The sequence below is a fragment of the Paractinoplanes ovalisporus genome, from assembly GCF_016834655.1.
Lineage (GTDB): Bacteria > Actinomycetota > Actinomycetes > Mycobacteriales > Micromonosporaceae > Actinoplanes > Actinoplanes ovalisporus.
In genome coordinates this window covers 1-57,671 of record NZ_JAENHP010000014.1, presented here as the reverse complement: position 1 = coordinate 57,671, position 57,671 = coordinate 1, and the positions used below count along the sequence as shown (strand labels likewise).

General features: G+C 69.9%; 36 protein-coding genes, 3 pseudogenes and 1 riboswitch (1 of these 40 running past the window's edge). Of the genes and pseudogenes, 24 read left to right on the top strand and 15 right to left on the bottom strand.

Annotated elements, in window-relative coordinates; translation table 11 throughout:
• A protein-coding gene (locus JIG36_RS32750; RefSeq protein WP_203380284.1) for a GH92 family glycosyl hydrolase crosses the window boundary here: on the bottom strand, window positions 1-1,587 show its beginning. The gene continues 1,650 nt to the left of window position 1, outside the view; the window shows 1,587 of its 3,237 coding nt (coding positions 1-1,587); the start codon lies at window positions 1,585-1,587; its stop codon lies beyond the left edge, outside the window.
• 518 nt (window positions 1,588-2,105) lie between these two features.
• Here JIG36_RS32750 and JIG36_RS32745 point away from each other — a divergent pair.
• From JIG36_RS32745 to JIG36_RS32725, 5 genes are all read left to right on the top strand, one after another.
• On the top strand, window positions 2,106-3,461 hold the full coding sequence (locus JIG36_RS32745) for a multicopper oxidase domain-containing protein (protein WP_236048645.1): 1,356 nt from the start codon (window positions 2,106-2,108) through the stop codon (window positions 3,459-3,461).
• Between the two features lie 161 nt (window positions 3,462-3,622).
• Window positions 3,623-7,564, top strand: coding sequence for a ThuA domain-containing protein (locus JIG36_RS32740; RefSeq protein ID WP_236048644.1), 3,942 nt, complete (start codon window positions 3,623-3,625; stop codon window positions 7,562-7,564).
• Between the two features lie 14 nt (window positions 7,565-7,578).
• Window positions 7,579-9,087, top strand: coding sequence for an OmpL47-type beta-barrel domain-containing protein (locus JIG36_RS32735; protein WP_236048664.1), 1,509 nt, complete (start codon window positions 7,579-7,581; stop codon window positions 9,085-9,087).
• Between the two features lie 14 nt (window positions 9,088-9,101).
• Complete coding sequence (locus tag JIG36_RS32730; RefSeq protein ID WP_203380281.1) at window positions 9,102-10,061, top strand: hypothetical protein; 960 nt, start codon at window positions 9,102-9,104, stop codon at window positions 10,059-10,061.
• 96 nt (window positions 10,062-10,157) lie between these two features.
• Entirely contained in the window at window positions 10,158-11,627 is a 1,470-nt protein-coding gene (locus JIG36_RS32725; RefSeq protein ID WP_236048643.1) for an AAA family ATPase, read from the top strand.
• Here the strand turns inward: JIG36_RS32725 and JIG36_RS32720 are convergent.
• Window positions 11,612-12,241, bottom strand: a complete 630-nt coding sequence (locus tag JIG36_RS32720; RefSeq protein WP_203380280.1) for a TetR/AcrR family transcriptional regulator — start codon at window positions 12,239-12,241, stop codon at window positions 11,612-11,614. The two genes, JIG36_RS32725 and JIG36_RS32720, sit on opposite strands and share 16 nt — an antisense overlap.
• A 54-nt stretch (window positions 12,242-12,295) precedes the next feature.
• On the opposite strand from JIG36_RS32720, the gene JIG36_RS32715 reads away from it, so the two are divergent.
• Window positions 12,296-14,038 carry a CocE/NonD family hydrolase gene (locus JIG36_RS32715; protein WP_203380279.1) on the top strand — a complete coding sequence of 581 codons (1,743 nt, stop codon included), beginning with the start codon at window positions 12,296-12,298 and terminating at the stop codon, window positions 14,036-14,038.
• Here JIG36_RS32715 and JIG36_RS32710 read toward each other — a convergent pair.
• Both JIG36_RS32710 and JIG36_RS32705 read right to left on the bottom strand, forming a co-directional pair.
• Complete coding sequence (locus JIG36_RS32710) at window positions 13,999-14,322, bottom strand: antibiotic biosynthesis monooxygenase family protein (RefSeq protein WP_203380278.1); 324 nt, start codon at window positions 14,320-14,322, stop codon at window positions 13,999-14,001. The two genes, JIG36_RS32715 and JIG36_RS32710, sit on opposite strands and share 40 nt — an antisense overlap.
• Window positions 14,323-14,524: 202 nt before the next feature.
• Complete coding sequence (locus JIG36_RS32705) at window positions 14,525-15,712, bottom strand: MFS transporter (protein ID WP_203380277.1); 1,188 nt, start codon at window positions 15,710-15,712, stop codon at window positions 14,525-14,527.
• Window positions 15,713-16,073: 361 nt separating this feature from the next.
• On the opposite strand from JIG36_RS32705, the gene JIG36_RS32700 reads away from it, so the two are divergent.
• From JIG36_RS32700 to JIG36_RS54330, 4 genes and pseudogenes are all read left to right on the top strand, one after another.
• The gene (locus tag JIG36_RS32700) at window positions 16,074-20,366 is read left to right on the top strand and encodes a UvrD-helicase domain-containing protein (protein WP_203380276.1); all 4,293 of its coding nucleotides are present in this window, start codon (window positions 16,074-16,076) and stop codon (window positions 20,364-20,366) included.
• Window positions 20,367-20,668: 302 nt separating this feature from the next.
• Entirely contained in the window at window positions 20,669-21,007 is a 339-nt protein-coding gene (locus tag JIG36_RS32695) for a DUF952 domain-containing protein (protein ID WP_307873006.1), read from the top strand.
• Window positions 21,008-21,013: 6 nt separating this feature from the next.
• A pseudogene (locus JIG36_RS54335) lies at window positions 21,014-21,121 on the top strand (ATPase); the annotation flags it as partial.
• Window positions 21,121-21,594, top strand: a pseudogene (locus JIG36_RS54330) (dihydrofolate reductase family protein). The pseudogenes JIG36_RS54335 and JIG36_RS54330, both read left to right, overlap by 1 nt.
• Before the next feature lie 63 nt (window positions 21,595-21,657).
• Here the strand turns inward: JIG36_RS54330 and JIG36_RS32685 are convergent.
• The 3 genes from JIG36_RS32685 to JIG36_RS32675 form a co-directional block, all read right to left on the bottom strand.
• Window positions 21,658-23,802, bottom strand: a complete 2,145-nt coding sequence (locus JIG36_RS32685; protein WP_307873005.1) for a cellulose binding domain-containing protein — start codon at window positions 23,800-23,802, stop codon at window positions 21,658-21,660.
• A gap of 189 nt (window positions 23,803-23,991) precedes the next feature.
• Complete coding sequence (locus tag JIG36_RS32680) at window positions 23,992-24,750, bottom strand: hypothetical protein (protein ID WP_236048642.1); 759 nt, start codon at window positions 24,748-24,750, stop codon at window positions 23,992-23,994.
• 253 nt (window positions 24,751-25,003) lie between these two features.
• Window positions 25,004-25,975, bottom strand: coding sequence for an aldo/keto reductase (locus JIG36_RS32675; RefSeq protein WP_203380273.1), 972 nt, complete (start codon window positions 25,973-25,975; stop codon window positions 25,004-25,006).
• Window positions 25,976-26,042: 67 nt separating this feature from the next.
• Between JIG36_RS32675 and JIG36_RS32670 the strand changes: the two genes are divergently transcribed.
• Window positions 26,043-27,053, top strand: coding sequence for an NAD(P)/FAD-dependent oxidoreductase (locus tag JIG36_RS32670; RefSeq protein ID WP_203380272.1), 1,011 nt, complete (start codon window positions 26,043-26,045; stop codon window positions 27,051-27,053).
• Window positions 27,054-27,131: 78 nt separating this feature from the next.
• On the opposite strand, the gene JIG36_RS32665 is transcribed toward JIG36_RS32670, so the two are convergent.
• Window positions 27,132-27,911 carry a DUF3472 domain-containing protein gene (locus JIG36_RS32665; protein ID WP_203380271.1) on the bottom strand — a complete coding sequence of 260 codons (780 nt, stop codon included), beginning with the start codon at window positions 27,909-27,911 and terminating at the stop codon, window positions 27,132-27,134.
• Between the two features lie 210 nt (window positions 27,912-28,121).
• On the opposite strand from JIG36_RS32665, the gene glgX reads away from it, so the two are divergent.
• The gene (glgX, locus tag JIG36_RS32660) at window positions 28,122-30,227 is read left to right on the top strand and encodes a glycogen debranching protein GlgX (protein WP_203380270.1); all 2,106 of its coding nucleotides are present in this window, start codon (window positions 28,122-28,124) and stop codon (window positions 30,225-30,227) included.
• 600 nt (window positions 30,228-30,827) lie between these two features.
• Here glgX and JIG36_RS32655 read toward each other — a convergent pair.
• The gene (locus JIG36_RS32655) at window positions 30,828-33,692 is read right to left on the bottom strand and encodes a DUF6493 family protein (protein ID WP_203380269.1); all 2,865 of its coding nucleotides are present in this window, start codon (window positions 33,690-33,692) and stop codon (window positions 30,828-30,830) included.
• Window positions 33,689-34,996: a DprA-like winged helix domain-containing protein gene (locus JIG36_RS32650; protein ID WP_203380268.1), complete on the bottom strand. Its 1,308-nt coding sequence runs from the start codon at window positions 34,994-34,996 to the stop codon at window positions 33,689-33,691. The genes JIG36_RS32655 and JIG36_RS32650 overlap by 4 nt, the downstream gene beginning before the upstream one ends.
• A 44-nt stretch (window positions 34,997-35,040) precedes the next feature.
• On the opposite strand from JIG36_RS32650, the gene JIG36_RS32645 reads away from it, so the two are divergent.
• The gene (locus JIG36_RS32645) at window positions 35,041-36,153 is read left to right on the top strand and encodes a M50 family metallopeptidase (RefSeq protein ID WP_203380267.1); all 1,113 of its coding nucleotides are present in this window, start codon (window positions 35,041-35,043) and stop codon (window positions 36,151-36,153) included.
• Here the strand turns inward: JIG36_RS32645 and JIG36_RS32640 are convergent.
• Entirely contained in the window at window positions 36,131-38,092 is a 1,962-nt protein-coding gene (locus JIG36_RS32640; protein ID WP_203380266.1) for an MFS transporter, read from the bottom strand. The two genes, JIG36_RS32645 and JIG36_RS32640, sit on opposite strands and share 23 nt — an antisense overlap.
• 157 nt (window positions 38,093-38,249) lie before the next feature.
• Here JIG36_RS32640 and JIG36_RS32635 point away from each other — a divergent pair, with 157 nt between their 5' ends.
• The 5 genes from JIG36_RS32635 to JIG36_RS32615 all read left to right on the top strand — a co-directional run bounded on the left by JIG36_RS32635 (window position 38,250) and on the right by JIG36_RS32615 (window position 44,418).
• A complete protein-coding gene (locus JIG36_RS32635; protein ID WP_203380265.1) occupies window positions 38,250-38,681 on the top strand; it encodes a universal stress protein in 432 nt (143 codons plus the stop codon).
• Window positions 38,682-38,864: 183 nt separating this feature from the next.
• A riboswitch (cyclic di-AMP (ydaO/yuaA leader) is annotated at window positions 38,865-39,030 on the top strand.
• A 2-nt stretch (window positions 39,031-39,032) separates the two neighbouring features.
• A complete protein-coding gene (locus JIG36_RS32630; protein WP_203380264.1) occupies window positions 39,033-39,587 on the top strand; it encodes a LysM peptidoglycan-binding domain-containing protein in 555 nt (184 codons plus the stop codon).
• Between the two features lie 225 nt (window positions 39,588-39,812).
• Window positions 39,813-42,023: a M4 family metallopeptidase gene (locus tag JIG36_RS32625; protein WP_203380263.1), complete on the top strand. Its 2,211-nt coding sequence runs from the start codon at window positions 39,813-39,815 to the stop codon at window positions 42,021-42,023.
• A 165-nt stretch (window positions 42,024-42,188) separates the two neighbouring features.
• Window positions 42,189-43,646 (top strand): glycoside hydrolase, encoded by a 1,458-nt coding sequence (locus JIG36_RS32620; RefSeq protein WP_203380262.1) that lies wholly within the window; start codon window positions 42,189-42,191, stop codon window positions 43,644-43,646.
• A 391-nt stretch (window positions 43,647-44,037) separates the two neighbouring features.
• Window positions 44,038-44,418 carry a VOC family protein gene (locus JIG36_RS32615; protein WP_236048641.1) on the top strand — a complete coding sequence of 127 codons (381 nt, stop codon included), beginning with the start codon at window positions 44,038-44,040 and terminating at the stop codon, window positions 44,416-44,418.
• A 27-nt stretch (window positions 44,419-44,445) separates the two neighbouring features.
• On the opposite strand, the gene JIG36_RS32610 is transcribed toward JIG36_RS32615, so the two are convergent.
• Window positions 44,446-45,867, bottom strand: a complete 1,422-nt coding sequence (locus tag JIG36_RS32610) for a WGR domain-containing protein (RefSeq protein WP_203380261.1) — start codon at window positions 45,865-45,867, stop codon at window positions 44,446-44,448.
• Between the two features lie 64 nt (window positions 45,868-45,931).
• Window positions 45,932-47,071, bottom strand: coding sequence for a serine hydrolase domain-containing protein (locus tag JIG36_RS32605; RefSeq protein WP_203380260.1), 1,140 nt, complete (start codon window positions 47,069-47,071; stop codon window positions 45,932-45,934).
• 187 nt (window positions 47,072-47,258) lie between these two features.
• Here JIG36_RS32605 and JIG36_RS32600 point away from each other — a divergent pair, with 187 nt between their 5' ends.
• The 3 genes from JIG36_RS32600 to JIG36_RS32590 all read left to right on the top strand — a co-directional run bounded on the left by JIG36_RS32600 (window position 47,259) and on the right by JIG36_RS32590 (window position 50,505).
• Entirely contained in the window at window positions 47,259-48,866 is a 1,608-nt protein-coding gene (locus tag JIG36_RS32600; protein ID WP_203380259.1) for an RICIN domain-containing protein, read from the top strand.
• Between the two features lie 28 nt (window positions 48,867-48,894).
• On the top strand, window positions 48,895-49,284 hold the full coding sequence (locus JIG36_RS32595; RefSeq protein ID WP_203380258.1) for a DoxX family protein: 390 nt from the start codon (window positions 48,895-48,897) through the stop codon (window positions 49,282-49,284).
• An 81-nt stretch (window positions 49,285-49,365) separates the two neighbouring features.
• Complete coding sequence (locus tag JIG36_RS32590; protein WP_203380257.1) at window positions 49,366-50,505, top strand: FAD-dependent monooxygenase; 1,140 nt, start codon at window positions 49,366-49,368, stop codon at window positions 50,503-50,505.
• Between the two features lie 124 nt (window positions 50,506-50,629).
• Here JIG36_RS32590 and JIG36_RS32585 read toward each other — a convergent pair whose 3' ends face one another.
• Together JIG36_RS32585 and JIG36_RS32580 are read right to left on the bottom strand one after the other, a co-directional pair.
• Window positions 50,630-51,118: a hypothetical protein gene (locus JIG36_RS32585; RefSeq protein ID WP_203380256.1), complete on the bottom strand. Its 489-nt coding sequence runs from the start codon at window positions 51,116-51,118 to the stop codon at window positions 50,630-50,632.
• Window positions 51,119-51,270: 152 nt separating this feature from the next.
• Window positions 51,271-52,830, bottom strand: coding sequence for an ABC transporter permease (locus tag JIG36_RS32580; protein ID WP_203380255.1), 1,560 nt, complete (start codon window positions 52,828-52,830; stop codon window positions 51,271-51,273).
• A 127-nt stretch (window positions 52,831-52,957) separates the two neighbouring features.
• Between JIG36_RS32580 and JIG36_RS32575 the strand changes: the two genes are divergently transcribed.
• From JIG36_RS32575 to JIG36_RS32565, 3 genes and pseudogenes are all read left to right on the top strand, one after another.
• Window positions 52,958-54,646, top strand: a complete 1,689-nt coding sequence (locus JIG36_RS32575) for a DUF4331 domain-containing protein (protein ID WP_203380254.1) — start codon at window positions 52,958-52,960, stop codon at window positions 54,644-54,646.
• 54 nt (window positions 54,647-54,700) lie between these two features.
• A complete protein-coding gene (locus JIG36_RS32570) occupies window positions 54,701-55,993 on the top strand; it encodes a tetratricopeptide repeat protein (protein WP_203380253.1) in 1,293 nt (430 codons plus the stop codon).
• Between the two features lie 347 nt (window positions 55,994-56,340).
• Window positions 56,341-57,671: pseudogene (locus JIG36_RS32565) on the top strand (hypothetical protein); the annotation flags it as partial.

Sequence of the window (57,671 nt, the reverse complement as noted above, 5' to 3'; positions counted from 1 at the left end):
GGCCGTGTCCCAGAAGCCGTTGTTGACGTACATCTGCCCGTCGTGCACCTGGTTGTCGTACGGGCTGAAATAGCGCCGCACCCCGTTCACCGTCTCGGACATGTTGTTCGGGTACATGAAGGCCCGGTACATGTTCGAGTAGAAGGTCACCAGGCGGTCGGTCGAGGCCCCCTCCAGGCGCACCTTGCCGAGCGTGGTGTCCCACAGGGCGGCGGCCTCCTCCCGTACGGTGTCGAAGCTCTTGGCCCCGACCTCCTGCGACAGGTTGGCGGTGGCCTGCGCGACGCTGATGTACGAGGTGGCCATCTTCAGCGTGACCTGCTCGTTGGCCGTGGTGGCGAAGCGGATCCAGCTCGTGACGCCCTGCCCGCTCACACTTCCGGTGGCGGCGATGGCCTTGTCGACGGTGGCCGAGAAGTACAGGCGCGGGCCCTTGTGGTCGAGGTAGCCGGTGATCGTACGGGCGCTCTGGTTGACGCTGATCGAGCCGCCGACCTTGTCGATGGTGTCGAAGACGATGACCGACTCGCTGGCCGCCGGGTATTGGAACCGCATCACGCCGGCGTGGTCGGTGGGCGACATCTCGGCGGTGATTCCGTACGTGTCGAGCCTGGTCTTGTAGTAATGCGCCTTGGCCACCTCGTTGCTGTGGCTGAACGTCGACTTGCGGGCGTCCGGCGTGGTCTTGATCGAGCCGGTCATCGGCATGACCTGGAGCTGGCCGTAGTCACCGATCCAGGGGCTGGGTTCGTGGCTGACGCTGAAGCCCTGAACGGTGGTCGAGTTGTACTGGTAGAGCCAGCCGTCGCTGTTGCCGTTGGTGACCGGTGTCCAGAAGTTGAAGCCGTTGGGCACGGTCGCGCCCGGGAACGTGTTGCCGCGCGAGTAGCTGACGTCCGAATTGGAGCCGCGCCGCGTGTCGACCAGGTCGGACAGGCGGGTGGCGGGGGCGTCGGCGGTGATGGCCAGGTCGTCGAGGTAGCCGCGGAACGTGCCCGTGTTGGCCGGCTGGTCATAGCCGATGAGGATCCGGTCGACGGTCTTCCCGGCCGCCCACTGCCCGATCGACGAGGTCACGTAGTTCCAGCGGTCAAAACCAAGAACAGACCCGTTTCCCTGGTACGAGGGATGAAGCCGGACGCCGTTCTGATCCACCGCGCCGGAGTCGCGAAGGCGGCTCCCGTCGGTGAACACCAGATCGACCGCGACGTCGAGGTGGCCGCCGGACTGCGGATACAGCCAGTACGACAGCGTGGTCGCCGAGGTCACCGGGATGTCCACGTCGTAGAGGCGGTTGTACGAGTACGACGTGGTGGTGCTCGTGTCGTTGCCCGAGTACATCAGCGCCGCGGTGCCGGTGTGGGCGGTCTCGTTGCGGGGAGCGCTCTCCATGGCGGTCAGCGAGCAGCAGTAGCCGGTGACGCCGGAGCTGCTTTCGACGCTGTTCTGCCACGTGGGCGCGGGATCGCCGGCCTCGAAGCCGGTCGTGAAGTCTCCGGCCGCGGCGGCCGCGGGCGCTGAGGTCACTGCGACGCCGAGGCCGGCGGTCAGCAGCAGGGTGGCGAGCCAGGTGGTGTGTCTGCGCATGGTGCGACCTGCCGTTCGCGGGGGGATGTGGGGGAGGCGCGCGACGGATCTTCGTGACAACGTTGTCAAGTTTCGCGATAGTAAACACGCCCATCGGAAGCCGTCAATGAGTAGTCATAGACAGCCTCCGATCGTCCACTTTCGTCGCCGGGACCTTTACTTTCATCGATGTGAGTCATAAGTTGCTCATATCAGACCGAAGTTTTGATTCTCCCGAGAAAAGTCCGTAACAGACGCACGGCAGGCGGGTGGCGGCCCGGGTCGGGCGTGGCGGTGCCGTGGCCTCGGCCTCCGGCCCGCGTCGTGGGCCGTCTTGATCGCCCGCGCGAGGGGTCCGCCCCGACCGTGGGACGTTCCGAACCGTCTGCGAGTGGTCCCCGATCCGTTCCCGGTGGCTCCGATGGGCTCCGGTCGCGGAGGCAGTCCTCGACGGTGGGGCGGCCCGGGCGGCGCTCCGCGGGCACCTCTTCCGACACGTGGGCGTCCCGGTTCGTGGCCGGTGACGCGGGAGGACGCGCATGAGAAATGACAACGTTGTCAGCCGACTCGGGCGGTGGTGGGGCCGGGGCGCGGACCGGCGCTCGGCCGCCGCTTCCGCCGCTTCTACCGCTTTCGCCGGTGAGGCGACGGCGCCCGCTTCGATGCCGGATGCGGCGCTCAGCTCCGCGGGCGCCGTCTCTGCGGGCGGCGCCTTTGCGGGCAGCCTGGATTCCGCGGGTGGCGGTGAGCCTGTCATCGGGCGGCGCGGGGCGGTCGAGTCCGGCGGCGGGGCCGAGCAGGTCCGGCGGCGCTCGCTGCTCGCCGCGGCCGGCGTTCTCGGGCTGACCGGCGGCGCGGTCACGGTCGCGACGACGACCAGCAGCGGGCCGGCCAAGGCGGCCGAGGGCGTCACCAAGAAGATCACGATGTACGCGGTGGCGCTGCCCGGCAACCAGTTCGGCTACGGCCTGACCCCCGAGACCGCGACCATCCCCGGCCCGGTGCTCGAGATGTACGAGGGGGACACCCTCGAGATCACCCTGGTCAACACGACCAACCAGCGGCTCTCCATCCACCCGCACGGGGTCGACTACAGCACCGACTCCGACGGGGCGCCGTTCAACAACTCGTTCAACGCCCCCGGCGAGACCCGCAAGTACGTGTGGCGCTCGCACGAGATGACCGCCACCAGCGGCCGGCGGTTCACGCCGGGCAGCGCCGGCTACTGGCACTACCACGACCACGCGATGGGCACCGACCACGGCACGGCCGGGCTGATCAAGGGCCTGTACGGCGCGCTGATCGTCCGGCGGCGCGGCGACATCCTGCCCGACAAGCAGTTCACGGTCGTGTTCAACGACATGCAGATCAACAACAAGGTCGCCCCCAACACGCCGATGTTCGAGGCGAACCTGGGCCAGCGCGTCGAGTGGATCGCGATCGGCCACGGCAACTTCTTCCACACGTTCCACGTGCACGCCCACCGCTGGGCGGACAACCGTACGGGATATCTCGAAGGCCCGTCCGACCCCAGCCCGGTGGTCGACAACAAGGACCTCAACCCCGGCAACTCGTTCGGCTTCCAGGTCGTGGCCGGCGAGGCGGTGGGCCCCGGCGCGTGGATGTACCACTGCCATGTCCAGTCGCACTCCGACACCGGTATGGCCGGGATCTTCCTGGTGCGCAACGCCGACGGCACGATGCCGCCGGGCGCGCAGGAGGCGATCGACCGGTTCAACGGCCACCAGCACGCGGCGGCGGCAGCGGCCAAGGCAGGGGCCCAGTCGCAGGCAAACGCAGGGGCGGCCCAGTCGCAGGCAACCGCCGGCGCGGCTCAGTCGCCCACGACCGCAGGCACGGCTCAAACGCACGTCCACGGAGGGACAGGCCAATGAGGCTAAGACGCTACAGGGACCCGTCAGAGAAGCCCGGAGTTATCCACAATTCCCGGTTGTCCACAGCCCCCCAAGCGAAGATCGCCAACCCCGACGACAATGGACTGAGGGGGCGCCCCCTGGGGAGGGTGGGCCCCCTGCGGAGATCGTTGATCTTGGGGTTGACCTCGATCTTGGCGTTCGGTGTGGCTCCGGCCGCCCAGTCGGCCGCGGCCGAGCCGTCCCAGCCCACCTCGGCTCCCACCGACCCGGCCCAGCCCGGCGGCACCGCCAAACTCGCCGCGGCCGCCGCCGCCACCGCCGAACCCGGCGTGCTCGTCTTCTCGGGCGCTGCCGCCGGCCAGCAGGACCCGGTGGCCAAGGCGACCCAGACCATCAAGGAGCTCGGCGCCGCTCAGGGCCTCAAAGTCACGTCCAGCACCGATCCCGCCGTCTTCAGCGCGAGCGGCCTCGCCCCGTACCGGGCCGTCGTCTTCCTCTCGGCCGACGGCGTGACGCTCACCGGCGTACAGGAAACCGCTCTGAAAGGCTTTGTCAACGCGGGCGGCGGGTTCCTCGGCATCGGTGACGCGGCCCGGGCCCAGCTCGACTCGACGTGGTTCACCGGCCTGATCGGCACGCGGCCGGCCGGCGCGATCCCGGTCGCCCACCCCGTCTCGGCGGTCACCGCGAGCGGCGAGAACCCGCCGAACGAGACCGCGGTCAAGCTCATCGACGGCGACGCCAACACCAAGTGGCTGGTGCGCACGCCGACCGGGTGGGCGCGTTTCGAGCTGGCGGCGCCGGCGCGGATCACCGCGTACGCGTTGACGTCGGCCAACGACTCGTCGGGGCGTGACCCGAAGGACTGGAAGCTGCAGGGCTCCTCGGACGGGCAGACCTGGACCGACGTGGACGGGCGCGCAGGGCAGACGTTCCCGGACCGTTTCCAGATCCGCCGGTTCGAGGTGGCGACCCCGGGCGACTACAAGTTCTACCGCCTGAACATCACCGCCAACAGCGGCGAGCCCCTGACCCAGCTGGCCGATCTGCGGCTGTTCACGGGTACGACCGAGACCCCGGCCCCGCCCGCGGTGGCCCGCTCGGTGGTCGACATCCTCGACCGGCAGCACCCGGCCACCGCCGGCCTGCCGCTGACCGTGACGCGTGAGGACCGTTGGTACAACTGGGATCCGAACCCGGTCGGGCAGGTGCACACCCTGGCCCAGGTCGAGGAGCGGCACTACAACCCGGGGCTGGGCGCGAACGGCCCGTTCCACGCGATCTCCTGGTGCCGTGACTACGACGGCGGCCGGTCCTTCTACACCGGGATGGGTCACACCGAGGGCTCGTACTCGGAGGAGGCGTTCCGCAAGCACCTGACCGGCGCGCTCGGCTGGACCAGCGGCATCACGCGCGGGGACTGCCAGGCCACGATCGCCTCGAACTACAAGGTGGAGAAGCTGACCGCGGCCAACCAGACCGGCCAGCTCGACCAGATCGGTGAGCCGCACGGGCTGACCATCGCCCCCGACGGCACGGTCTTCTACGTCGGCAAGGCGGCCTGCCCGAGCGGGCCGATCGTCCCGTGGACCGACCCCAACGTGGGCCTGGGCTGCGGCACGATCCACTCCTACAACCCGGCCACCAAGCAGGTGAAGCTGCTGACCACCCTGCCCGTCATGGGCAACCGGGGCAGCGGCGACGAGTTGCAGAAGAACGAGGAGGGCCTGCTCGGCATCGTGCCCGACCCGGCCTTCGCCACCAACGGCTATCTGTACGTCTATTGGATGCCGCACGCCTCGATCGACCGCGAGAAGCGCATCGGGCAGCGGACCGTCTCCCGCTTCACGTACGACAAAGCGGCCCAGACGATCGACCAGGGCACCCGCAAGGACCTGCTGAACTGGCCGGTGCAGATCCACAGCTGCTGCCACGCCGGTGGTGGCATGGCGTTCGACAAGCAGGGCAACCTGTACGTCGGCTCCGGTGACAGCAACTCGTCCCAGGGCTCGGACGGCTACTCCGGCAACAACTGGACGGCCGAGTACGCGGGCACCTCGTTCCAGGACGCACGCCGTACGGCCGGAAACACCAACGACCTCAACGGCAAGATCATCCGGATCCACCCGGAGGCGGACGGCACCTACACGATCCCGTCGGGCAACCTGTTCCCGCCGGGGACGGAGAAGACCCGCCCGGAGATCTACGTGATGGGTGTCCGCAACATCGCCCGCCTGCAGGTCGACGAGAAGAAGCAGTGGCTGACCGCGGGCTGGGTCGGACCGGACGCCGGCTCGCCGAGCCCGGAGCTGGGCCCGGCCAAGTACGAGACCGCCACGATCATCACCGAGGCCGGCAACCACGGATGGCCCTACTGCATGGGCAACCGGCAGCCCTACCGCGACCGCAGCAACACCGACGCCAAGGTGCTGACCGGTTGGTACGACTGCAACGCTCCGAAGAACGAGTCGCCGCGCAACACCGGCCTGACCGACCTGCCGCCGATCAAGGACAACATGATCTGGTACTCGCCGGACGGCGGCGGCCCGGTCTTCCCGAAGCGGGAAGGCAGCGACATCCCGACCTACAAGGCCGCCGACGCGACCTACACCCAGCCGTACCTGCGGGGTGGCGGCCAGGCCGTCATGTCGGGCCCGACCTACCACCGTGATCTGGTCGACCCCGCGTCGAAGGTGGCGTGGCCGTCGTACTGGAACGACAAGTGGCTCATCGGCGACCAGTCGAACGCGGCCAACCGGGTCGCCGTCACGGTCACCGAGCCGGGCAAGCCGCCGGCGTTCGGGGAGTCGCTGCGGGCCATCATCCCGGCCGGTGGCGGCGCCAACCAGCTGCAGTCGTGGATGGACGCCAAGTTCGGCCCGGACGGCGCGCTCTACATGCTCGACTACGCGGGTGGCTTCTTCAGCTTGCACGCCAACCAGAAGCTGATCCGGGTCACCTACCAGGGTGGGGCGCCGACGCCGGTGCCGGCCGCGACCTCGGTGGCGGTGCAGAACAAGCCGCTGACGGTGGCGTTCAACGGTTCCCGCTCGGGCGGTCTGTCGTACAAGTGGACGTTCGGCGACGGCGGCACTTCGACCGAGGCCAACCCCGTGCACACGTACGCCAAGGTCGGCAAGTACACGGCGACGCTGGTGGTGACCTACGCGGGTGGCACGACGTCAACCGTGACGACCGAAGTCACCGTGGGCTGCGTTGTGGCCGACCCTTCGACCACCGTACGGCTTGACGATGTCGACACCGGGGTTCCGAACCGGGTCGTCGGCGAGGGCTGCACGATCGACGACCTGATTGACGACGAGAGCACGTGGTCGACGCACGACGCCTTCGTCCGGCACGTCAACGCGGTCGCCGCCTCGCTCAAGAAGGACGGCAAGCTGAACGACCGGGAGGCCGGCACGCTCACCCGCCTGGCCGCCTCCTCGAAGATCGGCACCGAGGGCCACACCGGCTACGTCTCGATCTACAACGGCACGCCGGAGTCGCTGCAGGACTGGGCGCAGGCACCGACCGGGCAGTTCACGATCCAGCCGGACGGGTCGCTGCGGCCCAGCGGCGGGCTCGGAATGCTCTACTACACCAAGCCGTTCAAGGACTTCTCGCTGACGCTGCAGTTCCGGGATGTCGCACCCGGCGACGCCCGCGGCAACAGCGGAGTCTTCACCCGGTTCCCCGACCCCCGGATCCCGCTCGAGGAGCGGCCCGCGGGCAGCTGCGGGACCGTCGGCTCGGCCCGTACCTCCCAGGCCTGGGTAGCCATCTACTGCGGCCACGAGGTGCAGATCTACGACGGTGAGACCGGTGAGGTGCAGAAGACCGGCTCGATCTACAACTTCGACCCGAACCCCATCGCGGCCGCCCGTCCCACGGCGAAGAACGTGTGGAACTCCTACGAGATCAGGGTCGTCGGCCAGCACTACACGATCATCCGGAACGGGGTCGTCATCAACGAGTTCGACAACACGCCCGGCAAGCAGTCCTCGCGGGCCGGTGACCCGCCGACCGATCAGCGGCAGTTCCTGGAAGGGCTGATCGGCCTGCAGAACCACAGCGACACCGACCTGGTCGACTTCCGCGACATCCGGGTGCGTGCGCTGTGAGACGAGTGGCTGGATTGTTCGTCGCTCTGCTCCTGCTCGTCGGCGGCCTCGCGTCGCCGGCGCGGGCGGCGCAGACCCTGACGTGGACCGCCGACGACGGCATCACCGCCTACAAGTCGGCGCCCACCTCGGCGTCGGCCGGCGAGACCACCATCGTGTTCGAGAACAGCGCGGCCACCGGCAACACGACCGGGATGCCGCACACGCTGACCTTCGACACGTCGACCGAGGGCTACAACCACGACGTCAACCTCAACATCCTGGCCAACCCGTTCGACGCCAACAACGGGCGGCACGAGGCCACGGTGACGCTGACCCCGGGACGGTACCGGTTCTTCTGCTCCATCCCGGGGCACAGCACGATGGTCGGCGAGCTCGTCGTCACCGACGGGCCCGGTCCCGATCCCGACACCACGCCGCCCACGGTGACCGCCACGGCGGCGGGCACCCAGGACGGTGACGGCAACTACGTCGGTACGGCCACCGTGACGGTGAACGCAACTGACAACAGCGGCGGCTCGGGGGTCAAAACCGTCGAGTACTCGCTCGACAACGCGGCGTTCCAGGCCTACACGGCTCCGGTCGCGGTGACGGCGGTCGGTTCGCACACGTTCCGCTCGCGGGCCACGGACAATTCGGGCAACGTGTCGGCCATCGGCTCGCTGTCGTTCACGGTGGTCGAGCCGGCGCCGGACGAGGACACCACTCCGCCGACCGTGAACCACACGCTGGCCGGTACGCAGGACGACGACGGCAACTACGTCGGGTCGGCCACGGCGACGCTGACCGCCACGGACGACGACTCCGGGGTGGACCGCATCGAGTACTCGCTCGACGGGGCGGCCTTCACGGCGTACTCCGCTCCGGTGGTCGTCTCCACGGCCGGGATGCACATGCTGCACTACCGGGCCACCGACAAGGCCGGCAACACCTCGGCCGAGAAGATGGCGCACTTCACGGTGGTGCCCGCGGAGGAGCCGGACACCACGCCACCGACCGTGGTGGCCGAGGTCGACGGCGAGCAGAACGAGAACGGTGCGTACGTGGGGCGGGCGACCGTCACGGTGACGGCGAACGACGTCGACTCCGAGGTGGCGTCGATCCAGTACGCACTCGACTCGGGCGCCTGGCTCGCCTATACGGCACCGGTTGTGGTGACCGGGCTCGGCGCTCACACCGTACGGGCGCGGGCGACGGACACGGCGGGCAACGCGTCACCCGAGAAGACGGTCACGTTCACCGTGGTCGGCTCGGGCTCGGACGCCTGCGAGGTCCCCGACACCCGCGCGACGGTGGTCATCGACGGCGACGACACCGGGATTCCGAACGTGGACACCGGTGACGGCTGCACGATCAACGACCTGATCGACGAGTACGCCTCGTACCCCACCCACGCCGCGTTCGTGCGGCACGTCGAGACCGTCACGGCCGCGCTGGTCGCCGGCGGCACCCTCACCAAACGGCAGCAGGGCACGATCGTCCGCGCGGCCGCCCGTTCGGACATCGGCTCCTTCGCTCGATGAGAGGCAACCAAATCATGCGTAAGCGCTTTGCTGTCTTCGCCGCCGCCGGTCTGCTGGCCGGCCTGATCCCCGCCCTGCCGGCTACGGCCGCGCTGGTCACCCACTGCATCGGCACCGGCGGCCCGGTCACCGTGCCGAACGACCTGCTCGTCCCGGCCAACGAGTCGTGCTCGCTGACCGGCACCATCGTCACCGGCAACATCACCGTGCAGGCCGGGGCCAACCTGGTCGTCTCCGGCGGCAAGTTCGCGGGCGAGGTGCGGGTGGCCGGCAACGGCTATCTCGACGCGTCCACGACCACCATCGACGGCCCGGTCATCCTGGCCGCGGGCGGCTACGGCGTGTTCCTCAAGGACGCGTCGAGCGGCACGGTCACCGTACGGGCCAAGGGCACCACGACGATCGACAGCTTCCTGTTCGTCGAGAACAGCACGATCGCCGGCAACGTCACCGCCCAGGCCGGCGAGGTCCGGCTCGACCAGAACACGCAGGTCACGGGCAGCGTCAACAGCACCGGCTCGTACTACACGGACGTGCACGACTCGTTCGTCGACGGCACGCTCTCGGTGCTCAACAGCGCCACCGGCAGCGTCATCTGCGGCAGCTCCGTACGGGGTAAGGCCACCTTCGCCGGCAACCTGGGCGGGGTGCAGCTCGGCCCGAACGGCCCGCTCGACAGCTGCGCGTCCGGCGGCTTCTTCGGCAAGGACGTCAGCGTCACCAGCACCACCGGCGGCGTGACGGTCGACGACAACATCATCGACGGCGCCCTGACGGCCACCGGCAACAACCCGGCCGCCCAGATCGCCCCCAACAACCGCATCCGCAAGGGCGTCGTCACCGACGGCGCGGCGGCCGCGGCCCGCTCGGCCGCCCGCCCCGCGGCCCCGAGGCAGGACGACTCCGCCAAGGCCGAGGAGCGCCGCACCGACGCGGTGCAGGAGGCCACGGCGGCGGGTCCCGCCGACCTCTGACATCCCTTCCACCAGCCGGCCCCGGACCCGCCCCGGTCCGGGGCCCGGCCTATATAGGTATAGTTATAGTGACTACGCTTATATAGGGGATCGCACGTGCAGAAACCCTCTGAGATCTTCGACCGCGACGCCGAGTGGGACGAGCTCGTCCGTTTTGCAGGGATACAGCGCGGCGGAGCCACACTCGGCGTCGTCTCGGGCCGCCGGCGCCAGGGAAAGACGTTCCTCTTGGACGCGCTCGTGCGGGCAGCGGGCGGTTTTATGTTCACCGCCACCGAGGCGTCCGAGGCCGATGCCCTGCGTCAGTTCGGGGATGCGCTCGGGTCCTACCTCCAGGAACCGACACCGCTTCGCTTCGCCAACTGGGACGAGGCGATCACCCGGACGATGACCCTCGCGCCGGCCGGCCCCCTGCCGGTAGTGATCGACGAGTTTCCCTTCCTGGCCAGGGTCAGCCCCGCCCTGCCGTCCATCATCCAACGCGCGCTCGATCCGGCCGGGCAGCGCTCGAACACCCAGGTCCGGCTGCTGCTCTGTGGCTCCGCGCTGTCGTTCATGGGCGGCCTTCTTTCCGGGACCGCACCGTTGCGGGGGAGGGCCGGGCTGGAACTCGTCGTCCGGACGCTGGACTACCGCAGCGCCGCTCGGTTCTGGGACATCACCGACCCGCGGACCGCACTGCTCGTCAACTCGATCGTGGGTGGCACTCCCGCCTACCGGCACGAGTTCACTCAAGACGACACCCCGGCGGGGCCCGCCGATTTCGACGACTGGGTGATCCGTGCCGTGCTCAACCCCGCTCGGCCGCTGTTCCGCGAGGCCCGCTATCTGCTCGCCGAGGAGCCCGACGTCCGCGATCCCGCCCTTTATCACTCGGTGCTGGCCGCGATCGCCGACGGGCGGACCCGTCGTGGGGAGATCGCCACCTTCCTCGGCCGGCAGCCGAGCGACCTGGCCCATCCGCTCGGCGTGCTCGAGGACTTAGGTCTCGTCGTGCGCGAGGAGGACGCGTTCCGCAGCAACAAAGGGGTCTACCGGACCGCCGAGCCGCTGCTCAACTTCTATCACGCCGTCATGCGTCCGGCCTGGGGTGACCTCGAGCGCGCCGGGCGCGCCCGGCAGGTCTGGCCTCGCCTTCAGCGCTCGTTCCTCAGCAAGGTTGTCGGCCCGCACTTCGAATCGGTGTGCCGGAGCTGGACCCGCTGGGAGGCGGACCCGGACCTGCTTGGTGGCTATCCCTCGAGGGTGGCCGCCGGCGTGGTGAACGATTCGGCCGCCCGCACCCAGCATGAGGTGGACGTGGCCGCCTTCGGACGCGACGAGCAGGGCCGCGAGGAACTGCTGGCGATCGGCGAAGCCAAGTGGAACGAGACCGTCGGTCTCAGCCATCTGCAGCGGCTGACGCACATCCAGGCGCTGCTGCGGGGCCGCGACGGCGTTGCGGCCGGCCGGTGCCGGCTGCTGCTTTTCAGCGGCAAGGGCTTCAGCAACGACCTGCGGGCGGAGGCACAGACCGACCCGGACATCCAGCTGGTCAATCTCGAGCGCCTCTACGAGGCGGGCTGACGACCAGTCCCGCTGCTCTGTTCGGTGGGTGTCAGCAGTTCCTGCAGCGCCGCGCCGGCCGTCGCGGCGATGGTCTCCAGGCTCTCGTCTGCGACCGTCGGCACCTGGACTACGCACCGCGCGACGATGATGCCCACGAGCATCGCGGCGGCGACGCCGATCCGCAGGCGGGTGTCGTGGTCGTCGCGTAAGTGGGCCGCGGCGCCCCTCATCAGGCGGGCCTCGATGAAGTCGCGCATGTGGCCGGCGGCCTGGTCGCGGGCGATGGTGCCGCGCAGCATGGCCAGCAGCGGCGCCGAGGTCCGCGGATCGCGTTCCCAGACCTCCAGGAACGCCTGGGCGACCCGCTCCCCGATCCCGTCGGCCGGGCCCTTCCAGGCCTCGGTCATGCGGTCGAGCGCTTCCGGTGGCACCGACATGACGGCGCCGAACAGCTCGTCCTTCGACTTGTAGAACTGCATCACCAGGGCCGCGTCGACCCCGGCGTCGGCCGCGATCCGGCGGATCGTCGTGGCCGTGAACCCGTCGGTCGCGAACCGGGCCCGGGCCGCCTCGAGCACGGCTTGTCGGGTCTCGTTCTGGCCCGGCCTACGGCCGCGTTTCGGTGCCGGCATGACATGCAACCTACCCCCTTGTCGAAAATCTCAACACGTGTTGATATTAGCGCCATGAAAATCTTCATGCCGTCGAAGCCGTTGGAGCCAGGTGACCGCTACGGAGTTCTGAGCGGGTACGAGCCGGGCACCCGGACCCTGCCCGCGGGCTTTCAGGTCGCGCCGCCCTTCCGCCCGATCCCGGTCGACATCGTGTTCGAGCGGGACGTGCCGGTGACCCTGCGGGACGGGGTCACGATCCATGTCGACCTGTTCCGCCCCGCCGGTGACGAGCCCGTGCCGGTCGTCGTCGCGTGGAGCCCGTACGGGAAAGGTCAAGGCACCTCGGCCAGCGTCAAGGGCGTGTTTGCGCTGGTCGGGCTCGACAACAGCGTCGTGTCGGGGCTGGAGAAGTTCGAAGGACCCGACCCCGCCTACTGGTGCGCCCAGGGCTACGCGATCTGCAACCCCGACATCCGCGGGGTGGCCGAGTCGGAGGGCGACAGCGTGCTCTGGGACCGGCAGGAGGGCCGCGACTGCCACGACCTGATCGAGTGGCTGGCCGGTCAGGAGTGGTGCACCGGCAAGGTGGGGATGAGCGGCACCTCGTACCTGGCCGTCGCCCAGTGGTTCACCGCCGCCGAACAGCCCCCGCACCTGGCCGCGATCAACCCGTGGGAGGGCGTCAGCGACGTCTACCGCGACCTGGTGATGCGCGGCGGCATGCCGGACACCGCGTTCGCTCAGCTGCTGCGCGACCACAGCTTCTGGGGCCGGCAGCAGAAGGAGGACATCCTCGCCGAGGCCGGGCAGCACCCGCTGATGGACGAGCTGTGGGAACAGAAGATCCCCGACTTCGACCGGATCACCGTTCCCGCGTACGTGGTGGCCAGCTACTCGAACACACTGCACACGGCCGGCACGTTCCGGGCCTGGCGCCGGATCGCGAGCCAGGACAAGTGGCTGCGCATCCACAACGGTCAGGAATGGCCGGACTACTACGACGAAGCCAACCGGGACGACCTGCGCCGGTTCTTCGACCGCTACCTCAAGGACGAGCAGAACGGCTGGGAACAGACGCCCCGGGTCCGCTACTCGGTGCTCGACCTGCGAGGCGGCGACCGGGTCGGCGTACCCGCGGAGTCGTTCCCGCCGCCCGGCACCGTCTCGACCCGGTACTACCTCGACGGCCGTACGCGTTCGCTGCTCTCTTCGCCGTCGGAGGAGTCGACGGCGGCGTACGTGGTCGGCTCGAACCCCGACGTGGTGTCGTTCGTGACGCGGTTCGAGGAGGAGACCGTGCTGGTCGGCTATCCCCGCGCCCGGCTGTGGGTGGAGGCGCGGGGCTCCGACGACATGGATCTGTTCGTGCTGGTGCAGAAGCTGGATGCGTACGGGACGCCGTTGCAGCAGTTCACCGCTCACAACCAGGGTGCCCTGGCCCAGGACCTCACCGAGCGCGGCGCCTCGATCCTGCGCTACAAGGGGCCGGACGGGCGGCTGCGGGTCTCGTTGCGCCACCTGTCCCCGACGCAGTCGACCGACGAGGTGCCCGTCCACAGCTTCGACCGGGTCGAGAAGCTGTCACCGGGCGAGGTGGTGACGGTTGATGTCGAGCTGCTGCCGGTCGGGTTGGCGTTCCACCCCGGCGAGCAGTTGCGCTTCGTCGTCAGCGGGCGTCCGTTGCTCGGCCCGATGATGCCGGGGCTGGCCGACTACACGCCGGCCAACAGCGGGGTGCACGTCATCCACACCGGCGGCGAGCGTGCTTCGTACCTTCAGTTGCCGGTGGCGCCTTTGTTTCCCATGACTTCGTAGTGTGACACCGTGGTTTCGCGGCCGACGAGGAACTCGTCGTCGGAGGCGTAGAACACCGCCTGGCTGATGTCGTCGCCCGCGAAACCCTTGATCGCGTCGAGGCTTTCCCACCAGCTGAGGGTGACCACTTCGGTGCGGCCGTCGCCGAGGTCGCGGGTCCACATCTGGGCGTCGAGGTTGCCGGGGGTGGCTCGGTATTCGGTCATGCCGGTGTCGTTGATGTAGGCCACGTATTCGGCAGCGCGCTCGGTAACCACCCAGCCCCGCCACATCCTCGCGATCATGTTTGCCTCCTCACGTAGATCCGTTGCCGGGGCCCGCTGTATGGGTCCGTTACACAAGACCGCCGTATGGGGTCGTTACATGGGCCCGCCCACCGGGGGTTCCCCCACCCACTTCTCATTCTTTCAAAGTGGGCCGATCTTCGCGGGGGCCCCTGTGGACAACCGAAGAATGTGGATAACCCGGCCGGCCGTGGGAAAAGGCCTACGCTGGTGCCCGCAGACGACCGAACTCCCGCATCGCCAGGGCGCCGACCAGCGGGCCCGGCACGAGCAACCAGAAAGCCCACCGCCAGCCGACCGCACCCGCCAGCACGGGAACCAACTGGATAGTGACCACAGTCAGCGCGAAACCGATGGCCGTCTGGGCGGTGAGCGCGGTGCCGACGTAGCGCTTGTCGGCGACCTCGCTGAGCGAGGTGGAGAAGACGCCGGAGTCGGCGATCACAGCGGCGCCCCAGACCACGGCCAGAGCGACCACGGCCACGAGGGGCGCGGAGAAGAACAGGGGAGAGACGAGGCAGCAGGCGCCGCTGACCACGAGGGCGGCGACCGCCGCCGGGGAACGGCCGTAGCGGTCCGCGGCCCAGCCACCGAGCAGGCAACCGGCCACGCCGGCGATGCCGATGGACACGAAGGCGACCAGGCTGACGTCGGTTCCGGAGCGGCCGGCGATCAGGAAGCTGGGCAGCCATGTCCACAGGGCGTACAGCTCCCACATGTGGCCGAAATAGCCGAGGTTCACCAGGCGGGGGCCGCGTTCACGGAACATCGTCAGGGCGTAGCGGGGATGGGGTCGCGCCGGTGTGCCGGAGGCGAACTGCGGTCCCTCCCGTACGAGGGTGAGCGCCACGAGAGCACCGAGGACGGCGCATCCGGCGGCGGCGCCCATCACGCCCCGCCACGGCAGCTCGCTGAGGCCCCGGATCAGGTGGGGCAGGGCCGAGCCGAGGGTCAGGGCGCCGATCATGACGCCGAAGGCGAGCCCGCGGCGGGCCGGGGGCGCCCACGAGGCGGTCAGCTTCATGCCGACCGGATAGACGCCGGCCAGGAACACGCCGGTGAGGAAGCGCAGCGGGATCGCGGTCGTCAGGCTGTCGACGGCCAGCGCGAAGACGGCGGTGCAGGCGGCGGCCAGGGCGGCGCATGTCGCCATCAGCAGGTGCGCCCGGAGGCGGTCGGCCAGGTTCAGCGCGGTCGAGGTGACCGCTCCGGCCACGAAGCCGAGCTGGACGGAAGCGGTCAGCCAGACCGCGGCGGTGGCGCTGATGCCCCACGACTCGCGCAGCGCCGGCACCACGGCGGACGCCGAGAACCAGACGGCCAGACCGAGCACCTGTACGGCGGCGATCAGGCCACGCTGCGCCGCCGGCGTCGCCAAGCGGGTCGTCATCAACGGGCCGCCCGCGAACGAGGTGCGCGCGTGCTGGCCGCCCGCGAATGAGGTGCCCGCGTGGGGGCCGCCCGCAGGTGTGGTGCCCGCAGGCGGAGTGTCGGCAGCTGAGGTGCCGACAAGGGAAGCGGGCCGGGCATCGACACACGATGCACCGGGGATCGGCTCGGCCGCAAACGACGCGCCGGTGACGATCTCGGTGGGCAGGCTCGAGGACGGAACCGTCTCACTGCCCTGAGTTTTTGTCGTACCCCTCTGCTTTGCTTGCGACACGGTCAGTTGTTGATCATGCGAACGCCCGATGTTTGCGCAAGTGACCGTCACGCATCGTGGAAGCGGCGTGAGCAAAGGGGGATGTGTCGTGGAGTCCGTGGCGGAGGTCCTGGCGGCCGAGCAGAAATACTTCGACCGCGTGGCCGACCACCGCGAGCGGATGCGCCGGGGCCTGCTCGACGCCCCCGGGGCCGCGGCCAACGCGGGCGCCGCCGTCCACCTGCGCCGAGACGCCGAGGCCCGGCTGAAACGCATCGGCGAGCCCGACGACGCCGTCGCGGTCGGGCGCATGGACGACGAAGACGGCGACGTGCTCTACGTCGGCTACCACACGATCTTCGACGACGACTCCGAGGTGCTGGTCGTCAACTGGCAGGCGCCGGCCGCCGCGCGTTATTTCACCGCCACCCACGCCGACGCGCTCGGCCTCGCCCGCAAGCGCAGCTTCGACACCACCGGCAACGTCGTCGACGCGTTCTCCGACACGGTGTTCCGCCAGCTCGCCGAGGCCGTGGCCGAGCTCGAGGAGCCGGGTGACGCCCTGCTCGACGACCTCAACCGTGACCGCACCGGCCAGATGCAAGACATCGTCCGCACCATCCAGGCCGCCCAGTTCGACCTCATCCGCGCCCCGCTCGACGAGCTGCTGGTCATCCAGGGCGGCCCCGGCACGGGCAAGACCGCCGTCGCCCTCCACCGGGTGTCGTGGCTGCTCTTCAACCACCGCGGCACCCTCAACCCCGAAGACGTGCTGATCGTCGGCCCGACCCCGACCTTCACCCGCTACACCCGCACGGTGCTGCCCAGCCTCGGCGACACCAGCGTGGCCCAGCGCGACATCGGCCAGCTCCACCCGCCGGTCCGGCGCGGACGCCCCGAAGAAGCCGAGGTCGCCCGGCTCAAGGGCGACGGCCGCATGGCCGGGCTGCTGCGGCGCGCGCTCTACGACCGGGTCGGCGTCCCGTCCGACCAGCGCCCGATCGAGGTCCAGCTCGACGGCCGCCCGGTCGTGTTCACGGCCGACGAGATCAACCTCTACGTCACCCGCAGCCGGCAGACCCCGGGCACCTACAGCCAGCAGCGGCAGATCTTCCGCAGCCTGATGGTCAACTCGGCGACCGAGCGCGCCCGTGAGCGCCGCCTCGGCGTCCGTACGGGCCTCGACCAGCTCGTCGAACGCATCTGGCCGTCGTTCTCGGCGGCCGCGGTCCTGCGCGACCTCTACCACTCGCGCGGCCGGCTGATCGCGGCGGCGGGCGACGAGCTGACCGACCGCGACATCGCGCTGCTGCACCGCCCCCGCAGCGAGCGCGCCACCGGCGAGTCGTGGAGCCAGGCCGACCTGCCGCTGCTCGACTATCTCGAAGCCCTGATCCACGGCATCGAGGAGCAGTACGCCCACATCGTGGTCGACGAGGCGCAAGACCTCTCACCCATGCAGCTGCGGTCGATCGCCGTGCGCTCCTCGACCGGCTCGATGACCGTGGTCGGCGACATCGCCCAGTCCACCGGCCTGTGGGCCCGCGACAACTGGGACGACGTGCTCGAACACCTGCAGGGCCGGCTTCCGTTGCGGCTGGAGGAGCTGCGATACGGCTACCGCGTGCCCCGCCAGGTCTTCGAGATTGCCGCCCAGCTGCTGCCCTTCGCGGCCCCCGCCATCACGGCCCCGCAGGTGGTGCGCGACGGCCCCGCCGACCCGGTGTTCCGCCTGGTCGACGACGAGAGCCGGGCCGCGTCGGCGGTCGAGGCGGCCATGGCTCACGCTTCCCACGGCCGTTCCGTGGCCATCATCTGCCCCGCCGTGCACCGCTGGGCGGTCGAGGCCGAGCTGGCCGTGCGCGATGTGGCCTGGCGGGCGGCTTCCCGCAACGAGCTGGGCCAAGGCGTCAACCTGGTGAGCCCGCAGGAGGCCAAGGGCCTGGAGTTCGACGCCACCGTGGTGGTCGAGCCGCAAGACATCATCGCCGAAGACGCGCGTGGTCACCGGCTGCTTTACGTGGCCCTGACCCGCACGACGCGCTACCTGCATGTGGTCGGCGTCCTGCCGCCGGCCGACCCGCCTGCGCGGCCGCCTTCGCGGCCGCTCGAGCTGGAGCCGGTCAGCCGTTTCGAGCTGACCCAGAGCCTCACGTTGCCGCCCGCGATCGGCACCGCTTCTGTCCCCGCTCCGCGGGCCGCCCGCACCGACCAGCCCGCTTCCGCCGCTGCCGGGCCGGCTGCACCGGTGCGCGTGGAGCAGACCATTTCAGGCGTGGTCGTGTCCGCGCAGGACGCACCCGCGCCCGGCGATCATGTCGCGCCGCGTCCGGCCGCGGCCGGCGACCGTGTCGACTCGGGCTCGGCCGCGCATGGCGGCTCGGTCGAGTCGGGTTCGGTTGTGCCTGCGAGTGGTGACTCTGTCGGGTCGGGTTCGACCGCGCATGGTGACTTTGGCGGGTCGGGTTCGGCCGCACATGGCGACTTTGTCGGGTCGGGTTCGGTCGCGCATGGCGACTCTGTCGGATTGAGTTTGGCTGGGGCCGCGCGCGGTGGCCACGTCGCGTCGGGTTCGGCTGCGCTCGTGCCGGAGGTGCCGCTGCTTGATGGGCAGGGTGAGTCGGGTGCCGCCGCGCCGGTGTTCGACGAGCTCGGCGTGGCTGGTGCTTCACCGGCGCCCGGCGAACACGTCGTGTCGCATTCGGCCTCGCCGACGTCCTTTACGGAGCGGAACGGTTCCGGTGCTGCCGTGCCCGCGACCATGCAGGTGCTCGGCAAGCACCTCGAGTCGGGTGCGCCTTCGTACACGTCCGCATCGGTGCTTGGCGAGCAGTCCTTGTCGGGGATGCCCGCGCCGGGAAACGGTGAGCGACCCGCCTCAGATGCCGCTTCACCCGCGTCCGAGCCGACGCACTCAGAGCACATCGTTCCGGGCGGAGCTGTCTCCGTGTCGATGCTCGATGGGCAGGAACGGCCGGTTTCGGTTGTCCCCGCATCGGCGCCGGGTCAGCAGTCCGTGTCGAATGCCGCGACACCCGCGACCATGCCGGTGCCCGCTGAACACGTCGTGCCGAGCACGGCCGTTGCCACCCCGGTGCTCGGCGAGCGAGCATCGTCAGGCGCCACGCCACCCAAGTCCGGACCGGTGCCTGGTGAGCAGGCAGAGCTGGCTGCCACTTCGCACCTCTCCTCGTCCGCGCCGACACGCGCAGCGCTGCCTCCTTCAGCTGCGCCGGCAGAGCTCGCGTCCGCGTCGGTGTTCCGTGGGCAGCCCGAGCCCGGTGCGGCCGTGCCTGCTTCTGCGCCTACGCCGGGGCTCCTGGAGCAGGCCTCCTCGGCGGTGTCAGCGGCTGCGTTCCTCCATGAGGCGGAGTCGGTGACGGCCGTCCCTGCGACAGCCGACCGGCCCGGCCCGGGCGGCGTGGCTGCGACCGCATTCGAGAGCCAGGCTTCGCCCACATCCACGTCACCGACGGCGCTGGAACGCCTTGGGCCGGCCGTTGCACAGCCCGCGTTCGTCGAGCAGGTTTCGCCCGTCTCGGGAGTGCCCAGGTTCGTGGACAGCGCCGCATCGGACGGGCCCGCGCCCGTGTCCGCATCTACGCCCGCGTTCGTGGAGCAGAGCCGCCCGAGCGAGACCGCGTCTGCCGCTACAGGGTGGTCCGCGTCTGCTCTCATCCCGGCAGCGTCCACAGCCCCGGCGCCCGGGGAGCGGGTCGAGCCCTCGATCGCGGCCGGTTCCGCTTCGCGGGTCTACCGAGTTCCCGCGTTCGTTGAGCTGGCTCCCTCAGACGACGTTGTGGCTGCACCAGAGGGCCCGACTCTGCCCGAGGCCGGGCCCGTCGCGGTGGATCTGACGCCGCCCGTCGCCGCGGCGCAACCTTCACCGTTCCTCGCAGCACCCTCGACGGCGGAGTCGGCTCACTTGCATACGGCCCTGCCCTCGACGACGACTGCCAATGTGGTCACGACTTCACCGCTGTCGGCAGCCCCGCCCGTCGCAGTGGCTTTTCCACCGGTCGCGGCGACCACGCATACTGTCGTGGCTTCCTCGATGACACCCGCGCCCGTCGCAGCGGCTTATCCTCCGGTCGCGGCGCCTACGCATGCCGGCGTGGCGTCTTCGGTGATGACCCCGCCCGTCGCGGCGGCTTATCCATCGGTCGCGGCGCCTGCACATGCGGACGCAGCGTCTCCGATGACGGCCCCGCAGGGAGCAGCGACTTCTTCGCTGAGGGAAGCTCCACCGGTTGTGTCTCCGGCGCGGGTCCGTGGCGGCACGCTCTCTGCCCAGATCATCGAGCTCGCGGCCGCTGAGCTGGCCGGGCAGATCCGCGAGAGCCTGCAGCCGTCCCAGTGGCAGGCCGTCGTGGAACGAGTCGGCGAGTTGCTGGCGGAGTAGTGCATCCGACCACGTTGTGTCCGTGACACGGGTGAGGCGGGGGCGTTGCGGTGTGGCGGTCCCGTCGGCCTATGCGACTGCACTGAACGAGACGTGGTGGGCGATGGGTAACGCGACGGGCGACGCCGTGGGCGGGCTGCGAGTCCCGGGCTGTGGGGCGGTGCTTTCGGGACGTAGGTGGAGCAGATCGGCATGATCCGACGCCCCAGACCCGCCTCCTTCACCGCGGCCGCCGCCGTCGCCTGGAGCGGCCTGGTGGGGGCGCTTCGTTGAGGTGGCTGGCCTTCTGCGACGGTGGGTTGGTGCTGATCTACAAGATTCTCCTGCCCTCCGAATGGGCTGCGTTCGAGGCTGACGGACGATTCGACGGGTCGCCGTTCGACCGCAGCAGCGGCTTCATTCACCTGTCGGGCCGGGAGCAAGTCGCGGAGACCGCCGCGCGGGTGTTCGGACCGGAGCCGGCGCTCGTTGTGGTGGCCCTCGAGGCTGACGCGTTGGGTGAGAGCCTGCGATGGGAAGAGGCACCCAACCGAGGAAGCATGTTTCCGCACGTCTACGGGCCATTGCCGAAAGAGGCCGTGACGGCGGTGTATCAGATTGCCGGAGCGTCGGCTGTGGACACCGTCCTGCCGCCGGCATGAGCCATCCCCACTAAGGAACTGCGCGACCAGGCGGTCGAGAAGTACCACGCGGTCGAGGGCGGGCAGCAGACGCTGAACAACCTGGCCGCGTACGTGCTGGGGAGGCGGGACTGATGGCCGGCCAGGTGTTCTTCAGCGTCACGATGTCGCTCGACGGATTCATGGCGCCGGAGGAGGTGAGCGTCGCCGACGTGTTCTCGCCTGAGGGCGCAACGATCCGGTCGTCCGGCGCTGGATGACGAAGTGGTCGGAGCTACAAGCGTGGGTCTTCCCGCTGCGGTTTTCCGCGAGAACCTCAAGCTCCCACCTTCCACTTCGTCAACGACGGCGTCGAGTCCGCGCTCGAGCGGGCCCGGGAGGCCGCCGGCGAGCGCGATGTGCGCATCGCCGGCGGCGCCGGGACGATCCTGCAGTACGTCAACGCCGGTCTGGTCGACGAGTTCGACATCGCGCTCGCCCCGGTGCTGTTCGGCGACGGCATCCGCCTCTTCGAGGGGGTGGACGCGTCCCGGATCGCGCTGGAGCCGGTCCGTTCCGAGTCGTCGCCGCGAGTGACCCACCTGACGTACGTCGTACGGGAGCGTTGAGCGGGTTCCCCCCGCCGGAGTGGGGAGCCGCCGGAGTGGGGAACCGCCAGGGACGCTGATGACCTACTCGCTCCGGCAGACCTTGCCGTTCAGGGTGAACACCTCCGGCAGCACGTTCGGGCCGCTGTAGTTACCGACGAACCCGACGTTCGTGCTGCCCCCGGCGGCCAGTGCGGCATCGCTGGTGACGCGGACCGTACGCCCGTCGGCCGTCCACGTGGCGTTCCACCCGCTGTTCAGGCTCTGCCACGTGGTGGGCCAGCCGAAGGTCAGCGTCCAACCGGTGAGCCCCGACGCCGTGTTGTTCGTGATGTCGATCGAACCGACGTAACCGTTGCCCCAGTCGTTGGTGTCACGGAACTTCACCGTGCACGGGGCGTCGGCCGGCGTGCCGGTCACGAATGTCAGCGGCGGCGAGGCAGCCGACGCGCGACCGGAACCGTCACGGGCCACCACGTTCACCGTGTAACGCTTGCCCGGCTCCAGATTGCGTACGGGCAAAGAAGTTGACGTGGTCTCGCCCAGCTGCGCCGCGAGACCGTTGCTCTGGCTGTACACCTCGTATTTGAGGCCGCCGCCGGCCGAAGGCCACGAGATGGTCGCGGTGCGGTCGGTCGCGGTGACAGTGGGACGCGCGGGCGTGGGTGGAGCAGCGACCGGATTCGCCGAGCGCAGCGTGACCAGTGAGATCGAGTACGGCGGGAGCGACAACGCGGAACCGGCGGTCGACGTGGTGATCTCGTCGGCGCCGTTCACGAAGCTGGCGACGGTCGGCGCGCCGGCGGCCGGGGTGAACCCGTGGTAGTTCAGCGCGACCGTCCGCGCCGCGTCGGGATCCTTGTTGATCAGCAGGACGGCCAGGTCGCCGTTGGCCCGGCGCACCGCGTGCGAGCCGATCAGCGCGTTGTCGGTTCCGGCGCCGACGAACCGGTCGCCGGGACGCGCGAACTGACCCATCAGCTTGAGCGCGTAGTACGGCGCGAACGGCGTGTTCAACGGCGGCTGGCAGACCGTGTTGTCGGCGTTGCAGTTGCCGCTCGAAAGCAACCCGAAGTCGTTGTAGTCGGTCTGCCCGGCCACGGTCGAGACCGTACCGAGGCCGTTATGGACGTTCCACCAGTGCACCGTGAACACGCCCTGGGCGAGCAGCCCGCTGTAGACGTCGGCCAGGAACAGCGCGCCGGGCTGGGTGTTGCGGCCCACGTCGACGTTGGTCTCGGTCATGCTTATCGTGATGCGGCCGGCGTTCGTTCCCGCGTACGAGTCGATCTGTCGCCGCAGCAGGAAAGCGGCATCCTGGATCTGGCTGCTCTTGGTGAGCGTCTCCGCGGCCGACGAGCCACCGGGATACCAGTGCACGTCGACGAAGTCGATGACCGACCCGGCCCGCGTCAGCACCTCCTGGTTCCAGCTGCCCTGGTCACCGGTGCCGACGATGGCGTCGGGCCAGTTGCCCGGCATCGTGAGCACGGCCCCGATCTTGATCGTCGGATCAACGGCTTTCATTGCTTGCGCGTACGCCACCACGGTCGCGGCATACTCCTTCGGGCTCTTGTCGGCGTGATCGTCGGCCTCCCACGCCGAACCGTAGTGCCCGTTGCCGTAGTTCTCGTTGCCGATCGTCCAGTACCGGGCGGCGTACCCCTTGGTGATGTTGGCGTAGCGCACCCAGTCGGCGGCCTCCTGAGCCGTACCCGTGCCGTAGTTCGCGATGATCATCGGCTCGGCCCCGGTGCGGCGGGCCCCCGCCATGAACGTGTCGAAGTCGGTGTCGGGCGCGACGTACCCGCCGGGCGCGGTGTGGTCGCGCCAGTGGTAGATGTCGGCGTACGAGCCGCCGGGGTAGCGCAGCATCCGCACGCCGGCGTCCTTGAGCAGGTCGGCCACGGCCGGGGTGCCGAGCTGGGAGTCCCAGATGGCGTGGTTGACACCGAGCGCACCGCTGCCGACGGTGGCCAGCCCCGCCCGCACGTCCACGTCGACGCGCGTGTCGGATGCGGCGGCTCGCGCGCTGTTCGGCCCGGGGAGGGCGGCGGCTCGCGCGCTGTCCGGCGCGGGGAGGGCGGCGGCGGGCGCGAAAAGCGCGGCGGGCGCGGACCGCGCGGCGGCCTGCGCTGTCGAGGGCGAAAGGGCGGCGGGGATGACGGCCGCAGTCACCGCGAGCAGGACGGTGCTCGCGAGGGTGCGCCGATGGAGTGATCTGTTCACAGCACTCTCCGCAGAGGCGATGGGGATTGGGAGCGCTCCCATCATCGGCTCACGTAGTGACAATCGTCAATGACGCGTCCAACTCCGACAACCGCAGCCTCGCCCACAGAGTCAGAGCCCGGACCGCCACCGTTGTTCCTGGTGGGGCGTCGTCCGGCGGCCACGGGGCAGGAACGTCGATGATGCTCGTCAGTAAGAGAGGAGGCTGACCCGCATGACCCCGACGGCCCGGCGCAGCGGCTGATGACAGCGCGGATCCCACTCCCACAGCCAGTCGATCATGTCGTCGGCGGTGGAATCGGCGAGCCGTTCGCGGAAGCGGGCGGTGAAGCGGAAATGACCCGCGAACCGAAACCGGTCCGTGTGCAGGAACCGCGCCGCGAACCGGTCCGCGGCGTCGAGGTCACCCGTACCGGCGAAGAAGCTCCGCGCCTGCTCGACGATCAGCTCGGCCGCCGCGTGCGCCACGTCCGAGACGTTCCGGCGCGAGGCCGCCCGCCCCGAGGTCCGCAGAATCTCCTCGTACAGTGCCGGCATCAGCACCGGAATGTCCCGCGTCACCACCCGCGAGTTGACCATCGCCAGGTCGACCACCTGCACGAACCGGTCCGCCTCGTCCAGGCTCGGAAAGCCCAGCCGCAGCCCCGCTCCCGAGATGATCGCCACGAACCCGCCGGCCCGCACGTGACCGAGCTTCGTCTCCCGGACGTCGGCCCGCTCGATGCGCCGGTCGACCTTCCCCCGCCGTACGGTGAAGATCCGCTCGTTGGTCACCACAACCACGCCACCCCGGTCGGCCGCGATCACCAGCAGCAGCTCGTCGCCCCGCACCTCACCGAGAATCGCCAGCTGTGCCCGGGCCAGATCCCGGCGAGCCCGCACGTCCTTGTTGACCAGCTTCGTCCCGACCGCGTCCACAAGCACGGGCGGCGCCCCGAACAGACCCACATCGCTGTCTGACGGACAGAGACGATGAAAACCTTCCCCGTACGCCCCCGGATCGCCGATTCGGGTGACATCGAGCCGCCCCGCGACCCGCGGTTCCGCACAACGTTGAGGCCCGCCACGCGCCGCAGATCGCCCGAATTCGATCACCGCCGTCCGGGCGGTCTGCGGCGCCGTCGTCATCCCACCTCGATCTGGACGCCCACCACCATGACCTGGACCGCCTCGGTGTTCCTGATCCTGGCGGCCGAGCCGGTCAGTAGCCCGACGGAGGCCGTGGCGTGTACTGCTCCTCGAGCCGGCTGACCTCGTCGTCGGTGAGTTCGAGGTCGAGGGCCGCGACGGCGTCGGTCAGGTGGTGCGACTTGGTCGGGCCGACGATCGGCGCGTCCACGACCGGGTTGTGCAGCACCCAGGCCAGGGCGACCTGGGCCATCGGCACGCCGCGGGCCTCGGCCACACCCCGGACGGCGTCGACGATCGGGCGGTTCTCGTCGCCCTCGTAGCGGGCGTGCAGCGGGTCGACCTTGGCCCGCTGCGAGCTCTGGTCGTCCCACGGGCGGGCCAGCCGGCCCTTGGCCAGGGGACTCCACGGCAGCGACCCGACACCCTGGTCGGCGAGCAGGCCGAACATCTCGCGCTCCTCCTCGCGCTGCAGGAGGCTGTACTGGTTCTGCATGCTCACGAACCTGGTCCAGCCGCCCAGGTCGGCCGCGTGCTGCAGCTTGGCGAACTGCCAGGCCCACATCGACGACGCCCCGAGGTAGCGGACCTTGCCGGCCCGGACCACGTCGTGCAGGGCCTCCATGGTCTCCTCGACCGGCGTCTCGGGGTCGAACCGGTGGATCTGGTAGAGGTCGAGATAGTCGGTGCCGAGCCGCGCGAGCGTGTTGTCGATCTGCTCGAGGATCGCCCGGCGGGACAGCCCGCGGCCGCCCGGCCCGTCGCCCATCGGGAAGAACACCTTGCTCGCGAGCACGATCGAGTCGCGGTCGGCGTACTTGCGGATGGCCCGGCCGACCACCTCCTCCGAGGTGCCGTCGCTGTACGTGTTGGCCGTGTCCCAGAAGGTGATCCCCTCCTCGACGGCCTGCCGGAAGATCGGCTCGGCGGCGTTGTCGTCGAGCGTCCACTGATTGCTGCCGCGGTCCGGTTCCCCGAAGCTCATGCACCCCAGCGCGATGCGGCTGACCTTGAGACCCGAACTGCCCAGACGCGTGTACTCCATGCCACCCAACCTATGCCGATCAATCCGGCGGTGCATGGCCCTCGTGGGGCCTGGGTAGCAATAGGTCGTGGTCCATGTCGCCGTCGTGGGAGCCGGCATCATCGGCGCCGCCCTGGCCGACGCGCTGGTGCGGCGGGGCGCGACCGTGACGGTGATCGACGCATCGGAACCGGGCAGCGGCACCAGCGGCAGCAGCCTGGCCTGGCTCAACGCCAACCAGAAACTGCCCCGCGACTACCACGACTTCTCCGTCCGGGCGATGGCCGAGTGGCGCTCGCTGGGCGACCACTCGTGGTACGCGCCGACCGGCAGCCTGGCCACGGGCGCCGGCGACCGGCTCGACCGCCTGCGCGAGTGGGGTTACCCGGTCGAGGAGCTGACCACGGCCCGGGCCGCCGAGCTCGAACCGGCCCTCTCGGTCGCGGCGACGGCCTTCTTTCCGTCCGAGGCTTTCGTGTACGGGAACGAGGCCGTCGAAGCCCTGCTGCGGCGTGCCTCGGTGCGGCCGCTGGTCACCGGCGGCGACGTCGCTTTCGACGTACGGGGGTCACGGGTCTCCGCCGTCCGCCTGCCCGACGGCGCCCGGCTGCGGGCCGACCTCTACGTGTCCTGCGCCGGGGCCCGCACTCCCGCCCTGCTCGAACCGGTCGGCGTCACCGTTCCGCTCGACGCCGGCCCCGCCGCGCCGTGCCTGGTCACCCGGGCGTACGGCACGGTTCCCGTACGGCGGGTGGTGAACACTCCTTCGCTGAGCCTGCGCCCCGTACGCAATGGCGTGCAGTTGGAGGCCGGCGACCTGGACACGTCGCCGGACGGGGTGGCCACGCTGCTCGACCGCGCCCGGGAACTGATCCGTGGCTTCACGCCTGCTTCGACGCGGCACCGGGTGTGTGTCCGGCCGCTGCCGGCCGACGGTCACCCGATCGCCGACCGCCTCCCCGGGCTCGACAACGCGTACGTGACCGTCACCCACAGCGGCATGACGCTCGGCCCGCTGCTGGGCCGCCTGGTCGCCACCGAACTCGTCGACGCCACCGTGCTGGACGACCTGAAGCCGTACCGTCTCTCGCGTTTCTGAGCGGGTCCTGCCGGCGCCCGCTCGGTCTTGTGGCGCATCCCAGCTGACCGCTGACCTGCTGTTTTGTTGTCGGCGCGGTCAGCGGTGGCCGCCCATGCGGACCAGTGCGGCCTTGGTCGAGCCGACGTTGATCACCCGCACCGAGCCGCCGGTGCAGGAACCGCGGTGGGAGGATGCGAACACCGAGCCGTACTGGTAGCTGCCCCCGCCGCGTGAGTTGGCGGCCGGCTGCGTGAAGTAGGCGGCCGACGCCGGGACGGTGTCACAAGTGCGGGCCGGACCGAAGTACTCGCTGAAGTTCATCGGCGGCGTGAGCAGGGTTTTTCCCCGCGGCACCCGGATCTGGCCGATGGGCGTGTCCTTGCCGGTGGCCGGGTTGGCGACCCACGCTCCCCACCACTGCCCACCGGAGTCGGCGGCGAGCCGCCACACCCGGAGGCGGTAGTAGGTGCCCGTGCTGATCGCGTACGGAATCCGGCAGCTCCGCCCGGTGCCCTCACCGCTGAACCGGCCGCAGTTCGATCCCCGGGTGGCGTTGGCGTTCCACAACGAGAAGATCGCGGTGTCGCCCTTGGTGCCGTTGAAGCGCTGCCCGTCGGTCTGCAACCCCAGATAGCCGCCTTCGTCGGGGGTGGTGGTGAAGCCGAAGTTCATCGCCCAGTAGCTGGCGCGAGCCTTCTGCGAGACCCGCACCTGCTGGTCCACGTTCCAGAAACCGCTGCGCCCGTGGAAGTTCCAATAGGCGTACAGGTTGGCGTTCTGGTGCTGCGCGGCCGCGTCGGCCGGCACCTGCAGGCCGATGAACCCGACCACGGCCGCGACCAGAACCACAACAACCCGCATGACGGCTCTCTTCATGACGATCTCCCCCGCTGTGGCATCCCGGTCCGCCCAGCCTGTCCAGCCTCCGGCCCCGGCACAACCACCACGCCGTACATCTGCCGCAGTGGCTTACCTCGAAAGGGGGGTCATTCCTGGAAGAGTGGCGTGCGACTCGTACGGGGTGATTCTGCTGGGAAGTGGGTACACGCGCGTGGCCCCATCCGCGAGAGAGACGAGTCGTCACACATGAAGATCTGGCCGGGTTCGCCGTATCCGCTGGGTGCGACCTACGACGGCGGCGGCGTGAACTTCGCCCTGTTCTCGGAGGCGGCCGAGCGTGTCGAGCTGTGCCTGTTCGGCGACGACGGCACCGAGACCCGCATCGACCTGCCCGAACGTGAGGCGATGGTGTGGCACGGCTACCTGCCCCGGATCGTGCCGGGTCAGCGCTACGGCTACCGCGTGCACGGCCCGTACGATCCGGCGAACGGTCTTCGCTGCAATCCCAGCAAGCTGTTGCTCGACCCGTACGCGAAAGCCATCGACGGTCACTACGAGTGGAACGAGTCGCTGTTCTCCTACCGGTTCGGTGATCCCGGCTCGTTCAACGACGACGACTCGGCCCCGTACGCGATGAAGTCGGTCGTCATCAACCCGTACTTCGACTGGGCCAACGACCGCCCGCTGCACATCCCGTTCCACCAGACGGTCATCTACGAGGCCCACGTCAAGGGGATGACCGCGCAGAACCCCAGAATTCCCGAGGACGTACGGGGTACGTACTCCGGCCTCGCCCACCCCGCGATGATCCAGCACTTCAAGGATCTCGGGGTGACCGCCGTCGAGCTCATGCCGGTGCACCAGTTCGTGCACGACAGCACGCTCGTCGAGCGGGGACTGAGCAACTACTGGGGTTACAACACCATCGGCTTCTTCGCCCCGCACAACGACTACGCCTCGTTCGGCGGGCACGGCGGGCAGGTGCAGGAGTTCAAGTCGATGGTCAAGGCCCTGCACGCGGCGGGCATCGAGGTCATCCTGGACGTGGTCTACAACCACACGGCCGAGGGCAACCACCTCGGGCCGACGCTGTCGTTCAAGGGCATCGACAACCCCGCCTACTACCGGCTGGTCGGCGACGACAAGCAGTACTACTACGACACCACCGGCACCGGGAACAGCCTCAACGTCCGTCACCACGAGTCGCTGCGGCTGATCATGGACTCGTTGCGTTACTGGGTGACCGAGATGCACGTCGACGGGTTCCGGTTCGACCTGGCGGCGTCGCTGGCCCGCGAGTTCCACGAGGTCGACCGGCTGGCCGCGTTCTTCGACCTGGTCAACCAGGACCCGGTGGTCTCGCAGGTCAAACTGATCGCCGAGCCGTGGGACGTCGGCGACGGCGGCTACCAGGTGGGCGGTTTCCCGCCGCTGTGGACCGAGTGGAACGGCCGCTACCGCGACAGCGTGCGCGACTTCTGGCGCGGCGAGCCGACCAGCCTGGGCGAGTTCGCCTCCCGCTTCGCGGGCAGTTCCGACCTGTACGAGATCGACGGCCGCCGCCCGATCGCGTCGATCAACTTCGTCACCGCGCACGACGGCTTCACGCTCGAGGACCTGGTCTCGTACAACGAGAAACACAACGACGCCAACGGCGAGGACAACCGCGACGGCGACAGCCACAACCGTTCCTGGAACTGCGGCGTCGAGGGCCCGACCGACGACTCCGAGGTCGTGGCGCTGCGTGAACGGCAGAAGCGCAACTTCCTGGCCACGCTGCTGCTGTCGCAGGGCGTCCCGATGATCGCCCACGGCGACGAGCTGGGCCGCACCCAGGGCGGCAACAACAACGTCTACGCCCAGGACAACGAGATCTCCTGGATCGACTGGTCCGAGGCCCGCCACCACGACGTGCTGACGGTGTTCACCAGCAGCCTGACCCGGTTGCGGGCCGACCACCCCATCTTCCGCCGCCGTCGCTTCTTCACCGGCGAACCGGCCGGCGACTCGAACCTGCCCGGCATCGCCTGGCTGCGGCACAACGGCACCCCGATGGAGGAAAACGACTGGGAGGCCGGCGCGACCCGAACCATGGCCGTCTTCCTGAACGGCCACGGCATCCCCGAACCCGACGCCCTGGGCGAGCCCATCGTCGACGACTCGTTCCTGCTGCTGTTCAACCCCACCCCCGAGGAGGTCGAGTTCACGTTGCCCGAACCGGCCTACGGCCAGGCCTGGGAGGTGGCCGTCGACACCGCCGACCCGTTGCTGGCCAAGGCGGGCACGATCAAGGCCCAGGAGGGTGTCCCACTGCCCCCACACGCCATGCTCGTGCTGCGCTGCCAGTACTGACACCCCGGCCCACCGGCCCGCTGTGCGACCGCATCACCCGGCGTCGCACCGCGGGCCGGCGTTGCCAACGGCTGGGCGGCCGGCTGCGGAACATGCCGGCCCGCTGGGTGGCGAGCTTCGAGACGTGAGCACTGTTCTGAGGCGTCGCGCCTCCTTGAGCACGCGGGTGCTGCCCTTGCGGTCGGCGTGCGCGGTTGGTCGGCGTGCGCGGTTGGTCGGCGTGCGCGGTTGGGCTGCGAGCTCGGCGCGCGGCGAGGCGAGGCCGGCCTGCTGGGTGGCGAGCTTCAGGACGTGAGCGCTGTTCTGAGGCGTCGCGCCTCTTTGAGCAAGCGGATGCTGTCCTTGCGGGCGGCGTGCGCGGCTAGGCGACATGCGTGGCTGGGTGGCGTGCGTGGCTGGGTGGCGTGCGTGGCTGGGTGGCGTGCGCGGTTGGGCGGCGTGCGCGGCCGCGCGGCGAGGCGAGGCCGGCCTGCTGGGTGGCGAGCTTCAGGACGTGAGCACTGTCCTGAGGCGTCGCGCCTCTTTGAGCAAGCGGGTGCTGCCCTTGCGGGCGGCGTGCGCGGCCGCGCGGCGAGGCGAGGCCGGCCCTGGTGGCGAGCTTTAGGACGTGAGCACTGTCCTGAGGCGTCGCGCCTCCTTGAGCACGCGGGTGCTGCCCTTGCGCGCGGCGAGCTCAGTCAAGCCCTCGATCTCGTCGCGCGCGCCCGTCGCGGGGGCCACCTGCGACGCCAGTTCCAGCAGGTCGGGCAGGCCCCGGGGCTCGGCCGGCAGCAGGGCCGGCAGGGCGGCGGCCAGCACCCGCCAGACCGCGGCCGAGGCACCGGCCCGGTGGGCGTCGGCCAGGGCCATGACGGACCGGTTGACCTTCACCATGCCCTTCGCGCCGAGCCGGCCCAGGTCGTGGCCGATCGAGGTGGCGAACCGCGTGTCGGGCTCGCGGGCGGCCAGGATCAGGAAGGCGTCGACCGCGGCCACCCGGTCGGGTTCGTGGCGGGCGTTGAGCGCGTAGGCCACGGCCAGCGACGTCGCCGGGCCGAACGGTCCGCCCGTCTCGGCCAGCGGCGGCAGCAGCGGGAAGCCGCCTCGCTCGTCGACGTCGGCCAACGCCGCCGCCAACGGAAGCAACCAGGCCGCGCACACCTCGCGGTGGTGGGGCAGGGTCGCGAACAGGATGTCGGGAAACACCGACCAGAGGCCGTCGTCGTGGTTCAGCGTCGGCCGGCGCTTCAATGTGACCAGCTGCTCCTCGATGGACAGCCGACCGGGCCGGGCCGGGGTCAGGTTGACCACCAGGCGGCCCTTCTCGGGGGTGTGACCGTGGTAGTAGGAGCCGCTCTCGCCCTGACGTTGTTCGAAAACGCTGCCCACCGGGTCGGGCAGGCCGCCCTCGGCCAGCCACTCGGCCAACCGGCGACCGGCCGCCGAGGTCAGCCCATCGGCCACCGTGGGGCTCGTGCCGCGCGGCAACCGCAGCAGCGCCTGCTCGAAGTCGAGCGGCCACGGCTCCCAGCCTTCGGCCTCGGCCCGCCGCAGCCGCTCGACGAGCACGGGTGCGTCGAGGTTGCCGTCGACGTGCGTCGGCGTCGAGACCAGCTCGGGCACCGGCGCCTCCCGCAGCAAGGCCGCTATCTCGACGATCCGCAACGTCATCAGCCGCTCGGGCGGCCCGTTGAGCTGCGGAGCCTCCGCCTCGCCGCCGCGCCACCGGAGCCGGAGCGCCCGCACCAGCCGCGGCCATGTGCCGAGGCCCAGCTCGCGCGGCGTCGGCTCGCCGGCCACGGCCCGGATCGCCGCCGCGAGCGCGTGGTGCCGGGGCATGAACTGCTGATTGCCGAAGCTGGTCGAGTGCCGGTCGAGAAGACCGGTCACCGGTGACAGATCGTCGGCCGCCCGGAGCGCGACCAACCCGGCCAGAACCCGCTCCCAGCCCACAGAGCTTTGCCGGGCGAGCAGCGCCACGACCTCGGTCGCCAGCTCGGCGACGCTGCCGATGGCAGCCGGCATCGCGGCCGGCCCCGGCGGCGCGGCAAGCGCCTGATCGGCGGCGAGCGCGCCGTGGTGGGAAGCCGTCGGCGCGGCGAGCGCTTGACCAGAGGCGGCCAAGCCTGACGGCCCGGCGAACACCTGGTCGGGGGCGGCTGAGCCTGACGGTGGGGCGAGCGCCTGACCAGAGGTGGCCGACCCCGGCGGCGGGGCGAGCGCCTGGTCGTAGGCGGCCGGGCTTGGCGGCGCGGCGAAGACCCGGTCGGGGACGACCGCCGGGGCGGATTCGACGCCGGTCAGCCGGGCCGCCCGCGCCGGCAGGTCAGCGCCCAGGCCTCCGATCGCGCCGGCCAGCCACGACAGATCGATGCCGTGCGAGCGTTTCTCGATCAGCGTGAGCGCACGTTCCTGGATGTCGAGCGCCGGATGGTCGAAGGCGGCCGCGACCGTCTCGAGCACCTCACCGGCCCGGCTCCGATCGCGCCGGGCGACCCGGTCGAGCCAGGTGAGCTGGGCCTTGACCAGCGTCTTCTCTTTGCGCACCAGGGTGGCCCGGCTCGCGTCGAGCAGGGTGTCGAGGTCGAGCCGCCCGGCGTCGTCGACGGCCCGCAGCGCGCGCTGGGCGATGCCCGCGATCGCCGACGGCGCCCCGGGCAGCAGCTGCGCGTAGTCCAGCGTGTGGCCGGCCATCTCGTCGGTGGTCGGCGCCAGCTCGTCGTGCAGCAGGGCGAACGGCCGCAGAAAGGCCGGCCGGTCACCCCGGACCAGGCGGTCGACGGTCGCGGCCAGGATCGTCTTGCGGTCGAGGCGGCCCTCGGCCACGAGCTGCGCGACTGCGGCCGGGAAGGCGGGCTTGCCCGTCCAGGTGCCGGACTCCATGTCCCACACCGTCAGCGTCAGGTGGGCGCCGAGCCCGTCGAACTCGAACACGCCCGGCAGCAGGGCGTCGAGGTAGGGGCTCTCGCGCAGGCGGTCGACGAACGGATCGCGCCGGGCCGATCCGCCGTATTGCAGGGAGACGATCCAGCTGCCGACGACCCCCTCGCTGGCCGGCAGGGTCGCGCCCGATTCGACGAGCAGGGCGGCCACGAAGCCCCAGCCGCCGCGCCACGCCTCTTCGGCGTTGAGCCGGGGAGCGAGCCGGGTGGCCAGGGCGCCGAGCCAGGGCAGCTCGCGGGCGCGGATCACGCGCAGCGCCGGCGGCAGCGGAACACTGCCCCAGCTGTCACGCAGGTCGCGCCGGTTGAGCAGGGCGGCGGCGCGGGCGGCGGAGGGCATCGTGCCCAGGGCGGCCAGCGCGTACACACCGGCCGGAGCGGGCTCACGCCACCTGTCCTCGGGTTTCATCGCCCTGACCCCGGCCTCGACGTCTCGGGCGAGAGCCTGCCGTTGCGGCTCGGTGGCCTCGACGAGCTGGGTGGCGACCGCGTCGGCGTCGACTTGCTGGATCTTCTCGTGCAACGACTCCCAGGTGAGGCTCACGCGAAGACCTCCGAGCGGACCATACGGACGGCCAGCGCGTGTTTGCAGGGCCCGCGCTGGCCGCGATGTTTGGCCCACCACGGGCAGGTGCAGGCCTCGCCGTCACGTACGTGGTAGGTCTGGTCGCCGCTGCGGACCACCCCGTCGGCGTTCGCCGCGCCCGATTCGGCCAGGGCCCGGGCGGCCACCAGCCGGGGGTTCATCTTGGCCGCGCCCTCCACTGTGTAGGGCAGGGTGCGGTGGAAATAGCCGGCCTCGGCCACGTCGAAGCCCACCCGGCCGGCCGTGCCGAGCTGGGTCAGCGCGTCGCGGACCCGGCCCGCGTCGAGGCCCGAGGCGACGGCCAGCGCGTCCACGTCGATCGTCGGGTCCCACGAGAGCAGGGCGCTGATCAGTTCGGCGTCGTCGGCCGCCTCGTCGGCGGCCAGCGCCTCGAGCACCGCGCCCTCGCCCGGGAACCCGCGGTAGGGCTCGGGGGACAGGGTCAGCGACAGCCGCATGGCGGGGCTGCTCAGCTCCCACGTGCTGGAGACCGGGCCGGAGCCGGCCGTGACCGCCGGGCCGTAGACGCGCAGCCTCGTTGCCTGCCGGAGGAAGGGTTTGATCGCGACGAGACGCCCGGCCCCCGGCAGGCAGACCGCCCCGGGAACGGGACGCGAGGTGACCCGCAGCGTGCGCCCGGCCGGGACCGCCCACATGACCGAGCGGTCGCCGGCCCGTATCCGGTTGAGCAGGGCGCGCGCGTCGGCCACGGAGATCTCGGCCCGCGGGTCGAAGCGGGAGGTCAGCACCTGGGCCTCGGCGAACCCGCGCAGCCAGCGACCGGGCAGCGGCACCTTGCGTTCGACGACCGGCCCGTCGAACGTGGTGACGGTCAGCTCGTCGGGACCGACCGCGAGATGCATCGGATCGGCCGGGCCGACCCGCGACAGGGCGCGCTGCAGCGGCACGTTGACGTCGACGTTGGTGGTGCCGTGGGCGACGATCTCGCCGTCGATGCCGGCGGGCAGGACATCGAGGCGGGCGTAGACCCCGCAGCAGCCGGAGAACGACTCGAACCGCAGACGGTCGGAGCCGGCGGTGACCACCGGGTCGAGGCTGGCCGGGTCGAGCGGGCGGTAATAACGGGTGCGCGCCACCTCGGCCACCGCGAGCAGACCCGAGGCGGTGGCGGCCGGGTTAGTGAGGAAACCGGTGAAGAACCTCGGATGCGCGGCCGGGCCGCCCGAGGTCTGCAAGGTGAGCCCGCCCTCGGCGGAAAGAGCCGAGGAGCCGAGATAGGCATAAGCCGCTGCGCTGACCATGCCGGAGAACCCAGACGAGGCGTACGACAGTTTAGGATCGGCGCGTGACGGCGTACATCCTGGGCGCTCTTCTCTTCGTTCTCGGCATCTGTCTGTCGCTCGCGTGGCACGAGGCCGGACACATGATCGCCGCGCGTGCCTTCGGCATGAAGGTGCGGCGTTTCTTCGTGGGCCGCGGCCCCACCGTGTTCTCGTTCCGGCGCGGCGAGACCGAATACGGCCTGAAGGCGCTGCCGATCGGCGGCTTCTGCGACATCGCCGGTCTGACCTCGCTCGACGAGCTGACCCCGGACGAGCAGCCGCGCGCGATGTGGCGCTACCCCACGTGGAAGCGCACCACGGTGATGCTGGCCGGCCCGGTCATGCACGTTTTCCTGGCGGTCGGCATCCTCTACGCGATGGCGGTCACCGTCGGCCTGCCCAACCTGCGCCCGGTCACCGAGCCGGTGGTCGCCGCCACCTCCTGCGTCGGCTCCGTCTGCCCGGCAGCCGAGGCCGGTCTGCGCGCGGGCGACCGCATCGAATCGGTCGGCGGCACCCCCACTCCACGATGGACCGACGTGCTTTCCACCGTACGGGCGGCCGACGGCCCGACCGCGGTTGTCGTGATTCGCGGCCGCGAGACGATCACGCTGAACGTCGACGTCGCACAGGGCCGGATGGGCGCGTCCCCGGTGCCACCACCGGCGTACGTGCGGGGTGGTCTGCCCGAGACCGTGGCGTTCACCGGTGAGCTCCTCCGCGGCTCGGCGAGTCAGCTGGCGGCGTTTCCCGAGCGGATTCCGGCCGTGGTGCAGGCGATCGGCGGTGAACGCGACCCCGACACCCCGATCAGCATGGTCGGCGCGAGTCGTCTCGGGGGAGAGGCGGTCGAACGCGGCCTGTGGGGCACCTTCTTCCTGCTGCTGGTGAGCCTCAACCTGTTCCTGGCCGTGTTCAACCTGCTGCCCCTGCTCCCGCTCGACGGCGGTCACATCGCGGTGGTGTGGTTCGAGCGCGTCCGCGACTTCGTGCGCCGCCTGCGCGGCCGTCCCGCCGGCGGCCCGGTCGACTTCACCAAACTCTTCCCCGCCACCATGGTCCTGATCGCCATCGGCGGGGCGGTGATGGCCCTGACCATCACCGCCGACATCGTCAATCCGATTCGTCTGTCCTAGGCGGAGGCGGAGCGGCCGAGGGCGGGGGAACGGGCGCGGGTGGGGGAGCGGGCGCGCGCGAGGGGGCGGCCGCGCTCGGGGAATCGGCGCGGAACAGGCGCTCCTCGTCCAAGGCCGAGGTCTGCACGACCAGAACGTCACAGACCGCATTCCGTACGACCCCGGCCGGCACCGAACCGAGCAGCTGTCCCTGACTGGCGCCCAGCCCGCGGTTGCCCACGACGATCAGGTTGGCCGGATTGTTGCCGACCGTGTCGAGCAGGGCCTGGGCCGGATCGCCGCGTACCAGCAGCTGCTCGATGTAACGGGCCCGCTCGCGGGTCAGGCCGGTGACCGACTTGTCCAGGGCTTCCCGGGCCACCTCGAGACCGTGGATGTCGCGGTGCACGCCTTCGGCATAGGCGCCGGGCTCGTCGGCGGCCTCGCGATAGGCCGTGACCACCACCAGGCGGGCCTGCGCGGCCTGCGCCACCTCGGCGGCGCGATCCACGGCGTACAGGGAAGTGGGTGTGCCGTCGGAACCGACCACCACCCGGTCATAGACCGTGATGCTGCGCCGGCCGCCCAGCGGGACGATCGGGGACTCGTCGGCCTCGTCGGGCGGGTTGACCCACAGCATCGCCACCGCGCCGATGCCCAGCAGCACGCCGGCCAGGATCATCGCGTTGCTGCCCTTGGCGCCCAGCCAGTGCTCGTAGATCCAGCCGAACGTGACCGTCTGCACCAGCATCGGCACCACGATCATCATGTTCAGGATGCCCATGTAGACACCCGTGCGCTTGGCCGGGACCATGCTGGCGACCATCAGGTAGGGCACGCCGACCGCGCTCGCCCAGAAGATGCCGACGCCGATCATCGGGACCAGGGCCAGATACTGGTTGTCGATGTGCGCGAGCCACACCAGGGCCAGCGCCGCCAGGCCGAGCGCGATGGCGTGCACCCGCTTGGCGCCGATCCGTTGGGCGAAGCCGACCAGGAACAGCGCCGAGACCATCGTCACGAAGTTGTAGGCGCCGTTCTGCAGGCCGCTCCACGCGATCGCGTTGTCCCAGGCCGGGCCGCCCTGTTCGGGGTTGGCGTCGAAGACCGTCTCGCCCAGGCTCACGGCCAGGAACTGCCAGTAGATGAACATGGCGTACCACTGGAACGCGAACACCACGCCGATCTTGTGCATGGCGACCGGCATCGCGCGTACGGCATCCGCGATTTCCCGTACGGCGGGAGCGAGGCCCCGTGGCGCGGCGGCCATCTCCTCGAGCTCCTCGTCCGAGGGCCTGATCTCCTTCGTACGGGCCATGGCCGTGAGCACCGTGAGCAGGATGCAGACGGTGCCGATCATGAAGCAGGCGAACATCCAGTACGGGACACCGTTGCCCGCCTCGGTCTGCAGCGCCTCGACCTTCTGCAGCGCGAACAGTGACACGTTGGCCAGCACGGCACCGGCGCCGGTGAACATGCTCTGGGTCAGGAAGCCGCGGGCCAGTTGCGACTTGGGCAGCCGGTCCGAGATGAACGCCCGGTACGGCTCCATCGAGGTGTTGTTGCCGGCGTCGAGCAGCCAGAAGCAGATCACGCCGAGCCAGAGCACGCCGACGAACGGGAACGCGAACAGGATGATCGCGCACAGGATCGAACCGGCCACGATGAACGGTCGTCGCCGGCCGAAGCGGGGATGCCAGGTGCGGTCGCTGATCGCCCCGATCAGGGGCTGGATGATCAGACCGGTGACCGGGCCGGCCAGGTTGAGGATCGGCAGCTGTTCCGGGTTGGCGCCGATCAGCAGGAACAGCGGATTCACCGCGGACTGGGTGAGTCCGAAGCTGAACTGGACCCCGAAGAAGCCGAGGTTCATCAGCAGCAGGGACGTCCCGTTCATCAGCGGTTTGCGCTCGGCCGCCCCGGGTCCCGTCGAGACTGTGTCCGACGTCGTGGTGGTCATGGGCGAGCCCCCTTCGACCGTGATCTAGATCACACTCTTCGGTCCGACGCTAAACCGATCCGACGACCCCTGCAACCAGAGATGTCGATAGGTGCGTCTGAGTGCCGTTTTGCGGGCCGGGGGTTGGCCGGGCTTTCCGGCCGTCCTGTAATGAGCTATGAGCACATGGACGACGATCGTGGTCGGCGTGGACGGTTCTCCCGGCAGCCGCAAGGCCCTGACCTGGGCCGCGGCCGAGGCGGCGGATCACGGCGCCGACCTGCTCGTGCTGAATGTGTGGGAGCACACACTGCTGCCACCGGCCGGCGGGCCCAGCGTCTCGGAACACGCGGTGGCCGAACCGAGTCAGGCGACCTCCGAGGAGCTGCTCCAGGTGATCAAGGAGGAGCTCGGGGAGGACCCGCCGGTGCCGGTCCGGGCCCACGTGCGCCAGGGCCGGCCCGCGAAGATCCTCATCGACGAGTCGGAGGGCAAGGACCTGCTCGTCGTCGGGCACCGCGGGCATGGTGGCTTCGCCGGGCTGGTGCTCGGCTCGGTCAGCCAGCACGTGGCCGCGTACGCGAAATGCCCGGTGACCGTCGTCCGCTGACGTTTGCCCTGGTCATCGCCGTGCCGGGTGCCGCTTTTGCGCGCACTTGAGCGGTCTTCCATCGATGAGAACAAGCTCACGATCGGGCCTTCAAACTTGGCCGTACGGGTCGTCGCCTGGTTACCGTCGGCCAGTCCCGCCGATCGCGGGCCACCCCGGGCGGAACGCCGAATCCTGCCGCCGCCCGAGAGGTCATCAAACCCAAGGCATGGAGCGGGGGACCCACGTGTTCCTCGACACGATGCTGCCCGGAAGTGGCGGCTCGTGTCTCGGGGTGAAGCCGCGCACAGCGGCCGGGCAGCCCAGCCCGAACCCGACAGCTCACCTCGCAGGCGTGGAGGTAGCTTTCTCATGGCACAGCTCGGAAAGAAGACCCGTGTCGCGCTCGGCCTGACAGCCGCGGGTGTCGCGGGCGCGGTGGGCCTGCTCGGCCCGGCCTCGCCGGCGCAGGCATCCAGCGTGAACTGGGACGCGATCGCCAAGTGCGAGTCCGGCGGCAACTGGAGCATCAACACCGGCAACGGCTACTACGGTGGCCTGCAGTTCAGCCGCAGCACCTGGAAGGCGTACGGCGGCACGAAGTACGCCTCGACCGCGAACAAGGCCACCAAGGCCGAGCAGATCAAGATCGCGGAGAAGGTGCTGAAGGGGCAGGGCATCGGCGCCTGGCCCACGTGCGGCAAGAAGGCCGGCGTCGCCAAGAAGAAGCCGGCCGCTCCCGCGAAGAAGCCCGCGGCGTCGAAGCCGGCCACGGGCAAGCACTACGTCGTCCGCTCCGGCGACACCCTTGCCTCGATCGCGGCCAAGCACCACGTCAAAGGTGGCTGGAAGGCGCTCTACCAGCTCAACCGGTCGATCCTCGACAGCCCGAACCTGATCCGACCCGGTCAGCGGCTCGCGCTCTGATCTGCTGAGCGCCCGGTGGCGCCTGTCCCATTCTGTGGACAGGCGCCGCCGGTGATTTTGTCGTCCTCGATCGGCCCCTGACCGGCACCGGGACAAGCTGGACATCGACTGAACTAAATGGAAACGTAAACTTTACGAGCGTTTTCGCCCCGTTGCGGCCCGCGAACTGTGAAGATCTCTCACATAGACAGGCATGGATGCCTGTCGATCGTGGGGAGGTTGCACGTGAGATTTGCTGTCGCGCTGGCCGGCGCCATCGCCCTGGCCAGTGGGGGCCTGGTGGCCACCGCCACAACCGCATCGGCCGCGCCGGTCACCCCCGGCTCGTCACTGATCGACCAGGCCGGATCGGCGATCAAGAAGTCGGACAAGGACCGTTACGCGGTCTACAGCAACAAGAACGGGATCGTCCGCTACACCCGCACGTACGACGGACTGCGCGTCTACGGCGGCGACCTGGTCATCCGGACGAAGGCCGGCAAGTACGCCGGTGCCTCGGCCGGTCTGACCAAGCCGCTCAGCCTGGCGACCAAGCCGTCGGTCACCGCCGAACGTGCCGCGGCCACGGCGAAGAGCGAGTTCAAGGGCACGATCACCAAGGCCGGCCAGCCGGAGCTGTTCGTCGACGCGAGCAGCGGCCTCGGCAAGCTGTCGTGGGAGACGGTCATCACGGGCTGGCAGCCCGACGGTCAGACGCCGTCGCGGTTCCATGTCATCTCGGACGCGCTGTCGGGCAAGGTCGTCGGCTCCTACGACGAGATCGAGAACATCGCCGGTACGGGCGACAGCATCTACTCGGGTGAGGTCGCGATCGAGTCGACCCAGGCCGGGGAGTCGTACAACCTGGTCGACCCGACCCGCGGTGGCGGGCTCACGTGCGACATGAACAACCGCACCTCGGGCACCTGCACCACGTTCACCGACGCTGACAACGCCTGGGGCAACGGCACTCCCTCGGACCGCCAGTCGGCCGCCGTGGACGCCCACTTCGGCGCCGCGGTGACGTTCGACTACTTCAAGGACGTGCACGGCCGCAACGGCATCTTCGGCGACGGGCGGGGTGTTCCCTCGCGCGTGCACTACGGCAACGCGTACGTGAACGCGTTCTGGGACGGCGCTCAGATGACGTACGGCGATGGCACCGGTAACGCCAAGCCGCTGGTCGCGCTCGACGTGGCCGGGCACGAGATGTCGCACGGCGTCACCGAGAACGTGGTGCCGGGCGGTCTGACCTACTCGGGCGAGTCGGGCGGTCTGAACGAGGCCACCAGCGACATCTTCGGCAGCATGGTCGAGTTCTACGCGAACAGCACCGAGGACGCCGGCGACTACGACATCGGCGAGAAGATCGACATCAACGGCAACGGCTCCCCGCTGCGCTACATGTACAACCCGACCCTCGACGGGCGCTCGCACGGCTGCTGGTCGACCTCCACGCGCAGCGTCGACGTGCACTACTCGTCCGGCGTCGCCAACCACTTCTTCTTCAACCTCGCCGAAGGTTCGGGCGCGACCCCGTACGGAACCTCGCCGGTCTGTGGCAGCGCCGACTCGGTCACCGGCATCGGCAAGGAGAAGGCCGAGAAGATCTGGTTCCGCGCGCTCGACGCGTACTTCGTCTCGAACACCGGCTACGTGAACACCACGACGCCGGGCAACACCGCCCGCGCCTACTCGCTCGCGGCCGCCACCGACCTCTACGGCCTGTGCAGCACCGAGTACAAGGCCGTGCAGGCGTCGTGGACCTCGGTGAACGTGGCCGGCAACGACGAGGAGTGCTTCGACGGCAACGCCTTCGCGCTCACCCTGTCCGCGGACAGCACCTCGGTCGGCCCCGGCGAGTCCAAGACCGTCACCGCCACCACCGCGCTCGTCAACGGCGAGGCCGAGGAGATCACCTTCACCGCCGGCGCCACCCCGGCCGGCGTGACCGTCTCGTTCGAGCCGGCCACCGTCACCGCGGGCTCGTCGACCACCATCACCGTCAGCGCCGACCCGGAGGCCACCCGGGTCAGCGCGCCGGTCACCATCACCGCGACCGCGCCGTCTCTCACCCGTTCCAAGGCGCTGACCGTCTCGGTCGGCAGTGTCGCGGCCTGCACCGCCACCAACAGCACCGCGCTGCCGCTGCCCGACCTGGCCACGGTCGAGAACACGGTCGCGCTGACCGAGTGTGCCGCCACCGCGTCGGCCAGCAGCTCGGTCGAGGTGCACATCCAGCACACCTACATCGGTGACCTGGTGGTCAGCCTGATCGCACCCGACGGCACCGCCTACGTCCTGCACAACCGTGCGGGCGGCAGCAACGACAATATCGACCAGAGCTTCCCGGTCAACCTCTCGTCCGAGACCGCGAACGGCACCTGGACCCTGCGGGTTCAGGACGCCGCTCGCGCTGACACCGGCACCCTGACCAGCTGGACGCTTTCCGTCTAGCCTCCGGGTTCCCCGCGCCCGCCCCTCGGTCTCCGAGGGGCGGGCGCCGCTCTTTCCCCGGCGCTGACCTTGGCCGGTGCTCGCACGTTGTGGGTTCGCGGCTCATACATTGACAATGCTCAATGCAATGTTAACGTAAACATCGTTCTCGGCCGGGAGGTTGCGATGGTTACGCGTAGGACTGTTCTCGGGGCGGCGGGCGCCGGTGTTCTCGGCGGTGCGTTGTCGGCCGGCACGGCGCGGGCGGACGCCACCATCACCGTCGACCCCGCCGCCGACTACGGGGTCTGGCAGGGGTGGGGGACGTCGCTGGCGTGGTGGGCCAACGTCTTCGGTGACCGCGACGACTTCGCCGACCTGTTCTTCACCACCCGGACGGTCACCTACAACGGCGTCGCACGGCCCGGCCTCGGCCTGACCATCGCGCGCTACAACCTGGGCGCCAGCAGCTGGAACGATGTCGGCGGCGAGCGCATGGTGGCCTCGCCCAACATCCCCCGGTTCAAGCAGATCGAGGGCTTCTGGCAGGACTGGCGCAACACCGACCCCGCCTCGACCGCCTGGAACTGGAACGCCGACGCCAAGCAGCGGGCGGCCCTGATCAAGGCCACCCAGCGCGGCGCGGTCAGCGAACTGTTCGCCAACTCCCCGATGTGGTGGATGTGCCTCAACCACAACCCGTCCGGCGCGGCCGACGGCGGCCTGAACCTGCAGTCGTGGAACCACACCCAGCACGCCGCCCACCTGGCGATCGTCGCGAGGCGGGCCCGCGACAACTGGGGCGTGACGTTCCGCAGCGTGGACCCGTTCAACGAGCCCTCGTCGAACTGGTGGCGGGCCGACGGCACCCAGGAGGGCTGCTACATCGGCGCCACCACCCAGCGCAGCGTGCTGGCCCAACTGCGTACGGAGCTCAATCGCCAGGGCCTGACCGGCGTGACGATCTCGGCGTCGGACGAGACGAACTACGACGTGGCCCGCTCCACCTTCGCGTCGTTCGACTCCGCCACGCGCGCTTTGATCGGCCAGGTCAACGTCCACGGCTACCAGGGTTCCGGGGGCCGTCGAGACCTGCTGTACAACGACGTCCGTACGGCGGGAAAGGTCCTCTGGAACTCCGAAACCGGCGACGGTGACGGCACCGGCCTCACGCTGGCCGCCAACTTGTGCCTCGACTGGCGTTGGCTGCACCCCACGGCCTGGGTCTACTGGCAGGTCATGGACCCGACGGCCGGCTGGGGCACGATCCGCTACGACGCGTCCACCCTGACCGCGGGCGCCGTCGAGACCAAGCTCTACGTGCTGGCCCAGTTCACCCGTCACATCCGCCCCGGCATGCGAATCATCGACACCGGGGCCGGCAACGCCGCCGCTGCCTATGACCCGGCTGCTCGTCGCCTGGTCGTCGTCGCCGTGAACACCGGCGCCGCCCAGACGCTCACCTTCGACCTGTCCCGCTTCAGCCAGGTGGCGGCCGGGGCGGTTTCGCGGTGGACCACTGTCCCAGCCGCCGCCGACCGCTACACCTCGCGCACCGACCTGCAGACAAGCGCCAAGCTGGTCCGTGTCCCGTTCCCCGCTGCCTCGGTCCAGACAATCCAGGTAGACGGCGTTGTCATCTGACCCGTTCCGCCCGATCCCGCCGCTCAATTCGCCGCCGGTCCCGCCGCCCGATCCCGCCGCTCAATTCGCCGCCGGTCCCGCCGCCCAAGCCCGCCGCTCAATTCGCCGCCGGTCCCGCCGCCCGATCCCGCCGCTCAATTCGCCGCCGGTCCCGCCGCCCAAGCCCGCCGCTCAATTCGCCGCCCGATCCCGCAGCCCGATCCCGCCGCCCGATCCCGCAGCCCGATCCCGCCGCCCGATCCCGCCGCCCGATCCCGCCGCCCGATCCCGCCGCTCGATCCGCCGCCGGTCCCGCCGCCCGGTCCGCCCCCGTTCCGTCCGTCCCGCCGCCGGTCCCGCGAGTTAAGGTCACGGCCGGCAGGAGAAGCCACGACTATCGGGGGAGAACCAGATGACGCGTCCCACCATGCGTATCAGCGGGGCGACGATCGGCGCGCCGGATCCCGGCGCACTGGCCCAGTTCTACAGCGACCTGCTGGGCTGGCCCAGCGAGATCGAGAAGAACTGGGCGCAGGTCAGATCGCCCGGGGGCGACGGACTGTCCACGCTCAACTTCGAGATCGAGCCGGACTACGTGCGACCGACCTGGCCGAGCAGGCCCGGCGAGCAGCAGATCATGACGCACCTCGACATCGCCGTCGACGATCTGGCCGCCGCGGTGGCGTGGGCCGAAGAGCTCGGTGCGGTGCCGGCCGACCACCAGCCGCAGAGCGACGTGCGGGTCATGCTGGATCCCGCGGGTCACCCGTTCTGCCTGTTCACCAACGACTGATTCCATCGCCCGGAACCCGCTCTGTCGTCACAGCAGGCGGCGCACGTCGCCGTAGGCGCGGTAGAAACCGCCCCGGGCGGATTCGCGCACGCCGGTTACGACGTAGCGGGAGCCGCGCTCGCGGATTCCCTTGGGGAACTGGACCTGCCAGTCGTGGTGGTAGCCGGAACTGACCACGCGGATGCGCAGGCGGCCGCCCTCCTCGATGCACTCGACGACCACGCCGCCGGACACGTCGTGGACGACCTCGACGGTGGTGGACGGGGCGAGCGCGGGCATGCGCGGGGGCGCCTTCACGTCGATCGGCTCGGGGATCGTGCCGCTCACCGCCGACTGGATGGCCGCCTCGGAGGCGTCGATGCACGCCAGCGAACCGTTCGTGGTGACGATGTAGAGCCGCTCGTCGCGGTATTGCATCGAGTAGGCCGAGCCGCAGCCCGTGCCCAGCTTCCACAACCGGGTGCCGGTCATGTCGAAGCAGTAGATCGACGAGCTGCTGTCGCCGGCGAACACGTAACGCCCGTCCTTCGACGTCGCGCACGAATACACCGGGGCGTCACAGCGGTACGTCTGGCGGTGCGAGCCGTTCTTGCCGAGCTCGACCACCTGGCGGGTCGCCGTGCCCGCGTAGAGCGTGTCGCGTTCCTGCCAGCCGAACAGCACCGCGCCCGTCGGCGTGTTCCACAGCTCCCGGCCCGTACGCCAGTCGTAGCTCGTCACCCCGCTGGAGTGGCCGTGGTGCACGGCGTCGGCGTCGCAGCGCACCATCCAGGCCGAGCTGCCCCGGCCGGGCCGCCGCCACAGGAACTCGTCTTCGTGGTCGATCGTCGCGATGCCGCCACCCGAGTCGGACACGCCGAGCACACCGTCGTGGATGTCGAGCCAGTAGATGTCGATGGACGGGTCGATGCGGTAGGCCAGGCGCGGCACCTTGCCGGACAGGTCGTAGACGTTGCCGTCGTCGCAGCCCGCGTAGATCCAGCCGTCGTCGGCGACGATGCACTTCACGCCGTCGGGCAGGCGGAACTGCTGCTGCACCTCGGCGTCGTGGCTGAGCGTGGTGATCAGCCCGCTCTCGTTGCCGACCATGCACACGTCGTCGTCGATGAAGATGCCGAAGGCGGCACTGCCCGAGTTGTAGCGCCACAGGATCGGGGCCCGGGTGGCCGTCGACCGGGTGCTGACGATCTGACGGCGCGAGATCGAGCGCTTCTGCCGGCCGCCCTGCACCGCCGGGGCGTACCCCTTGCGGACTTTTTCCCCGATCTTCTTGGACGCCTCGGCCTTGGCCTTGTCGGTGGTCGTGAACGACGACTGCTTGGTCTGGCCGCGGTCGCCGATGCGTCCGTATCGGATGGTCAGGTCGGTGCCGTCGACGGTCACCTCATAGAACTTGTGGGCGCTCCCGGAGTCTTCGGAGAGCTCGAGGTACGTCGTCTCGGCCGGCATCTGGGCCACCTTTCGCAGCGCTGATCTGGTGGCCCAGAAGCTAGCGGCCGGGTACGACAAAAAATCAGGCGGGTCCGCAGACGACGTCGTCCATGAGACGCAGAACCCGGCTGTCCACCGCCGATGCTCGCTCGGAGGCCAACTGCGTGGTCAGCGAGAGCACCGCGACCCGCTTGCCGTCGGCACTGACGGCGTTCCGGGTCTGCGAGCCGGGCACGTCACCGCCGTGTGACCAGTAGCCGCCGCACCGGTTCGGCAGGAACTGGATGCCCAGGCCGTATCGCGAGCCGGGCAGGAATTGCTGCCACGTCGTGGCGAGCACGGTCTGGTGCATCTGCGCCATCTGGCGGGGCTTGAGCAACCGGCCCTGTTGCAGCGCCTGCCAGAAGCGGGCCAGATCGGACGGCGTGGTGACGAGCCCACCGGCGGCGCCGGCGGCCGTCGGGTTGAGCAGAGTGGTGTCGGTGAGCGGGCCGTCGGGGGTCCACTGCTGATATCCGTTTGCGTGCGGCCGCGGCAACGACGCGCGGTCGCCGGGGTCGGAGGTGTGCTTCAGGCCGAGCGGCCGCAGGATCCGCTCGCGCACCTCGGTGGCCCAGGGCCGGCCGGTGGTCCGCTCGATGATCATCCCGGCCAGGATGTAGTTGGTGTTCGAGTAGTCCCACGACGTGCCGGGCGCGAAGACCGGCGGGTGCTTCATCGCGATCGCGACGAGGTCTTCCGCGTCGTAGTGGTCGAACCGGTGGGCCAGATAGGAGTCGTACGACGCGAGCGCCGGGAAGTCGTTCGTGTAGTTGAAGAGCCCGCTCGTGTGTTGCAGCAGCTGGCGCACGGTGATCCGGCGGCCGTCGTTGCCGTTGCCCTTCACCACGCCGGGCAGGCGCCTCTCGACCGTGTCGTCGAGGGACAGCTTGCCCTCGCCGACCAGTTGCAGGACGACCACCGAGGTGAACGTCTTCGTGTTGCTGCCCATCCGGAAATAGCCGTCGACCGGCACCGGCACCCGCCCGTCGAGCTCCGCCGTGCCGGCGCGGGCCCGGGTGGTGCGGCCGTTGACCCGGGAGATGCCCTGGACGCCAACGACGCCGATCTCGTGCAGGTCGGTCGCCGCCGATGGCAGGGGAGTGGTCGCGGGTTGCAGGGGAGTGGGCGCAACGCCGGGGACGACCAGGGTCGCCGCCAGCAGGGCTGCCACACCGAACATGTCGGAACCTCCTGTACGCGAGGAATCAGGAGACCCGACCGTACGGAGGTCCGATGTGGCCGGACCAGGAGGCTGACCCCCGTCTTCGAGGTAGGCCTAACCCCACCTTGACAGCGCGTGGGAGCGTGCCCACACTGCATGGACATCTATCTATGTGAACGATAACAGCGACTGATGAGGATCTGAGATGGACAATCCACGCCGATGGCGGGCCGCCCTGATCGGTCTGGCCGTCACCCTGCTGGCCGGCGCCGGAGTGCTGTTCGGGCTGCCCACGGCCCAGGCCGCGACCGTGAACACGTCGGCCTGGTACGTGTTCGTCAACCGCAACAGCGGCAAGGCGATGGACGTCTACAACCTGGCCACCAACGCCGGCGCGGGCATCGCCCAGTTCACCCGCAACGACGGCAACTGGCAGCAGTGGCAGTTCGTCGACGTCGGCAGCGGCTATTACAAAATCAGGAGCCGGCACAGCGGGCTGGTGCTTGAACTGCCCAATGCCACCGACGGCACCCAGCTCATTCAGAACACCGACAACGGCACCACGCGACAGCACTTCACGCTGAAGGATTCGGCCGGCGGATACGTACGGCTGCTGAACCGGCACAGCGGCAAGGCGGTCGAGACGTGGGAATGGTCCACGGCCGACGGCGCCGTCATCGCCCAGTACGGGGATCTCGACGGCGCGAATCAGCAATGGCAGATGGTTCAGGTCGGCACGGGTGGCGGCTCGACAAGCGGCTGCGGCACCGGCACGTTCCAGTCCGAGGTGACCGTCAGCGGCAGCACCTGGACGGCCCGCAACGCCTCGGGCGCCAGCGTCTACAGCGGCACCGATTTTCGCGCGGCGGTGCAGGCCGGAATCGGAAGCCTCACAGCCGGCCGTACGTCGATGCAGCGGGTTGTCGTCCGGGGCAACGGCTCGATGACCGCCGGCAGCCGCATTTCCCTGGCGTCGTACACGTCGCTCTCGGTCTGCGGCACCATCAACGTGACCGGATCGGGCAGCGGTGACTACGCGCCCATTTACGCGCGCGGCGTCAGCAACATCGAGGTGCCGTATCTGAATGTCACCGGCGCGCCCATCTACGGCATCTTCATGCGCAACGTGACCAACGTGTGGCTCGGCCAGATCGACATGCGCCTCAGCGCCGGCCTCGGTGTGCGCATCGACAACCGCGGCGACACGAGTCAGTGGACCCGCAACGTCAAAGTCGATTCCGTGTACGTCTCGGGGGCGTCCTCGCACGCCATGGAGACGTACGGCGTCGACGGCATCACCATCGGCACCGTCACCGCCCGCAACGTCGGCGAATCGGGCCTGCTGCTCAATCAGACCATCAACGCCACGGTCGGCACCGTCGACGCCGAGAACGCCGGCACCGGAACAGGTTACGCCGCCTTCCGGATGGCCAACCGCAACGGCCGGATCGGTGACGCCTACCCCAACAACATCAAGGTCGGAACGGTGAAGGCGCGGGGCGGCGGCCGGGGCGTCTTCTGCGTCTCGGAAAGCGGTGGCGCGACCATCGACCGGGTCGACATCGCCAACACCGGCAACAATTCCGTGCTCGTCGAGAACTGCTACAACGTCGTGATCGCCGGGGTCTCCGGCACGATCAGCGGCGGCGGCGAGGTCCGCATCGCGGCCCGCACCGAGTTCGCCCCGTCGTCCGGCATCAGCTTCCGCAACCTGACGGTCTCGAACACGAACATCACCTGGAGTCCGTGCACCGGCAGCAACAACACGATCAGCAACGTGACCCGCACCAATTCCACGCTCACCTGGTGTTGACCCCCGCCTCCGCGGGAATGTGCCCGGCATGAGCTTTGTGCGAGCAATCGGGCAGGCGGCCCTCGGCGGTGTCCTTCTCACCGCCGGGGCCGGCCACCTGACCACCCAACGGCAGGAATTCCAGGCGCAGGTGCCCTCCTGGTTCCCGGCCGATCCCGACAAGGTCGTCCTCGTCTCGGGCGTGGTCGAACTGGCCCTCGGAACGGCGCTTCTGGCCACCTGGAAACAACCGGCCCGGGGCCTGCTCGGCAAGGCGGCGGCCGCGTTCTTCGTCGGCGTCTTCCCCGGCAACATCGCGCAGTTCCTGGAACGCAAGGACGGCTTCGGCCTCGACAGCGACAACAAACGGGCGTTGCGCCTTCTCGGGCAACCCGTTCTGGTCGCCTGGGCCCTCTCGGCAACCCGGTCACGGAGCTGAACAGCCTTTCGCGAGGCTGAACGGCCTGCGTGCGGCGGAGCGGCCTTTCCCCGTACGCATCGAAGGTGTCTGATGTGGAGCATGGTTCACATCGCAGTGGTCGGATCGGGCGTCGGGGGACTCACGGCCGCGATCGCTTTGCAGGCCCGGGGATTCGCGGTCGACGTCTATGACCAGGCTCGCTCGCTCGACGAGATCGGCGCCGGCGTCTCCCTCGGCGGCAACGGAATGCGCGTGCTCGACGCGCTCGGGCTCGGCGCGGCGGTCCGCAATGTCTCGTCACGCCTGCAGCGCATCCAGTTCCACCATTGGCGTACGGGCGAGATCTTCTATGAGCACCCGATGGGCGACTGGTACGAGCGGCGGTTCGGCGGCCCTTTCCTGGGCATTCATCGCGCCGACTTCCATCAGGTGCTCCTTTCCGCGTACGGGGGAACTCCGCTCCTGAATCGCCGCTGTGCCGCCGTTTCCGCGTCGGGGGAGCTCTCGTTCGCCGACGGCTCGACCGCGACGGCCGATGTGGTGGTCGGCGCCGACGGCCTGCGCTCGGTCGTACGGGGTCCCGATGAACCGGTTTTCTCCGCGATGAGCTGCTACCGCGGATTGACCCCGGTCGACAAGGTGCCCGGCGGCGAGACGTTCGGCCTGACGTTCTTCCTCGGGCCCAACCGGCACCTGGTGGCCTATCCGGTGCGGGGCGGCGAGTTCATCAATTTTGTGGCCTACGTGCCCGACCCGGAATGGACGCTCGAATCGTGGTCGGCCCGCAGCGACCCGGCCGAGGCGGTAGCCGCGTTCGAGGGCTGGACCGACACCGTGACCACGATGCTCGCCAATGCCGGCGAGGTGGGCCGATGGGCCCTCTATGACCGCGAACCGCTGCGCGACTGGAGCACCGACCGGACCACCCTGCTCGGCGACGCCGCCCACCCGATGCTGCCGCACGCCGGACAGGGCACCAACCAGGCCCTCGAGGACGCCGCGGCGCTGGCCGCCTGCCTGGCCCGCCCCGACCTGACCACGGCCGAGGCTTTGCGGCGCTATGAGAACGTGCGCAAGGCCCGGACCCGCCAGATCCAGCTGGGCGCCCGGGCCAACGCGGCCTGTTTCCAGCTGCCCGACGGGCCGCCGGCCGAGGCCCGCAACGCCCGCCTGCAGTCCCTGCCCGACACGGTGGCGTGGATCCACGAGTACGACATCTACGCCGCCCTCGAAAGCTAGCGCCGTCCACGCCGCGCGTGCGAGAGCCGGCGCCTGTTAGTAGCTACCTGTGGGACTCGGCGAACGGCATGTGGCGACCGACGCGCTCGTGCCCTGGCGGCGAGGCCCGGATCCGAGACGGTCTCTAGCCCTCGATCGGGCTGAACGTGCGTCCGTCGAGCGCGTTGATCAGGTCGTCGTCGCGGGTCACCTCGAAGCCACGCTCCCGCAGCGCCGCGACCAGGTCATTCTCGGCGGTGAGCGGGATGTCCAGGTATTCACCGTTGTGCGTGGTGAACTCGACCGTCCCGAACTTCGCCCGCAGGTCTTCCGGCAGCAGCGTGAGCGCACGCACGGTGACCATCTTGGGCCAGTTGCCATCGATCACTGCGCCCAGTTCGTTGATGTCGAACGGCGTCTCGTCGGTGTGCTCGTCCGCGTCCTCGTCGTAGTCCGGGTCGGCCGGATTCCAGCCGTCACCGGCGAAGACCACCGCACGGGCCTCGCCCCAGGTCTGCGCCTCACCGAGCGCAACAACGGCCCGCGCCTCCTCGGCGGCGGTGGCCCCGTCCGCGAAGGCAAGGCAGTCGTGCAACTGAGCGTGACCGTAGACGAGCGACCGCGAGTTGATCATGTTTCGGATTGTGCCGGAAAGATGGTGATCGTTCCCTGCCGGGTGTCAGCCAGTGCCATCGCCACTCGGGAAACGTGGATGTCGGCGGGCGTCGCGGCGGGCGGGAAACGCGGGTGCCGGCGGAGGTCGCGTCGGGCGGGAAAGCGCGGGTGTCAGCCGATGTCGCGGCGGCGGAAACCCACGTATCCGGTGGCGAGGAACGCCGCCGCCACCAGGGTGACCGCGAGGAGCGGCAGGGCGGTCAGCGACTCGACCGGGACCTGCGGCGTATGGGTGAACGGTGACGCCCGCTGCGCCCACTCCGGCAGGTCGAACGAGTTCGCGAACAGGGTGACGACCGCGCAGTAGCCCACGACCACCCACGCGACCGCGGCCGCCGGGCGGGGCAACCAGCCCACGGCCAGCACCGCGACCGCCACCACCAGCCAGACGGCGGGCACGTAGGTCAGGGCGATCCCGATCGGGCGGGGCACCTGGTCGGCGTCGGAGACCGTCAAGGCGTACGCGACGCCCTCGCCGATGCCGATCGCGAGCAGGGCCACGACGGTTCCGGCCAGGGCCACGCTGAGCTGGGCCGCGAGCCACGTGAGACGGCTGGTCGCGGTGGCCAGCACCGGCTCGGCGCGACCGGAGGTTTCCTCGGCGCGGACACGCAGGACACTCGTGACGCCGTACGCCGCGGCCAGCAGCGCCGACACGCTGACCGTGAGTGCCAGGTAGGAGTCGAGGACGCTCTCCGCGCCGCCGGGCAGGAAATCGGCGAATTCGGGATTGTCCCTCACATATTGCTCGATGCTGTTGCCGATCGACCCGTACGCCACACCCAGCAGCGCCAGCCCCGACGCCCAACCGACCAGGGCACCCCGTTGCAGACGCCAGGCCAGCCCGTACGCGTTCCCGAGCGCCCGCGACGCCGACGGTGGCCCGGGCCGCGACGGGATCAGCCCCGCCCCGAAGTCGCGCCGCTCCAGCAGCACCATCGCCAGCGCGACCATCACCGACGTCGTGACCAGCGGGAGCAGCAGCGGCCACCAGCGATCTCCGGCGTACGGGAAAGTCCTCTGCCCCCACCCGATCGGCGAGAGCCACGACAGCACGCCGTTGCCGGTGTCGCCCGCGGCCCGTAGCGCGAACGCGGCCCCCAGCACGGCGGCGACACTCCCGTACGCCGTACGGACGTTTTCGAAGATCTGCGCGGCGACCGCCGTGAGCGCCGCGAACGTCAGTCCCACGGCCGTGATCGCCGTGCCGAACAGCGCCGAGCCGGCGACCGGCAGACCCGTGCCCACCGCCACCGCGAACACCAGCACCCCGACGGCCAGGTCGGCCAGGGCGGCCAGACCGAGCGCCGACGCCAGCGGGGCGTGCCGGCCGACCTGAGTGGACCGGATCAACTCGGCGCGCCCGGTCTCCTCGTCGGCGCGGGTCTGCCGGCCGACCAGGAACATGTTCATCAGCACGACCACGATCGACAGGAACGCGAAGATCTCGAAGACGACCTCGCCGCCGATCGTCGTCAGCAGCTCGGTGGGGCCGCTCATCGCGATGACCGCCGTGTTGCCGCCGATCGTGGCGCGCAGCTGGGCGAGATCTTCCGCGCTGCCGTAGAGACTCTGGCTCTGAGTGGACTGCACCAGCACGAGCAGCGTGGCGCCGAGCAGCCACCACGGCAGTGTGGCCCTTTCCCGGCGCAGCATGAACCGCAGAAGCATCGGCACCCCCGAATGTCGAAATCATCGTACGGCGCAGTTCAGGGCCCGAATGTGCCAAAGCCGGGCCGCGACCCAACCGAAAGCGCGGCAGATGCGAAGTCCTCCCGACACCAGGGGGAGGAAAAAGATGCGCAAGAAACTAGTGGCGGCCACCGGGGTCGCGGCGATCGTCGCGGCACTGGCCGCACTCGGGCCGGGAGCCTCCAACGCTTCCAGCCACCGGGAAGCACCACTCATCGCGAGCGATCCGGCCGCTGACAACACCGACGTGTACGCCTTCGTCAGCCCGGAACGGCCGGGGTACGTCACGATGATCGCCAACTGGATCCCGTTCGAGGAACCGGACGGCGGGCCCAACTTCTATCCGTTCGCGACCGACGCCGCCTACCGCATCAATGTGGACAGTGACGGTGACGCCAAGCCCGACTCGGTGTTCCGGTGGACGTTCAAGAACGTCGACAAGCGCGGCAACTCGACGTTCCTCTACAACAACGGGCCGGTCACCTCGCTCGACGACGAGAATCTGTTGTTCAAGCAGACCTACACGCTCGAGTCGTCGTTCAACGGCGAGCCGTTCAAGACCCGCATCAAGGACGCACCGGTGGCGCCCTCGCGGATCGGAGCGGCCTCGATGCCGGACTATCAGAAACTGCGTGACCAGGCCACCATTCAGCTCGACGGCGGCTGGAAACTGTTCGCCGGCCAGGCCGACGACCCGTTCTTCCTCGACCTGCGCGTCTTCGACCTGCTCTACGGCGGGGATCTGAGCGAGACCGGCACCGACACGCTCGCCGGATACAACGTCAACAGCATCGCCATTCAGGTTCCGTTCAAGGATGTCGCGCTCAAGGGCGACGCCAAGAAGAACCCGGTGGTCGGCATCTGGAGCACCACCGAACGCAGCCGTTCCCGCGTTTCCGACGGACCCTCGCGCGGCGACCGGGTGCAGGTCTCGCGGCTCGGGAACCCGCTGGTCAACGAGGTCGTCGTGCCGGCCGGGCTCAAGGACGCGTTCAACTCGATCTCGCCCGACAAGGACGCCGGAATCCCGGCCGTCGTCAAGCGGGTCACCAATCCGGAACTGCCGATGCTCATCGAGAAGATCTACGGCGTGAAGGCGCCCGCGACCCCGCGGAACGACCTCGTCGAAATCTTCCTGACCGGCATCACGACCAAGGCCGGCGGCCCCATCAAGGCCGACCTGAATTCGCAGCTCAACAACAAGGACGTCAATCCGAACCGGTTCCGGCCCTCGGAGATGCTGCGGCTGAACCTTTCCGTGCCGGTCGCGGCCGATCCGAAGCGGCTCGGCGTGCTCGCCGGTGACCTGCAAGGGTTCCCGAACGGCCGGCGGCTCACCGACGACGCCGTGGACATCGCGGTGCAGGCGGTCGAGGGCGCGGCGCAGAGCGGCAAACTGGTCGACGCGCTCGCGGCCGGCGACAAGGTGGACGCGAACGACAACGCCTTCGGCGCCAATTTCCCGTACGTCGCCCTGCCGAACCAGGGTGCCGTGAACGCGGGACGTGGGAACCGGGCCCCGGCGGCCGATTCCGGATCCTCGCCGGTCGATTCCGGGTCTTCGTCCGCAGTCGATGGCGGATCCTCGTCCGCAGTTGATTCCGGCGCCTCCGACACCGAGGCGGCTCCCGATCTCGCGCCCGCCTCGAATTCGTCGATGCTCAACGGTTCCGCCGTCATCTTCGGCGTCGGCGGACTGGGCGCCCTGCTGGTCATGCTCGCCGTCTGGTGGCTGATGAAACGGCGTCGCCGGGTCAGCACGCCTTACGACAGCGATCCCACCGTCAGGTTCTGAGAAAAGGCGGGCGCATCGGCTCCGATGCGCCCGCCACCTAAAGGGGGATCAGCCATGAAACGAGTCGTGACCATCGTCGTCGCCGCCCTCGCGTTGTTCGCGGCCGGCGCCGTTCTCGGCCTGCGGGAAAAGCCCGCCCCGATGTCGAGTTCGACGCTGCCGGCCCGCCCCGATCGCCTCGCTCAGACGATCGAGCGGGCCCAGCAGCGCCTCCGCGAACTGCCCGGCGACCACCGGACCTGGGCCGAGCTGGGCCTCGCCTACGTCGAGCAGGCCCGGATCACCGCCGACCCCAGCCGCTACCCCCTGGCCGAGACCGCGCTGCGCCGCTCGCTGACGGTCAAGGCCACCGACAACTCCGACGCGCTCACCGGCCTCGGCGCGCTTGCCAACGCGCGTCACGAATTCGCTCAAGCGCGCACGTTCGCGCAACGGGCGCTACGCGCCAACCCCTTCGATGCGTCCGCGTACGGGGTTCTGGCCGATGCCGAGACGCAGCTGGGCCGCGCGACGCAGGCGACCGCGGCGATCCAGCGCATGCTCGATTTGAGGCCGGGCCTGGCCGCGTACGCACGCGGCTCCTACGACCTGGAACAGCGCGGCCGCCTGACCGAAGCCACTCGCTTGATGCAGCAGGCCCTGAACGCCGCGGTCGACCCGGCCGACATCGCGTTCTGCCGCAGCCAGCTCGGCGATCTCGCCTGGTTCCGCGGCGACCTGACCAGCGCCCAGGCCGAATACGACGCGGGACTGGCCGCCGACCCGTCATTCGCCACCTTGCTGCGTGGTCGTGCGCGAATCGCCGCGTCGACCGGCAACCTCGCGCAAGCGGTCACCGACACCGCCACGATCGCCGCGCGCACACCCACCCCCGAGACCCTTTCCGCGTACGGGGAAATGCTCCGCCTGGCCGGACGCGACGCCGAAGCCTTTCGGCAGCTGGACCTGGCCGTCGCCGCCCACCGCTTGTTCGTGGCCAACGGCGGCCGCGACGACCTGACCGCGGCCCAGCTGGCCCTGGCCCAGGGCCGCCCGTCGCAGGCGGTGACCGCGGCCCAGTCCGAGTGGCGCCGGCGCCCGTTCGCCGAGGTCGCGGACGTGCTGGCCCAGGCGTTGCACGCAGCCGGCCGGGACAGCGAGGCCCGCCCGTACGCGGAGAAGGCTCTCGCCGCGAGCCCGCACAACGCGGCGTTCGCCTTCCACTTGGCGCAGACGCAGCTGGCTTTGGGCGACCAGGCCGCGGCTCGCTTGTCCCTGACCAAGGTGCGCGCGCTCAACCCGTACTTCTCACCTTCGGACGGCCCCGTCGCCGCCCGTCTGCTGACCGACTTGGAGGCCCAGCCGTGAGCCGTCCCCGTAAACGACGCCCCGTGGGCGCGGTCGTGCGCACACGACGCTCTGCGGGCGCGGTTGCGCGCGTGCCGCAACCTGCCGGCGCGTTCGTACGTCGTGCGCGTGTGCGGCGGTCTGTTGGCGCGGTTGTGCGTCGTGCGCGCGTGTATCGGCTTGTGGGCGCGGTTGTTGGTCCTGCGCGTGCGCGGCGGTTTGCGGCTGTTGTTGCGCGTTTGCGGCGGCCCAAGGGCGCGGTTGAACGTCTTGCGCGTGTGCAGCGGCCTGTTGACGCGGTTTCGCGTCGTGCGCATGGGCCGCGGCCTGGTGGCGTAGCCGCGCGTGTCTTGAGTGTGCGGCGGCTGGTGGTCACGGCTGTGTTGGCGCTGGTGGGCTTTCTGGCTCTCCCGGCGGTGGCGGCCGCGGCTCACCCGCTCGGCAACTTCTCGGTCAACCGCTACGCCGGCCTGACCGTGCATCCCGACCGGATCGAGGCGCTCGTGGTGGCCGATCTCGCGGAGTTGCCGACTCTGCAGGAATCGGCCCCTTCGTGCGACGAGGCCGCGGACGCGTTGCGCGTTTCGGTCGGCGGCGTACAGCTTCGGTGGAAGGTTCTGAGCGATTCGCTCACCTACGCGCCCGGCGCCGGCGGTTTGCGCACGAGCCGGCTCGAATGCCGGTTGTCCGCGCCGGCCGACATCTCCGGTTCGGCGCGCGTCGAGGTGGCCAACGGTTTCCGCGACGACCGCATCGGTTGGCGCGAGATCGTGGCGGCCGGTTCCGGCGTACGGCTGTCGGACACCTCGCTGCCCTCAGCGAGCGTCAGCAACGAGCTGCGCACCTATCCGTCGGACCCGTTGGCGTCTCCGGCCGATGTGCGTTCGGCGTCGTTCACGGCCGCTCCCGGTGAAGGCAGCGCCGCCGCTCCCGTCGCCGTCGCCGGCTCGGGCCGTTCCGGGTTGCTGGCCGGCGCCGAACGCAGGCTGGAGGACCTGGTCGGCGGCGAGCGTTTCACTCCGCTGGTCGGTTTGCTGGCCGTGCTGTTGTCGTTGGTGCTGGGGGCCGCGCACGCCGCGCTGCCCGGTCACGGCAAGACCGTGATGGCCGCCTACCTGGCCGGAAGCCGGGGCCGTCCCCGCGACGCCGTGCTGGTGGGCGCCACCGTCACGTTCACCCACACCGCCGGGGTGATCGCCCTGGGCCTGTTGCTGACCGCAGCCTCGGGCGTGGCCGGCGAGTCGGTGCTCGGTTACTTGGGCCTGGCCAGCGGCGTGCTGGTCACGGCCGTCGGGGTGGGCGCCCTGATCTCGGCCGTGCGACGCTACCGCGCTTCCCGAGCCGTAGCAGTCCCCGCTCACGCCCACTCCCACCACGACGCCACGCACAGCCACGCGCACTCGCACGACGACGACGCGACACTCGGCCACGCGCAGTCGCACAACGACGCAGCGTCCGGTGATGCGCTCTCGCACGACGAGGTGGCGTCCGGGCATGCGCATTCGCACGACAGCGGATTGCTCGTTCATGCGTATTCGCGCAACGACGCAGCGTCCGGTCATGTGCTTTCGGACGACGAGGTGGCGTCCGGGCATGCGCATTCGCACGACAGCGGATTGCTCGTTCATGCGTATTCGCGCAACGACGCAGCGTCCGGTCATGTGCTTTCGGACGACGAGGTGGCGTCCGGGCATGCGCA

Excerpts from the sequence above, each read along its gene's own strand:
- JIG36_RS32745 (WP_236048645.1), top strand. The coding sequence starts at position 2,106 with ATGAGAAATGACAACGTTGTCAGCCGACTCGGGCGGTGGTGGGGCCGG.
- JIG36_RS32730 (WP_203380281.1), top strand. The coding sequence starts at position 9,102 with ATGCGTAAGCGCTTTGCTGTCTTCGCCGCCGCCGGTCTGCTGGCCGGC.
- JIG36_RS32720 (WP_203380280.1), bottom strand. The coding sequence starts at position 12,241 with ATGCCGGCACCGAAACGCGGCCGTAGGCCGGGCCAGAACGAGACCCGA.
- JIG36_RS32715 (WP_203380279.1), top strand. The coding sequence starts at position 12,296 with ATGAAAATCTTCATGCCGTCGAAGCCGTTGGAGCCAGGTGACCGCTAC.
- JIG36_RS32710 (WP_203380278.1), bottom strand. The coding sequence starts at position 14,322 with ATGATCGCGAGGATGTGGCGGGGCTGGGTGGTTACCGAGCGCGCTGCC.
- JIG36_RS32705 (WP_203380277.1), bottom strand. The coding sequence starts at position 15,712 with ATGACGACCCGCTTGGCGACGCCGGCGGCGCAGCGTGGCCTGATCGCC.
- JIG36_RS32675 (WP_203380273.1), bottom strand. The coding sequence starts at position 25,975 with ATGGAGTACACGCGTCTGGGCAGTTCGGGTCTCAAGGTCAGCCGCATC.
- JIG36_RS32665 (WP_203380271.1), bottom strand. The coding sequence starts at position 27,911 with ATGAAGAGAGCCGTCATGCGGGTTGTTGTGGTTCTGGTCGCGGCCGTG.
- glgX (WP_203380270.1), top strand. The coding sequence starts at position 28,122 with ATGAAGATCTGGCCGGGTTCGCCGTATCCGCTGGGTGCGACCTACGAC.
- JIG36_RS32650 (WP_203380268.1), bottom strand. The coding sequence starts at position 34,996 with ATGGTCAGCGCAGCGGCTTATGCCTATCTCGGCTCCTCGGCTCTTTCC.
- JIG36_RS32640 (WP_203380266.1), bottom strand. The coding sequence starts at position 38,092 with ATGACCACCACGACGTCGGACACAGTCTCGACGGGACCCGGGGCGGCC.
- JIG36_RS32635 (WP_203380265.1), top strand. The coding sequence starts at position 38,250 with ATGAGCACATGGACGACGATCGTGGTCGGCGTGGACGGTTCTCCCGGC.
- JIG36_RS32630 (WP_203380264.1), top strand. The coding sequence starts at position 39,033 with ATGGCACAGCTCGGAAAGAAGACCCGTGTCGCGCTCGGCCTGACAGCC.
- JIG36_RS32620 (WP_203380262.1), top strand. The coding sequence starts at position 42,189 with ATGGTTACGCGTAGGACTGTTCTCGGGGCGGCGGGCGCCGGTGTTCTC.
- JIG36_RS32615 (WP_236048641.1), top strand. The coding sequence starts at position 44,038 with ATGACGCGTCCCACCATGCGTATCAGCGGGGCGACGATCGGCGCGCCG.
- JIG36_RS32610 (WP_203380261.1), bottom strand. The coding sequence starts at position 45,867 with ATGCCGGCCGAGACGACGTACCTCGAGCTCTCCGAAGACTCCGGGAGC.
- JIG36_RS32605 (WP_203380260.1), bottom strand. The coding sequence starts at position 47,071 with ATGTTCGGTGTGGCAGCCCTGCTGGCGGCGACCCTGGTCGTCCCCGGC.
- JIG36_RS32600 (WP_203380259.1), top strand. The coding sequence starts at position 47,259 with ATGGACAATCCACGCCGATGGCGGGCCGCCCTGATCGGTCTGGCCGTC.
- JIG36_RS32595 (WP_203380258.1), top strand. The coding sequence starts at position 48,895 with ATGAGCTTTGTGCGAGCAATCGGGCAGGCGGCCCTCGGCGGTGTCCTT.
- JIG36_RS32590 (WP_203380257.1), top strand. The coding sequence starts at position 49,366 with ATGGTTCACATCGCAGTGGTCGGATCGGGCGTCGGGGGACTCACGGCC.
- JIG36_RS32585 (WP_203380256.1), bottom strand. The coding sequence starts at position 51,118 with ATGATCAACTCGCGGTCGCTCGTCTACGGTCACGCTCAGTTGCACGAC.
- JIG36_RS32580 (WP_203380255.1), bottom strand. The coding sequence starts at position 52,830 with ATGCTTCTGCGGTTCATGCTGCGCCGGGAAAGGGCCACACTGCCGTGG.
- JIG36_RS32575 (WP_203380254.1), top strand. The coding sequence starts at position 52,958 with ATGCGCAAGAAACTAGTGGCGGCCACCGGGGTCGCGGCGATCGTCGCG.
- JIG36_RS32570 (WP_203380253.1), top strand. The coding sequence starts at position 54,701 with ATGAAACGAGTCGTGACCATCGTCGTCGCCGCCCTCGCGTTGTTCGCG.